The sequence below is a fragment of the Streptomyces sp. CBMA29 genome (genome assembly GCF_014596445.1).
Lineage (GTDB): Bacteria > Actinomycetota > Actinomycetes > Streptomycetales > Streptomycetaceae > Actinacidiphila.
Genome location: NZ_MECL01000271.1, coordinates 57,672 through 115,342, shown reverse-complemented (window position 1 = coordinate 115,342; position 57,671 = coordinate 57,672). Strand labels below are relative to the sequence as shown.

The 57,671-nt window shown below is 71.0% G+C and carries 48 protein-coding genes (2 of these 48 cut by a window edge); 35 read left to right on the top strand and 13 right to left on the bottom strand.

The window, feature by feature from the left end; genetic code table 11:
• Nucleotides 1-44, bottom strand: the 5' portion of a protein-coding gene (locus tag BGM09_RS36875; RefSeq protein WP_188286123.1) for a hypothetical protein. It extends 859 nt beyond the left edge of the window; 44 of the gene's 903 nt are visible here — the first part of the coding sequence; it begins with the start codon at nucleotides 42-44; its stop codon lies beyond the left edge, outside the window.
• A gap of 100 nt (nucleotides 45-144) precedes the next feature.
• On the opposite strand from BGM09_RS36875, the gene BGM09_RS36870 reads away from it, so the two are divergent.
• The 3 genes from BGM09_RS36870 (at nucleotide 145) to recX (ending at nucleotide 2,278) form a co-directional block, all read left to right on the top strand.
• Nucleotides 145-339, top strand: coding sequence for a DUF3046 domain-containing protein (locus BGM09_RS36870; protein WP_188286122.1), 195 nt, complete (start codon nucleotides 145-147; stop codon nucleotides 337-339).
• Nucleotides 340-576: 237 nt separating this feature from the next.
• Nucleotides 577-1,710 (top strand): recombinase RecA, encoded by a 1,134-nt coding sequence (gene recA, locus BGM09_RS36865; RefSeq protein WP_188286121.1) that lies wholly within the window; start codon nucleotides 577-579, stop codon nucleotides 1,708-1,710.
• On the top strand, nucleotides 1,661-2,278 hold the full coding sequence (recX, locus tag BGM09_RS36860; RefSeq protein ID WP_262928447.1) for a recombination regulator RecX: 618 nt from the start codon (nucleotides 1,661-1,663) through the stop codon (nucleotides 2,276-2,278). The genes recA and recX overlap by 50 nt, the downstream gene beginning before the upstream one ends.
• Before the next feature lie 197 nt (nucleotides 2,279-2,475).
• Here recX and BGM09_RS36855 read toward each other — a convergent pair whose 3' ends face one another.
• Complete coding sequence (locus tag BGM09_RS36855) at nucleotides 2,476-4,182, bottom strand: FAD-dependent monooxygenase (protein WP_188286120.1); 1,707 nt, start codon at nucleotides 4,180-4,182, stop codon at nucleotides 2,476-2,478.
• A gap of 299 nt (nucleotides 4,183-4,481) precedes the next feature.
• Between BGM09_RS36855 and BGM09_RS36850 the strand changes: the two genes are divergently transcribed.
• A complete protein-coding gene (locus BGM09_RS36850) occupies nucleotides 4,482-5,249 on the top strand; it encodes a response regulator transcription factor (RefSeq protein ID WP_188286119.1) in 768 nt (255 codons plus the stop codon).
• Nucleotides 5,250-5,267: 18 nt separating this feature from the next.
• Nucleotides 5,268-6,734 (top strand): sensor histidine kinase, encoded by a 1,467-nt coding sequence (locus BGM09_RS36845; RefSeq protein WP_188286118.1) that lies wholly within the window; start codon nucleotides 5,268-5,270, stop codon nucleotides 6,732-6,734.
• Nucleotides 6,735-6,831: 97 nt separating this feature from the next.
• On the opposite strand, the gene BGM09_RS36840 is transcribed toward BGM09_RS36845, so the two are convergent.
• Nucleotides 6,832-7,848: a TAXI family TRAP transporter solute-binding subunit gene (locus BGM09_RS36840; protein WP_188286117.1), complete on the bottom strand. Its 1,017-nt coding sequence runs from the start codon at nucleotides 7,846-7,848 to the stop codon at nucleotides 6,832-6,834.
• A 112-nt stretch (nucleotides 7,849-7,960) separates the two neighbouring features.
• On the opposite strand from BGM09_RS36840, the gene miaB reads away from it, so the two are divergent.
• On the top strand, nucleotides 7,961-9,448 hold the full coding sequence (miaB, locus tag BGM09_RS36835; RefSeq protein ID WP_188286116.1) for a tRNA (N6-isopentenyl adenosine(37)-C2)-methylthiotransferase MiaB: 1,488 nt from the start codon (nucleotides 7,961-7,963) through the stop codon (nucleotides 9,446-9,448).
• Nucleotides 9,449-9,549: 101 nt separating this feature from the next.
• Nucleotides 9,550-10,308 carry a class III extradiol dioxygenase subunit B-like domain-containing protein gene (locus BGM09_RS36830; RefSeq protein WP_188286115.1) on the top strand — a complete coding sequence of 253 codons (759 nt, stop codon included), beginning with the start codon at nucleotides 9,550-9,552 and terminating at the stop codon, nucleotides 10,306-10,308.
• An 86-nt stretch (nucleotides 10,309-10,394) separates the two neighbouring features.
• On the opposite strand, the gene BGM09_RS36825 is transcribed toward BGM09_RS36830, so the two are convergent.
• The gene (locus tag BGM09_RS36825; RefSeq protein WP_188286114.1) at nucleotides 10,395-10,631 is read right to left on the bottom strand and encodes an antitoxin; all 237 of its coding nucleotides are present in this window, start codon (nucleotides 10,629-10,631) and stop codon (nucleotides 10,395-10,397) included.
• Between the two features lie 120 nt (nucleotides 10,632-10,751).
• Here BGM09_RS36825 and miaA point away from each other — a divergent pair, with 120 nt between their 5' ends.
• From miaA to hflX, 5 genes are all read left to right on the top strand, one after another.
• The gene (miaA, locus tag BGM09_RS36820; protein ID WP_188286113.1) at nucleotides 10,752-11,666 is read left to right on the top strand and encodes a tRNA (adenosine(37)-N6)-dimethylallyltransferase MiaA; all 915 of its coding nucleotides are present in this window, start codon (nucleotides 10,752-10,754) and stop codon (nucleotides 11,664-11,666) included.
• A 105-nt stretch (nucleotides 11,667-11,771) separates the two neighbouring features.
• On the top strand, nucleotides 11,772-12,290 hold the full coding sequence (locus BGM09_RS36815; protein WP_188286112.1) for a hypothetical protein: 519 nt from the start codon (nucleotides 11,772-11,774) through the stop codon (nucleotides 12,288-12,290).
• Between the two features lie 52 nt (nucleotides 12,291-12,342).
• On the top strand, nucleotides 12,343-13,248 hold the full coding sequence (gene dapF / locus BGM09_RS36810; RefSeq protein ID WP_188286111.1) for a diaminopimelate epimerase: 906 nt from the start codon (nucleotides 12,343-12,345) through the stop codon (nucleotides 13,246-13,248).
• Between the two features lie 198 nt (nucleotides 13,249-13,446).
• Nucleotides 13,447-15,618 (top strand): RelA/SpoT family protein, encoded by a 2,172-nt coding sequence (locus tag BGM09_RS36805; RefSeq protein ID WP_188286110.1) that lies wholly within the window; start codon nucleotides 13,447-13,449, stop codon nucleotides 15,616-15,618.
• Nucleotides 15,619-15,964: 346 nt separating this feature from the next.
• The gene (gene hflX / locus BGM09_RS36800) at nucleotides 15,965-17,461 is read left to right on the top strand and encodes a GTPase HflX (RefSeq protein ID WP_188286109.1); all 1,497 of its coding nucleotides are present in this window, start codon (nucleotides 15,965-15,967) and stop codon (nucleotides 17,459-17,461) included.
• A 105-nt stretch (nucleotides 17,462-17,566) separates the two neighbouring features.
• Here the strand turns inward: hflX and BGM09_RS36795 are convergent, their stop codons facing one another.
• Nucleotides 17,567-18,730, bottom strand: a complete 1,164-nt coding sequence (locus tag BGM09_RS36795) for a trypsin-like serine peptidase (protein ID WP_188286108.1) — start codon at nucleotides 18,728-18,730, stop codon at nucleotides 17,567-17,569.
• A 292-nt stretch (nucleotides 18,731-19,022) separates the two neighbouring features.
• On the opposite strand from BGM09_RS36795, the gene BGM09_RS36790 reads away from it, so the two are divergent.
• The 5 genes from BGM09_RS36790 to BGM09_RS36770 all read left to right on the top strand — a co-directional run bounded on the left by BGM09_RS36790 (nucleotide 19,023) and on the right by BGM09_RS36770 (nucleotide 25,684).
• Nucleotides 19,023-20,372, top strand: a complete 1,350-nt coding sequence (locus BGM09_RS36790) for a diaminobutyrate--2-oxoglutarate transaminase (protein ID WP_262928446.1) — start codon at nucleotides 19,023-19,025, stop codon at nucleotides 20,370-20,372.
• Entirely contained in the window at nucleotides 20,369-22,270 is a 1,902-nt protein-coding gene (locus tag BGM09_RS36785) for an IucA/IucC family protein (protein WP_411158418.1), read from the top strand. The genes BGM09_RS36790 and BGM09_RS36785 overlap by 4 nt, the downstream gene beginning before the upstream one ends.
• Nucleotides 22,271-22,393: 123 nt before the next feature.
• On the top strand, nucleotides 22,394-23,098 hold the full coding sequence (locus tag BGM09_RS36780) for a GNAT family N-acetyltransferase (RefSeq protein ID WP_188286105.1): 705 nt from the start codon (nucleotides 22,394-22,396) through the stop codon (nucleotides 23,096-23,098).
• 125 nt (nucleotides 23,099-23,223) lie between these two features.
• Nucleotides 23,224-24,990, top strand: coding sequence for an IucA/IucC family siderophore biosynthesis protein (locus BGM09_RS36775; protein ID WP_317453036.1), 1,767 nt, complete (start codon nucleotides 23,224-23,226; stop codon nucleotides 24,988-24,990).
• A gap of 112 nt (nucleotides 24,991-25,102) precedes the next feature.
• Nucleotides 25,103-25,684, top strand: a complete 582-nt coding sequence (locus BGM09_RS36770; RefSeq protein WP_188286104.1) for an FHA domain-containing protein — start codon at nucleotides 25,103-25,105, stop codon at nucleotides 25,682-25,684.
• Here BGM09_RS36770 and BGM09_RS36765 read toward each other — a convergent pair.
• Both BGM09_RS36765 and BGM09_RS36760 read right to left on the bottom strand, forming a co-directional pair.
• Nucleotides 25,662-26,861 carry a serine/threonine-protein kinase gene (locus BGM09_RS36765; RefSeq protein ID WP_188286103.1) on the bottom strand — a complete coding sequence of 400 codons (1,200 nt, stop codon included), beginning with the start codon at nucleotides 26,859-26,861 and terminating at the stop codon, nucleotides 25,662-25,664. The genes BGM09_RS36770 and BGM09_RS36765 overlap by 23 nt on opposite strands.
• A gap of 39 nt (nucleotides 26,862-26,900) precedes the next feature.
• On the bottom strand, nucleotides 26,901-28,070 hold the full coding sequence (locus BGM09_RS36760) for an FHA domain-containing protein (RefSeq protein WP_188286102.1): 1,170 nt from the start codon (nucleotides 28,068-28,070) through the stop codon (nucleotides 26,901-26,903).
• Between the two features lie 91 nt (nucleotides 28,071-28,161).
• On the opposite strand from BGM09_RS36760, the gene BGM09_RS36755 reads away from it, so the two are divergent.
• The gene (locus BGM09_RS36755) at nucleotides 28,162-30,144 is read left to right on the top strand and encodes an ATP-dependent DNA helicase (protein ID WP_188286101.1); all 1,983 of its coding nucleotides are present in this window, start codon (nucleotides 28,162-28,164) and stop codon (nucleotides 30,142-30,144) included.
• A gap of 167 nt (nucleotides 30,145-30,311) precedes the next feature.
• On the opposite strand, the gene lexA is transcribed toward BGM09_RS36755, so the two are convergent.
• On the bottom strand, nucleotides 30,312-31,085 hold the full coding sequence (lexA, locus tag BGM09_RS36750; protein ID WP_188286100.1) for a transcriptional repressor LexA: 774 nt from the start codon (nucleotides 31,083-31,085) through the stop codon (nucleotides 30,312-30,314).
• A 505-nt stretch (nucleotides 31,086-31,590) separates the two neighbouring features.
• On the opposite strand from lexA, the gene nrdR reads away from it, so the two are divergent.
• The 4 genes from nrdR (at nucleotide 31,591) to BGM09_RS36730 (ending at nucleotide 36,881) form a co-directional block, all read left to right on the top strand.
• A complete protein-coding gene (nrdR, locus tag BGM09_RS36745; RefSeq protein WP_188286099.1) occupies nucleotides 31,591-32,103 on the top strand; it encodes a transcriptional regulator NrdR in 513 nt (170 codons plus the stop codon).
• A gap of 120 nt (nucleotides 32,104-32,223) precedes the next feature.
• Complete coding sequence (locus BGM09_RS36740) at nucleotides 32,224-35,121, top strand: vitamin B12-dependent ribonucleotide reductase (RefSeq protein WP_188286098.1); 2,898 nt, start codon at nucleotides 32,224-32,226, stop codon at nucleotides 35,119-35,121.
• Between the two features lie 156 nt (nucleotides 35,122-35,277).
• Nucleotides 35,278-35,883, top strand: a complete 606-nt coding sequence (locus BGM09_RS36735) for a YdbC family protein (RefSeq protein ID WP_188286097.1) — start codon at nucleotides 35,278-35,280, stop codon at nucleotides 35,881-35,883.
• 161 nt (nucleotides 35,884-36,044) lie between these two features.
• Nucleotides 36,045-36,881, top strand: a complete 837-nt coding sequence (locus BGM09_RS36730; protein ID WP_188286096.1) for a sigma factor-like helix-turn-helix DNA-binding protein — start codon at nucleotides 36,045-36,047, stop codon at nucleotides 36,879-36,881.
• Here the strand turns inward: BGM09_RS36730 and BGM09_RS36725 are convergent.
• Nucleotides 36,844-37,551 (bottom strand): TetR/AcrR family transcriptional regulator, encoded by a 708-nt coding sequence (locus tag BGM09_RS36725; RefSeq protein ID WP_188286095.1) that lies wholly within the window; start codon nucleotides 37,549-37,551, stop codon nucleotides 36,844-36,846. The two genes, BGM09_RS36730 and BGM09_RS36725, sit on opposite strands and share 38 nt — an antisense overlap.
• 85 nt (nucleotides 37,552-37,636) lie before the next feature.
• Between BGM09_RS36725 and BGM09_RS38695 the strand changes: the two genes are divergently transcribed.
• From BGM09_RS38695 to BGM09_RS36700, 5 genes are all read left to right on the top strand, one after another.
• Nucleotides 37,637-37,759, top strand: a complete 123-nt coding sequence (locus tag BGM09_RS38695; protein ID WP_262928443.1) for a hypothetical protein — start codon at nucleotides 37,637-37,639, stop codon at nucleotides 37,757-37,759.
• A 58-nt stretch (nucleotides 37,760-37,817) separates the two neighbouring features.
• A complete protein-coding gene (locus BGM09_RS36715; RefSeq protein ID WP_188286094.1) occupies nucleotides 37,818-38,480 on the top strand; it encodes a histidine phosphatase family protein in 663 nt (220 codons plus the stop codon).
• A 69-nt stretch (nucleotides 38,481-38,549) separates the two neighbouring features.
• Nucleotides 38,550-39,455, top strand: a complete 906-nt coding sequence (locus tag BGM09_RS36710; protein WP_188286093.1) for an ADP-ribosylglycohydrolase family protein — start codon at nucleotides 38,550-38,552, stop codon at nucleotides 39,453-39,455.
• A gap of 49 nt (nucleotides 39,456-39,504) precedes the next feature.
• Nucleotides 39,505-40,191, top strand: coding sequence for a ribonuclease HII (locus tag BGM09_RS36705; RefSeq protein WP_188286092.1), 687 nt, complete (start codon nucleotides 39,505-39,507; stop codon nucleotides 40,189-40,191).
• Nucleotides 40,192-40,245: 54 nt separating this feature from the next.
• On the top strand, nucleotides 40,246-40,923 hold the full coding sequence (locus tag BGM09_RS36700; RefSeq protein ID WP_188286091.1) for a hypothetical protein: 678 nt from the start codon (nucleotides 40,246-40,248) through the stop codon (nucleotides 40,921-40,923).
• Nucleotides 40,924-40,926: 3 nt separating this feature from the next.
• Here BGM09_RS36700 and BGM09_RS36695 read toward each other — a convergent pair whose 3' ends face one another.
• Complete coding sequence (locus tag BGM09_RS36695) at nucleotides 40,927-41,517, bottom strand: hypothetical protein (RefSeq protein WP_317453035.1); 591 nt, start codon at nucleotides 41,515-41,517, stop codon at nucleotides 40,927-40,929.
• A 196-nt stretch (nucleotides 41,518-41,713) separates the two neighbouring features.
• Entirely contained in the window at nucleotides 41,714-43,894 is a 2,181-nt protein-coding gene (locus BGM09_RS36690) for a RecQ family ATP-dependent DNA helicase (RefSeq protein ID WP_188286090.1), read from the bottom strand.
• Nucleotides 43,895-44,162: 268 nt separating this feature from the next.
• On the opposite strand from BGM09_RS36690, the gene BGM09_RS36685 reads away from it, so the two are divergent.
• Entirely contained in the window at nucleotides 44,163-45,266 is a 1,104-nt protein-coding gene (locus BGM09_RS36685; protein ID WP_411158417.1) for a DUF4192 domain-containing protein, read from the top strand.
• Here BGM09_RS36685 and BGM09_RS36680 read toward each other — a convergent pair.
• Entirely contained in the window at nucleotides 45,178-46,488 is a 1,311-nt protein-coding gene (locus tag BGM09_RS36680; protein WP_188286088.1) for an alpha/beta fold hydrolase, read from the bottom strand. The two genes, BGM09_RS36685 and BGM09_RS36680, sit on opposite strands and share 89 nt — an antisense overlap.
• Nucleotides 46,489-46,683: 195 nt before the next feature.
• Here BGM09_RS36680 and BGM09_RS36675 point away from each other — a divergent pair, with 195 nt between their 5' ends.
• The 6 genes from BGM09_RS36675 (at nucleotide 46,684) to BGM09_RS36650 (ending at nucleotide 55,256) form a co-directional block, all read left to right on the top strand.
• Complete coding sequence (locus tag BGM09_RS36675) at nucleotides 46,684-48,672, top strand: glycogen debranching N-terminal domain-containing protein (protein ID WP_317453034.1); 1,989 nt, start codon at nucleotides 46,684-46,686, stop codon at nucleotides 48,670-48,672.
• 106 nt (nucleotides 48,673-48,778) lie between these two features.
• A complete protein-coding gene (locus BGM09_RS36670) occupies nucleotides 48,779-49,513 on the top strand; it encodes an NUDIX hydrolase (protein ID WP_188286086.1) in 735 nt (244 codons plus the stop codon).
• 48 nt (nucleotides 49,514-49,561) lie between these two features.
• A complete protein-coding gene (locus BGM09_RS36665; RefSeq protein ID WP_188286085.1) occupies nucleotides 49,562-51,340 on the top strand; it encodes an ATP-binding cassette domain-containing protein in 1,779 nt (592 codons plus the stop codon).
• Nucleotides 51,341-51,445: 105 nt separating this feature from the next.
• Nucleotides 51,446-52,354, top strand: coding sequence for a FadR/GntR family transcriptional regulator (locus BGM09_RS36660; RefSeq protein ID WP_188286084.1), 909 nt, complete (start codon nucleotides 51,446-51,448; stop codon nucleotides 52,352-52,354).
• Between the two features lie 306 nt (nucleotides 52,355-52,660).
• Nucleotides 52,661-54,223, top strand: coding sequence for an RNA polymerase sigma factor (locus BGM09_RS36655; protein WP_188286083.1), 1,563 nt, complete (start codon nucleotides 52,661-52,663; stop codon nucleotides 54,221-54,223).
• A 169-nt stretch (nucleotides 54,224-54,392) separates the two neighbouring features.
• Complete coding sequence (locus BGM09_RS36650; protein ID WP_188286082.1) at nucleotides 54,393-55,256, top strand: S1 family serine peptidase; 864 nt, start codon at nucleotides 54,393-54,395, stop codon at nucleotides 55,254-55,256.
• A 139-nt stretch (nucleotides 55,257-55,395) separates the two neighbouring features.
• On the opposite strand, the gene BGM09_RS36645 is transcribed toward BGM09_RS36650, so the two are convergent.
• Nucleotides 55,396-55,626 carry a hypothetical protein gene (locus BGM09_RS36645; protein WP_188286081.1) on the bottom strand — a complete coding sequence of 77 codons (231 nt, stop codon included), beginning with the start codon at nucleotides 55,624-55,626 and terminating at the stop codon, nucleotides 55,396-55,398.
• 442 nt (nucleotides 55,627-56,068) lie between these two features.
• On the opposite strand from BGM09_RS36645, the gene BGM09_RS36640 reads away from it, so the two are divergent.
• Nucleotides 56,069-57,671, top strand: partial view of a type IIA DNA topoisomerase subunit B gene (locus tag BGM09_RS36640; RefSeq protein WP_188286080.1) — the 5' portion only. 518 nt of this gene lie beyond the right edge of the window; the window shows 1,603 of its 2,121 coding nt (coding positions 1-1,603); the start codon lies at nucleotides 56,069-56,071; its stop codon lies off the right edge, out of view.

Genomic DNA, 57,671 nt, shown 5'->3' with positions numbered 1-57,671 from the left:
AGCCACACGAACTGCTCGGCGCGACCTAGCGGGGTTGCTGGCATGCGCGCACCCTAGGGCGTGCGCGGCGGCCTGAACACGGCTGAGCCGAGGAGCCACCCGGCTGTGTGACGGTACGCGTGCGGGCGCGGGATACTGGCAGTCATGCGGTTGACGATTTTCTGGGAGCGGATGCGCGCGCACTTCGGCGACGCGTACGCCGATTCCTTCGCGCGAGACCATGTGATGGCCGAATTGGGCGGCCGTACGGTGCATCAGGCGCTGGACGACGGCTGGGAAGCCAAGGACGTCTGGCGCGCGGTGTGCGCCTCGATGGACGTGCCCGCCGCCAAGCGCTGACGCGGCGTCGCGAGCGGAGCGACGGATTCAGGAGTGGCCCGACACCCCCGGCGGGTCGCTTGACATCAAATTCGAACATCCATTCTTATGGCTTGTGCCGGGTGGATTTCCGTGGTGACGAAGCGTGTTTCCGCCGGAGTTATCCACAGCACGGGGCGACGGCCGGGCGCGTTGTCAGTGCCAGGCGCTAGCGTCGTGGACGTGAAGCGATCGAACCAGACATCCCGGGTGGAGCCCATGGCAGGAAACGACCGCGAGAAGGCGCTCGACGCCGCGCTCGCGCAGATTGAACGGCAGTTCGGCAAGGGCGCGGTCATGCGCCTGGGCGACCGGCCGAACGAACCCATCGAAGTCATCCCCACCGGATCGACCGCTCTCGACGTAGCACTTGGCGTCGGCGGGTTGCCGCGCGGCCGAGTGGTGGAGGTCTACGGCCCGGAGTCCTCCGGTAAGACGACCCTCACCCTGCACGCGGTGGCCAATGCCCAGAGGGCGGGCGGCACGGTGGCGTTCGTGGACGCCGAGCACGCGCTGGACCCCGACTACGCCAAGGCGCTCGGCGTCGACACGGACAATCTGATCCTGTCCCAGCCGGACACCGGCGAGCAGGCGCTGGAAATCGTGGACATGCTGGTCCGCTCCGGCGCTCTCGACCTCATCGTGGTCGACTCCGTGGCAGCCCTCGTGCCACGGGCCGAGATCGAGGGCGAGATGGGCGACTCGCACGTGGGTCTCCAGGCCCGCCTGATGAGCCAGGCCCTCCGCAAGATCACCAGCGCGCTCAACCAGACCAAGACCACCTGCATCTTCATCAACCAGCTCCGCGAGAAGATCGGTGTGATGTTCGGCTCGCCGGAGACCACCACCGGTGGCCGCGCGCTGAAGTTCTACGCCTCCGTCCGGCTCGACATCCGCCGGATCGAGACCCTCAAGGACGGCACCGATGCGGTCGGCAACCGTACCCGCGTCAAGGTCGTCAAGAACAAGGTCGCGCCGCCCTTCAAGCAGGCCGAGTTCGACATCCTCTACGGCCACGGCATCAGCCGTGAGGGCGGCCTGATCGACATGGGCGTCGAGCACGGTTTCGTCCGCAAGTCCGGCGCCTGGTACACGTACGAGGGCGACCAGCTCGGTCAGGGCAAGGAAAACGCGCGCAATTTCCTGAAGGACAACCCCGACCTGTCGGACGAGATCGAGAAGAAGATCAAGGAGAAGCTCGGCGTCGGCGTGGCGAAGGTCGAGGCGCCGGGCGCACAGCCCGGGGCGGACGCGGCAGGACCCGCGGCTGTGGCCAAGACCGACGCGCCCAAGGCCGAGGTCCCTGCGCCCAAGGGCGCGAAGGCGACCAAGGCGACCGCCGCCAAGGCCTGACGCCGTGGCGCGCAGGTCCCCTGAGCGCGGCGGCTCTTCCGAGTCGAGGGCCTCGCGAGAGCCGCCGCTCGATCCCGAGGAGCAGGCGCGGGCGCTGTGCCTGCGCCTGCTCACCGGGACGCCCCGCACCCGCAGGCAGCTCGCCGACGCCATGCGCAAGCGCGAGATCCCGGACGAGGTCGCCGAGCAGGTCCTGGAACGCTTCCAGGACGTGGGGCTGATCGACGACCGGGCCTTCGCCAATTCCTGGGTGGAGTCCCGGCACCGCGGCCGGGGTCTCGCCCGCCGTGCCCTCGCACAGGAACTCCGCCACCGCGGAGTGGACGCGGAGCTGGTGAACGAAGCGGTCGGACTGCTCGACCACGACCAGGAGGCGCAGACCGCCCGCGAGCTGGTACGGCGCAGGCTGCCGGGCACCCGCGGGCTGGACCGCGACAAGCGGATCCGCCGCCTCGCGGGCATGCTCGCCCGCAAGGGCTACTCCGAGGGCCTGGCCCTCCGGGTGGTGCGCGAAGCGCTCGCCGCCGAGGGCGTGGAGGAGGAGCTCGAAGAGGAGCCGTGGGAGTGACGGCGGCGAGGACGGCGGAAACCTGGAAGGCGAGGGAGCACGAAGGCCCCGCCGCCGGGCGTCGCCCTGCCGCCAGGGCCTCCGAAATCCGCCCCGCCGTCCGGCGCCGAGACCATTCGCCAAGGAAACGGCACCGATGACCCGCAGCCGCGGCGGGCTGACGGTGACCGTCCGGCGGGGCGTGTCCGGCCCGGCTGCTACCGGGTGTGCCCGCTGACCCGCGTCCCCGCCGCGCCGCCGGGCCCGCCGCCTTCTCCGTCCCCGTCGTCGGAGTCCGGCTCCGTGCCTTCGCTGCCAGCCGGCACCGGCGGACCGCCGCGAGCCAGGTCGGCGTACGAATACAGCTCCGCGGGGCGGCAGCCCACCATCGCCGTGACCAGGCGCCCGTCCGGCCGGATCAGCAGCACACTGTGCGCGGTCGCCCCCGGATACGTCTCGGCGACGACCAGTTCCGCGCGGGTCGGCAACGCGGCGACCGCGGAGGCGAGCCGGGGCATGAGCCCGGCGGTCAGCCAGTGACGGCTGTCCCACACCCCCGTACCCGGCGCGATCAGCACCACGACCAACCCCCGGCCGAGCCGGTCCCGCAGCCGTCCGACGGTGCCGTCGAGCGCGGTCACCGACACATCGGTCACCGCACCGCCCGGCGGCGTGTCGCACCCGGCGACCAGCGGCGACGGCCCGGACTTGCCGCCACCGGAACGCGGCGCGGGCAGAGCGAGCGGCGAGCGCCCGTAGACCGAGGACGCGGCGGCGGACCCCCGGCCGAGATGGCTGTCGGTCAGCAGCTCCGCCTGGCCGCGCGCCGAGCCCGACAGCACCGCGTGCCGCACCGTCTGCCACGCGCCACTGGCCCGCAGCAGCGGAAGCGCCTGGTCGGTGGCGCGCAACCGGGCGCCGACCGCCCCGCGCCGCTCCGCCTCGTAGCTGTTCAGCAGTATCTTCGACGCGCCGTCGTGCCAGGCCAGCGAGAGTTTCCAGGACAGATTCTCCGCGTCCCGCAGCCCCTCCTCGACGCTCTGCGCGCCGAGCGCGCCCATCAGGTGTGCGGCGTCCCCCGCGAGGAAGACCCGCCCCCTGCGCCAGCGTCTGGCCAGCCGCTGATGCACCGGATAGTCGGCTGAGCCGACGAGTTCGTACGGGACGACGCTGCCGCACCAGGCGGTGAGCGTGGACCGCAGCCGCTCCACCAGCGCGTCGGAGGTGAGCAGCCGCCCCTGCGGGGGCAGCAGCCAGTCCAGCCGCCACAGGCCGTCCGGCAACGGACGGGCCGTCACTTCCTGGCCCGCGGGCGCCCCCGGCGGGTCGCGGTGCAGCAACGCCACACCCGGTTCGGGGAGTTCCGCGCGGATCACCGCGACCGCGTGCCGGTCGACGGCGGTGCGGCCGGGGAAACGTACGCCCGTCAGCTTGCGGACCGTCGAACGGGGACCGTCGCAGCCGACCAGGAAACTGCCGCGCCACCAGGTGTCGTGCGACCCGCGGGTGTGCACGGTGATCCCGAGACCGTCCTGCTCGAATGCGTCCACCCGGCAGCCCGGCACGATCCGCACCGAACCGCAGGCGAGCAGCGCGTCGCGCAGACCGCGCTCCAATTGGTGCTGCGCGATGTGCGTGGGGGAGTCCTGCGGTCCGAATTCGACGCGCAGCACTTCCGTACGACGGCGCAATGTGCGCCAGGCCGACCAGGAGGCTCCGTCGCCGCGGACACCGGCGTAGCCGAGCCGTTCGACGAACGCGACCGTGTCGGGGCCGAGGACCGCGGTGCGTGGGCGCCGTAACCCGTCGGCATCGGTGAGTGCCTCCGCCTCGTCGAGGACGATGACGGGGACGTCGCGGCGGGCCAGAGCGAGGGCGAGGGCCAGGCCCACGGGACCCGCCCCCGCGACGATCACCGGGTCCATGGAGAGGCCCCCGGAAGAAGTGCGGTCACAAAGCGTATGCAACCCACTGCGCCTGCCCACGTCAAGCGACGGTCCCACCTCGGCGCGGTGCGCCGCTCCACGCGCCCTCCGCGCTCCGTACGCGCCCGCGGGCACCTCCGGTGCGTACCGGGTCGGTAACGGTCCGCCGCGCGAGCCGGTAGGGCCTTGACGCACCCCGTGCCGATCGGCGTGGATTCGGTCCACAGGCACCGCTACCACACACGAACGACAAGATCAGCTGAAATGATCATAAGACCGGATGAACAGGGAGGTTGACGATGCGACTGCTCCTCGTGGAGGACGACGACAGGGTCGCCTCCGCCCTCTCCGCGGTCCTCGGCAAGCACGGCTTCGACGTGCGGCACGCCCGCAGTGGCGAGGAGGCGATCCAGGCGCTGCTGCCCGGCGACGGCCCCGCGTACGACTGCGTCCTGCTCGATCTGGGGCTGCCCGACCAGGACGGTTTCGAGGTGTGCAGCCGGATACGCCGTCGTACCGCGATCCCGGTGATCATGGTGACGGCGCGGGCCGACGTACGCTCCCGGATTCACGGCCTCAACCTGGGCGCGGACGACTACGTCGTGAAGCCGTACGACACGGGTGAGCTGCTGGCGCGGATCCACGCCGTGAGCCGCCGTCCGCCGCTGACCGCGCGAGGCACCGCCGGGCCGACGGCCACCGACGCGACCGTCGCGGGCACCGGAGTGCTGGCCGCCGCGCGGACCGGCGGGACCGGCCCGCAGGAGAGCGCCAAACTGCTGCTCGGCACGGTCACCATCGAACTGTCCACCCGCCGCGTCACCGTGGAGGGCGATCTGATCGCCCTCACCCGCAAGGAGTTCGACCTGCTGTCGCTGCTCGCCAAACGACCGGGTGTCGTCTTCCGCAGGGAGCAGATCATCAGCGAGGTGTGGCGCACCGCGTGGGAGGGTACGGGTCGCACCCTTGAGGTCCATGTGGCGTCCCTGCGCTCCAAACTGCGGACCCCGGCGATGATCGAGACGGTGCGCGGGGTCGGATACCGGCTCGTCGTCCCCGTCGGCTGACCCGTCGAGGCCACCACCTTGCGCTCCCGCCTGCTCCCGCTGCTCATCGTGCTGATGGCCGGTGTCCTGCTGGCCCTCGGCTTCCCGCTGGCCGCCAGCCAGGCCGCGTCCCAGCAGCAGCGCGTCGTGGTCGACCGCATCGACGACACCACGCGCTTCGCGGCACTCGCGCAGTACGTCACCGCGCGGGACGAACAGACCGCCGTGGACAGCGCCGACGACGAGCGGCTGCACACCCTGCGGACCGAACTGACCCGCTACAAGGAGCTGTACGGCATCGACGCCGGAGTCTTCTACCGCGACCGCACCGCGATGGCCGCCGCGCCCGGCGGCTGGCAGGTGCCGGACGAGGGCGAGCTGTTCGACGCCTACAACTCGGCGCTGCTCGGCCGCCGCACCCACGACCCCCGCCAGGTGTGGCCGTGGCAGACCCGTAAACTTGCCATCGCCTCACCGATCGTCCGGGACGGGGACGTCGTCGCCGTCGTCGTGACCGACTCGCCGACCGGCGCGCTGCGCTCCCGCATCCTGCACGGCTGGCTGCTGCTGGCGGCCGGGGAACTGGCGGCGATGGCCATCGCCGTGCTCTTCGCCGTCCGCCTGACCGGCTGGGTGCTGCTTCCGGTCGCCACCTTGGACCGCGTCACCCACGACATCGCGACCGGCCGGATGAAGTCGCGCGTCGGAACGGCGGGCGGCCCGCCGGAACTCCGGCGCCTGGTCCGTTCGTTCAACGAGATGGCCGACAACGTCGAGGAAGTCCTCGACCAGCAGCGGGCCTTCGTGGCGGACGCGTCGCACCAGTTGCGCAATCCGCTCGCCGCACTGCTGCTGCGGATCGAATTGCTCGGCCTGGAACTGCCCGACGGCCACGACGAGGCCGAGGCGGTGAAGGAGGAGGGGCACCGGCTCGCCCAGGTGCTCGACGACCTGCTGGGCCTTGCGCTCGCCGAACGTTCCGGCAGTCATCTGGCCGTCACCGACCTCGCCGCGCTCGCCCGTATCCGCTCGGCGGCCTGGCGACCCGTCGCCGACCAGGCGGGAATCGCCGTGGAGTTCACGGTGGAGGGGGAGGACCCGGAGGATCAGGAACGTGACGGGACGGGGGAGCGTGCGGTACTCAAGGTGACCGGGTGGGCCGACGCGGTCGCGCTGTCCAGCGCCTTGGACGCGGTGATCGACAACGCGATCAAATTCACCCCGCGCGGCGAGGCCGTCCATGTGCGGGTGACGGCTGACGACCAGCGCACCGCGATCTCCGTCGCCGACAGCGGCCCCGGCCTGACGGACGAGGAACTCGCCAGGGTCGGCGATCGTTTCTGGCGCAGCGCCCGCCACCAGAATGTGCACGGCTCCGGCCTCGGCCTGTCCATCGCCCGCGCCCTGCTGAGCCAGGGCGGCGGCGTCATCAGTTACGGGCGGTGCGATCCGCACGGCCTGGAGGTCATCCTGACGGTGCCGAGGACCGCGCCGGTCGGGGTGTGATCGTCCGGCTGTCGGACCGTACGACCGTCCGATCATGACTACGCGGTGCGCGGCGGGGTGAGCGCGCGGCGCGGCCGAGGCGGTGGCGGAGCACCCGCTACGGCTTCACCGACCGGTAGTACCGCTCCGCGCCGACGTGCAGCGGCAGCGGATCGGTGAACACCGCGGTCCGCAGGTCCACCAGTTGCGCGGCGTGCACCTCTTTGCCGATCGCGTCCCGGCTGTCGATCACCGCACGGGTGAGCCGTTCGACCAGGCCGGTGTTCGCGCGGTCCGTGGTGACCAGCAGATTGGCGACGGCGATGGTGGCGATCGCCTGCCCCTTCTGCGCCTGCGGATACGCGTCGGCTGGCATCACGGCCTGCCGGTAGTACGCCATCTGCGGTCCCATGGAGTGCAGCTTCGCCACCAGGTCGCCGAGCTGGACGAGCTTGATGCCCGGAGAGGAGTGCGCCATCTCGGCCACGGCGGCGGTCGGCAGCCCGCCCGACCAGAAGAACGCGTCCAGTTGCTTGTCGCGCAGCATCGCGGGCGCCTGGTCGATGCCGACCGGTATGGCGTCCACATCTTTCGTGATGTCCAGGCCAGCCGCCGCGAACAGCCGCCTGGTGATCAGATTGACCCCGGAGTCCGCCTGGCCGACCCCGACCCGCAGCCCGCGCAGATCGCGTGCCGACCGCACCGTGGAATCGCTCGGTACGACAAGCTGCATGTAGTCGTCGTAGAGCCGGGCGCAGGCGCGCAACTGCTCCTTGCCGGGACCGTCGTAGTTGGCGACGGCGTCGGCCGCGGCGATGGTGAAGTCCGCCCGTCCGGACGCCACCCGCTTGATGTTGTCGACCGAGCCCTCGGTGTGCACGAGATTGACCCGCACCCCCGGCAGCGCGGTGTGCAGATCGCCCTTGAGGAGCAGTCCGTACTTCTCGTACACCCCGTTAGCGACCCCGGTGGCCAGCGACATCGGCGCCCGCGGATACGAAGGACCCGCGTTCGGCAGCAGCCACCACAGCAGGAGGGCGAGCACGGAGACCCCGGCCAGCAGCGCCTGGAGCACGCGCCGCCGCCTGCCCAGCGCGGCATCGCGCAGGCGTACGACGGGGCGGGGGAGGTCCATGCATGGGGATCCTGCCAGCCGGGCGGGAATCGGGGAAGGGCCGTCGGCGGCGGCCGGTCCCGGGAAGGCAGGGGCGCCGGGCCCCGGCGACCACGTACTCTGGGTGATTGTTATGAGCGCGCGTACTTACGAGGTCCGCACCTACGGGTGCCAGATGAACGTCCACGACTCCGAGCGGCTGTCCGGCCTTCTGGAGGACGCGGGGTATGTCCGCGCGCCTTCTGACGCCGAGGGCGCGGATGTCGTCGTCTTCAACACCTGCGCGGTGCGGGAGAACGCCGACAACCGGTTGTACGGCAACCTCGGCCAGCTCGTACCGAAGAAGGCCGCCAGGCCCGGCATGCAGATCGCCGTCGGCGGCTGCCTGGCGCAGAAGGACCGCGACACCATCGTGAAGCGGGCCCCCTGGGTCGACGTCGTCTTCGGCACCCACAACATCGGGCAGCTCCCGGTGCTGCTGGAACGGGCCAGGATCGCAGAAGAGGCCCAGGTCGAGATCGTCGAGTCGCTGGAGACCTTCCCCTCCACGCTGCCCTCGCGCCGCGAGTCCGCGTACGCCGCCTGGGTCGCGGTCTCCGTCGGCTGCAACAACACCTGCACCTTCTGCATCGTCCCCGCCCTGCGCGGCAAGGAGAAGGACCGCAGGCCCGGCGACGTGCTCGCCGAGGTCGAGGCCCTGGTCTCCGAGGGCGTCGTCGAGGTCACCCTGCTCGGCCAGAACGTGAACGCGTACGGCTCCGACATCGGCGACCGCGAGGCGTTCGGCAAGCTGCTGCGCGCCGCGGGCGCCATCGACGGCCTGGAGCGGATCCGCTTCACCTCGCCGCACCCGCGTGACTTCACCGACGACGTCATCGCCGCCATGGCCGAGACGCCCAACGTGATGCACCAGCTCCACATGCCGCTCCAGTCCGGCTCCGACACGGTGCTGAAGGCGATGCGCCGGTCGTACCGGCAGGATCGTTACCTCGGGATCATCGAGAAGGTGCGCGCCGCGATGCCGGACGCCGCCATCACCACCGACATCATCGTGGGCTTCCCCGGCGAGACCGAGGAGGACTTCGAGCAGACCCTGCACGTGGTGCGCGAGGCCCGCTTCGCGCAGGCATTCACCTTCCAGTATTCCAAGCGGCCCGGCACCCCCGCCGCCGAGATGGACGGCCAGATCCCGAAGGCCGTCGTCCAGCAGCGGTACGAGCGGCTGGTCGCGCTCCAGGAGGAGATCTCCTGGGAGGAGAACAAGAAGCAGGTCGGCCGCACCATAGAGGTGCTGGTCGCCGAGGGCGAGGGCCGCAAGGACGACGCCACCCGGCGGCTGTCAGGCCGCGCGCCCGACAACCGCCTTGTGCACTTCGAGCGCCCGGACGAGCCGGTCAGGCCCGGCGACATGGTGACCGTCGAGATCACCTACGCCGCGCCGCACCATCTGCTCGCGGAGAAGCCCGCCGCCGCCGTGCGCCGTACGCGGGCGGGCGACGCGTGGGAGCGGCGTAACGCGGCTCCGGCCGCGACCGGCACGGGCGTGATGCTGGGCCTGCCGACGATCGGCGCGCCCGCCGTGACGGAGCCGGCGTCCCTGGGCGGATGCAGCGTCCAGTGACGCGCACGCTGTCGCGGAGACCGGCGCGCGGCTGAACATGCCGACGCCGTTGTCCGGCGACGGCCGTCGGTCCGCGAGGCCGCGCCGGTAAGGTTTCGATCATGCTGGTCGCCGCTGCCGTCTGTCCCTGCCCGCCGCTGCTGGTCCCGGAGGTGGCGGCAGGCGCCGCACCCGAACTCGACGCTCTGCGGGCCTCCTGCGCCGACGCGATCGGCGTCCTGGCCGCTTCCCGGCCCGACCGGCTGGTCGTGATCGGTCCGGCGGACCGGCCGCACCGCGGCGCTTTCGCCGAGGGCGCCACGGGCTCCTTCCGGCCGTTCGGTGTCGTACTGGACGTCCGCCTCGGATCGGAACCTGGCGCGGGTGATCCCGCGGCCGACGTCACGGCCGACGCCACGGCCGAGCCCGCCGCTGAACCCGCACTCACGTTGCCGCCCTCGCTCGCCGTGGCCGCCTGGTTGCTGCGCGGCTGGCGCGCCGCACCCGTCGAGGGCCTGGGGATCGGCGGGCAACTGGAACAGCCGCGCTGCGCCGCCGCGGGCCGCGCTGTCGCCGAGGCAGCGGGACGCGTCGCCCTGCTCGTGATGGGGGACGGCAGCGCCTGCCGTACGGTCAAGGCGCCCGGCTACCTGGACGAGCGAGCCGAGCCCTTCGACGCGGCGGTGACCTCGGCCCTGGCGGCGGCCGACACCGACGCGCTCACCGCGCTGGACGCGGAGTTGGCCGATGCGCTGAAGGTGTCCGGCCGGGCGCCGTGGCAGGTGCTCGCGGGCGCGGCTCAGGGCGCGGGCCTGGCGGGGGAGCTGCTGTACGAGGCCGCGCCGTACGGCGTGGGCTATGCCGTGGCGACCTGGACCTGAGCCGGAGAGCCATCCGGATACCTGGCCCGGAGGCCCGGACCCGACGCGCGACTCGGACCTCCTACGGCAGGGTGCGACGCGAGCGCTCAGGCGGTCGCGTCGCCGTCCTTGCCGCCCTTGCCCTTGAGGTTGCCCAAGGCGTCCTTGGCCTTGTCCACCCCGGTCCCGATCTTGTCGCTGTACTTGCCGCCGGTCTTGGAGTCGACGGTGTGCGCCGCCTTCTCCAGACCCGACTCAATCTTGCCGCCGTGCTGCTGCGCCAAGTCGCCGGCCTTGCTCTTCGCCAAACCGAGCTTGTCCTTGAACGTGTCCTTGAGGCCCATGTGGCACCTTTCCAAGCGTCGTGAATCTCCCACCCTGTTTTCGACCATACCTGTGCCCGCCCTGACCCGCTTCACGCCAATCGATCGAGGTCAGCGGCCAATGTTTGCGAGACTGGCCACGTGAAGAACCGTGTGATCGCCGTCGTCGGCCCGACCGCAGCCGGTAAGTCCGATCTGGGCGTGGCCCTGGCCCGGATTCTGGACGGCGAGGTGATCAACGCCGACTCCATGCAGCTCTACCGCGGTATGGACATCGGCACCGCCAAGCTCAGCCCGGACGAACGCCAGGGCGTACCGCACCACCTGCTGGACATCTGGGCTGTGACACAGGCCGCCAACGTCGCCGACTACCAGCGCCTCGCCCGCGTCGAGATCGACCGGGTGCACGCCGAGGGCCGCGTCCCGGTGCTCGTCGGCGGCTCCGGCCTCTACGTACGTGCCGCGATCGACGCCCTGGAGTTCCCCGGCACGGACGCGGCCGTCCGGGCCCGCCTGGAGGCCGAACTCGACATGCGCGGCTCCGGCGCCCTGCACGCCCGGCTGGCCGCCGTCGACCCCGAGGCCGCACGCGCCATCCTGCCCAGCAACGGCCGCCGGATCGTCCGCGCCCTCGAAGTCGTGGAGATCACCGGCCGCCCCTTCGCCGCCAACCTCCCCGGCCCCGAGGGCGTCTACGACACCGTCCAGATCGGCGTCGACGTCCCCCGGCCCGAACTCGACGAACGCATCGCCCTGCGCGTCGACCGCATGTGGGAGGCCGGTCTGGTCGACGAGGTCCGCACCCTGGAGGCCGCCGGGCTGCGCGAAGGACGTACGGCCTCCCGCGCGCTCGGCTACCAGCAGGTGCTCGCCGCGCTCGCCGGTGAGTGCACCGAGGACGAGGCCCGCGCCACGACCGTACGCGCCACCAAGCGCTTCGCACGCCGTCAGGACTCGTGGTTCCGCCGCGACCCGCGTGTGCACTGGCTCACGGCCCGCGGCACGGAACTCGCGCACCAGGCGCTGACGTTGCTCCAAGAAGCGGTTACAGCCTGATCACGTGATGGCATCGGGACGCTCCGGCGTCCCGGACCTGCCGGTCGACCGTGCCATCATCGAGCATCTAGCTACGGTGTCGGAGAATCGGGAGGGCGCGTGGCGATGGAAGCCGGCCCACGCGACACCTCAGCCGGGCGCGACCCCGCGGCGGAAGCCCAGATTCCCCCGGAGTTTCCGCGCAACGGCGCGATCCCCGAGTCGAGGAACACCCTGGAGCCCTTCGAGCCCCTGGACTCTCTCGGCTCCCTGGAAGCGATCGAGCCCCTTCCGCCGATGGAGGAGGGCCAGTCCTTCGGCGAACTGCGCCCCCAGCGCCGACTGCGGATCTGGCAACTCGCCCCGATCATCGCCCTCGCGGTGAGCGGATCGCTGATGTTCGCCTTCCCCCTCGCCTTCGAATCCGGTGACGCGGGACCTGTCGTCGCCATGCTCGGCCTGCTGCTGTGCTGCTGCTCCGCCGGATGGGGTCTGATGGCCGCCCGCCGGGTCGGCTACACCTGGCCCGGCCTGCCCGCCCGCGGCTCCGGCGCCCGTGTCGACTGGCGCTACGTGGCCGGGTACACCGCACTGATCGCCCTGCTCGCGGTGCTCGCCGTCTGGCGCGTCGCCCGGCTGCGCTGACGGCCCCGCCCACCAGCCCGTCCCCCTCCGTCGCCCGCGTACGATCGATGACGTGACTGACGCGCGCCACGACACCGCACCGCTTGCCTTCCTCAAGGGCCACGGCACCGAGAACGACTTCGTGATCGTCCCCGACCCGGACGGTCTGCTCGACCTGTCCCCGGCCGACGTCACCCGGTTGTGCGACCGGCGCGCCGGAATCGGCGGCGACGGCCTGCTGCGCGTGGTCCGCTCCGCTGGCCACCCCGAGGCCGCGGCACTCGCCGACCGGGCCGAGTGGTTCATGGACTACCGCAACAGCGACGGCAGCATCGCCGAGATGTGCGGCAACGGCGTCCGCGTCTTCGCCCGCTACCTCCAGCGCGTCGGGATCACCGACGCGGGCGATCTGGCCGTCGCCACCCGCGCCGGCGTCCGCGACGTCCACATCGCCAAGGATGCCGACGACGGCACTCCCGGCGACATCACCGTCCGCATGGGCCGCGCCACGCTTCCCGACGGCGCCGTCACCGTCACCGTGGGCGACCGCAGTTGGCCCGCGCTGCACGTCGACATGGGCAATCCGCACGCCGTCGCCTTCGTCGACACCCTCGACCACGCCGGTGACCTCCTCCGCGCCCCGGCGGTCGCCCCAGCCGACGCCTACCCGGCGGGAACCAACGTCGAATTCGTCGTCGACCGCGGGCCGCGCCACGTGGCTCTGCGCGTCCACGAGCGCGGTTCCGGCGAGACTCGCTCCTGCGGCACGGGCGCCTGCGCCGTGATGGTCGCCGCGGCCCGCCGCGACGGCGCCGACCCGGCCGTCACCGGCCGCCCGGTCACGTACATGGTCGACGTCCCCGGCGGCCGACTGGTGATCACCGAGACCGCCGACGGGCAGATCGAGATGACCGGACCCGCGGTGATCGTCGCCGAGGGCGTCATCGACCCGGCCTGGCTCGGCGGCGCCTCCCGCTGACCCCGGCGCCTGAACCACCACCTTTCCGGCGGTATCCGACCGGGATTCCCGCACACGTTCCCTCGAACGGGTGATGGGGATCACTCTCGGCGAGAGCGTGACTGCCGCACGTGGTGGGCTCGGTAGCATCAATCACCGGCGCGGCCCCACGGGGCGTGGAGAGCGTCCGCAGCCGGTTCAGGCTGCTGGAGGTGCCCGATGAGCGCAGACAACGCGGTGGACGCCGACCGCAGTGCCGGGGCCCCGCGCCGTGGACTGCGCCGGATCGACCTGCTCAGGCTCGGCCGCGCGGCGCTGCTCGGCCCCAGCGGCCGGGACCGTGTGCCGGACGCCATCGAGCACCTCACCAAGGTGCACCGCGCGCGCCACCCCGAAGCGGGTCCCGAAGCGATCGAGACGCTGCGGCGGGCGTATGTGCTCGCGGAGTCCTCGCACCGCGGTCAGATGCGCAAGAGCGGCGAGCCGTACATCACCCACCCGCTCGCGGTCACGCTGATCCTCGCCGAACTGGGCGCGGAGACCACCACCCTGACCGCCTCCCTCCTCCACGACACCGTCGAGGACACCGAGGTGACGCTCGATCAGGTACGGGAGGAGTTCGGCCAGGAGGTCAGCTATCTCGTCGACGGCGTCACCAAGCTGGAGAAGGTCGACTACGGCGCCGCCGCGGAGCCGGAGACCTTCCGCAAGATGCTCGTCGCCACCGGCAACGACGTACGCGTGATGTCGATCAAGCTCGCCGACCGGCTGCACAACATGCGCACCCTCGGGGTGATGCGCCCCGAGAAGCAGGTGCGGATCGCCAAGGTCACCCGCGATGTGCTGATCCCGCTCGCCGAACGCCTCGGTGTGCAGGCGCTCAAGACCGAGCTCGAAGACCTGGTCTTCGCGATCCTCCACCCAGAGGAGCACGCCAGGACCCGCGCCATGATCGCCGCGAACGCCGCCGGACCCGACCTCCTCGCGGCCGTCGCCGAGGACCTGCGCAAGGTGCTGCGCGAGGCGGACATCGCCGCCGAGGTCGCCATCCGTCCGCGGCACGCGGTCTCCGTCCACCGCGTCCTGCTCAAGCGCGGCGGCGCGGAACTCGGCAGTTGCGACTTCGGCCGCCTGCTCGTCGTGGTGGCCGAGGACGCCGACTGCTATGCCGTGCTCGGTGAACTGCACACCTGTTTCACCCCGGTGATCGCGGAGTTCAAGGACTTCATCGCCGCCCCCAAGTTCAACCTGTACCAGTCGCTGCACACCGCCGTCGCCGACGAGCGTGGCCGGATCGCCGAAGTCCTGGTCCGCACCCGGCGGATGCACCGGGTCGCGGAGGCCGGGGTGATCGCGCTCGGCGACCCGCACGCCGTGGAGGAGACTCCGCAGGCCGCCGAGGCCGAGCTGGGGGCGACCGCGGCGGAGACCTGGGGGAGGGTGGACCCGACCCAACCCGGCTGGCTTGCCCGGCTGTTGGAGTGGCAGCGCGACGCCCCCGACCCCGACACCTTCTGGTCCGCTCTGCGGGACGACCTCGCCCAGGACCGCGAGATCACCGTCTTCGCCACCGAGTCCGGCGAGTCCATCGGCACGATGCGGCTGGCCGCCGGGGCGAGCTGTGTGGACGCCGCCTACGCCGTGCATGGCGAGGCCGGTCACCAGTGCGTCGGCGCCCGCGTCAACGGGCGGCTGGCGCCGCTGGGGACCCGACTGCGCGACGGCGACACCCTCCAGCTCCTGATGGACGACTCCGCCACCTCCGGCCCCGACGCCGACTGGCTGGAGCACGCCATCACCCCGGCCGCCCGGATCGCCATCACCAGGTGGCTGACCCAGAACCCGGCGACGGCAGGCGAGGACAAGCCGGCGTCGGCCCCTGCGGTACGCCCGGCCCACGCCGCGGGCCAGGCGCGCGCAGCCGAACCGGTGGCGGTCACCGACCTGCCGCACGCGACCGTACGGCTGGCCCGCTGTTGCACGCCCGTGCCGCCGGACGGCGTCACCGGATTCGTCATCCGCGGCGGGACCGTCGCCGTCCACCGCGTCGAGTGTCCGAGCACCGCCCGGATGGTCACGGCGGGCCGGGCGCCCGTACCCGTCCGCTGGCGCGACGACAGCCCCGCCAACGGCTTCCGGGCCACGGTCCTCGCCGAGGCGCTGAGCCGCCCGCGCCTGCTCGCCGACCTCACCGAGGCCATCGCGGCCCAGGGCGTCGGGATCGTCTCGGCCGCGGTGGAGCCCCCGCAGGAGCACCGGGTGCGGCACACGTACACGGTGGAGCTGCCCGACCCCCAGGCGCTGGCGGTCCTGATGCGGGCGATGCGGTCGGTGCCGGGTGTCTATGACGTCTACCGTGCGCGACTGGCCGTCACGGCGGCGCAGCCCTGAGACCAGGGCGTACACACGCGAGGACGCGTGCGGGGACTCTCGCGAGGACGCGGGCGCGGAAGCCCGCGTGAGCACTGGCGGGGACTTCTGGATGGGGGGCATCACACACTCTCCTTCGATCGTTACTCCCAGTGAACGTCTGGTGGCAGATCGTAGGTTCCGGAGTGATCGTCACCCACACGAGTGATTCGGGCGACGGCCGCTGGAGATCCGGTCCTGTCGACCGGAGTACAGCCCTCGCGCGTATCCGCGGCGAAACCCGCGTGACCGCGAGTGCCCGGCGTGCGACCATCGTAGTAACGGCAGAAACACCGCCGACCCGTTGACCGCTCGACCAAAGGATCCAATGACCTCCTCTTCTTCTTCCTCTTCGAACAACCGCCAGCGCCTCCCCGAGAGCCTTCGGGCCGACGCCCTGATGGAAGAGGACGTCGCCTGGAGTCATGAGATCGACGAGGACCGGGACGGCGACCAGTTCGACCGCTCCGAGCGTGCGTCGCTCCGCCGGGTCGCCGGACTCTCCACCGAACTCGAGGACGTCACCGAGGTCGAGTACCGGCAGCTCCGACTGGAGCGCGTGGTGCTCGTGGGCGTCTGGACCACGGGGACCGTCGACGACGCCGAGAATTCGCTGGCCGAGCTGGCGGCGCTCGCCGAGACCGCCGGAGCACTCGTCCTCGACGGCGTCATCCAGCGCCGCGACAAGCCGGACCCGGCCACGTACATCGGATCCGGCAAGGCGCTGGAACTGCGCGACATCGTTGTGGAGACCGGCGCCGACACCGTTGTCTGCGACGGTGAGCTGAGCCCAGGCCAGCTCATCCATCTGGAAGACGTCGTCAAGGTCAAGGTGGTCGACAGGACCGCGCTGATCCTCGACATCTTCGCTCAGCACGCCAAGTCCCGTGAGGGCAAGGCACAGGTGTCGCTGGCGCAGATGCAGTACATGCTGCCGAGGCTGCGCGGCTGGGGTCAGTCGCTGTCCCGGCAGATGGGTGGCGGTGGCGCCGGTTCGTCCGGCGGCGGTATGGCGACGCGTGGTCCCGGTGAGACCAAGATCGAGACCGACCGTCGGCGTATCCGCGAGAAGATGGCCAAGATGCGCCGGGAGATCGCGGACATGAAGACCAGCCGTGACCTCAAGCGTCAGGAGCGCAAGCGCCACAAGGTGCCGTCGGTCGCCATCGCCGGATACACCAACGCGGGCAAGTCCTCGCTGCTCAACCGGCTCACCGGCGCGGGCGTCCTGGTGGAGAACGCGCTGTTCGCCACCCTGGACCCGACCGTGCGCCGCGCGGAGACCCCGAGCGGACGGCTCTACACCCTGGTGGACACCGTCGGGTTCGTGCGGCACCTGCCGCACCACCTGGTCGAGGCCTTCCGGTCCACGATGGAGGAGGTCGGCGACGCCGACCTGATCCTGCACGTGGTGGACGGTTCGCACCCGGTGCCCGAGGAGCAGCTCGCGGCCGTACGCGAGGTGTTCCGCGATGTCGGCGCGCTCGACGTGCCCGAGATCGTGATCGTCAACAAGGCGGACGCCGCGGACCCGCTGGTCCTCCAGCGCCTGCTGCGCAACGAGAAGCACGCCATCGCTGTCTCGGCCCGCAGCGGCATGGGAATCGACGAGTTGCTGGAGATCATCGACCAGGAACTGCCGCGGCCCGACGTGGAGGTCGAGGCGCTGGTGCCGTACACGCACGGCGGTCTCGTCTCCCGGGTGCACGCCGCGGGTGAGGTCCTCTCCGAGGAGCACACCGGCGACGGCACGCTGCTCAAGGTGCGGGTGCACGAGGAACTGGCCGCGGAACTGGCCCCGTTCACGCTCGTGGCCAGGACCTGACAGCACTGAGGCGCCACGGCAGCTCGACACCGGATCGCCGCCGCGCACGCTGACATGGGTAAGGGGCCGCCTCCAGGAGGCGGCCCCTTACCCATGCGTCGTCCGTCAGTTGAACTTCTGGCTCACCCCGTCGAAGACCTTCTTCGCCCCGGCGCCCAAGTGCGGCCCCGCCAGCCAGGTGTTCGTCACCGGCCCGATCGACGTGTTGCTGACCAGCGCCGTCGTGCCGTCCGGCCGCTTGGCGAACCACCCGCCGCCCGACGAACCACCCGTCATCGTGCAGCCGATCCGGTACTCCGTCGGCGCCTGGGCGTTCAGCGACAGCCGGCCCGGCTTCCCCACGCAGTCGTACATCTGCTGTCCGTTGAACGGCGGCGCCGCGGGATAGCCCCAGGCGCCCATCGTCCCGATCTGCGTCGCGGACGGCGCGTCGAACCACACCGGCATCGCCGTACCGACCGTCTCCTCCAGCGACTTGCCGCCCGCGCCCTCCTCCGGCTTCACATGCAGCACCGCGAAGTCGTACGGCGAACCGCTGCCGCCGGACTCGGCGCCCGTGCTGATCCACTGGTCGGAGGTGCTGGCCCAGTCGGCCCAGAACACACCGTACGGCGCCAGCACATCACGCGAGGCGCCCTCCAGGGCCGCGGCGCTCTTGCCCGTGTCGTTGTAGGCGGGAACGAAGGCGATGTTGCGGTACCAGCCACCGGAGGCACCCGCGTGCACGCAGTGGCCCGCCGTCCACACCAGATTCGACTTGCCCGGATGCGCCGGATCCCGGACCACTGTGGCCGAGCAGACCATCGAGCCCTTGGGCCCGTCGAAGAAGAGTTTTCCGACACCAGGTGCGGCCTCGTGGTACGGCGCCGTGACCCGGCTCGCCTGCACCGGATCCGGCGCCGGGTCGCTCTCGCCCTGGTCGGCCGACACATTGGTCGGCACCTTCTTGTCGCTCTGGTCCGCGCCCTTCATGCGGTCGTCGCTCCACAGCCCGTTGATCACCGGGTTGACGAAATCCGCTGCCTTGCGCAGCCATTTCGCCTTGTCCCAGTTCTTCCAGCCGCCCTGCTTGTACGCCTGCTCCCACTTCTTCAGGTCGTCGAGGCTGGTCGGGAAGGACGTCGGCAGACCGAGGTCGTTGCCCGCCGTCACTGATGAGCTGGGCTTGGCGTCCGCGGAGTCACCGGACGACCCGCACGCGGTGGCGGTGCCCGCGAGGAGAACGGTTGCCGCCGCCGCGGCCACCAAGGGCCTTCGTATGGATGACATGGACTGCTCCCCCTGAGATGTCTTCGGCTGTACGACAGTTGCCGCCCCCGACGCGCGGTGGCCACCACTATGCCGCTGGTGTGAGGGACGGCCGGGGGTGTTCGCCGGTTCCGTGCCGAAAGTCTCCGGGCCGCCCGTGATCGAGCCGTCACCCAGTCGTTAGTACGGACGGGGGACGACTGCCTGGACGCCGACCCGGAGGAGTGAGCACGTGGCCGCCATTTCGAGCGCGCCGGGACAACGACTGGCGGCATCGGCCGAGGTGTCCGCCCAGGGACCGGCCGACGAATCCATGACGGGGGAGGCGATTCTCCGCAGGCAGGCGCAGCGCGAGTCGGCCGCGCGCACCTATGCGCGGTCTCTGCCGGTGGTACCCGTCCGCGCCCGCGGGATGACCGTGGAGGGCGCCGACGGCCGCCGGTATCTCGACTGCCTGTCCGGCGCGGGAACGCTCGCACTCGGCCACAATCACCCCGTCGTCCTGGAGGCCATCAGGGGTGTCCTGGACTCGGGCGCCCCCTTGCACGTCCTGGACCTCGCGACCCCGGTCAAGGACGCCTTCACCACCTCGCTGTTCGAGACGCTGCCGCCTCAACTCGCCGAGCACGGCCGGATCCAGTTCTGCGGCCCCGCCGGAACCGACGCGGTGGAGGCGGCCATCAAGCTCGCGCGTATCGCCACCGGGCGCGGCGGACTCCTCGCGTTTTCCGGCGCCTACCACGGCATGACGGCCGGCGCGCTCGCCGCTACGGGTGACACGGCCGTCCGCGGCACCGTCGGCGAAGCGGACGCGCGGATCACCCGCCTGCCATACCCGTACGACTACCGCTGCCCGTTCGGTATCGGCGGCGACCGGGGGGCCGAGCTCTCGGCGCGCTGGACCGCGCATCTCCTCGACGACCCCAAGGGCGGGGTGCAGCCGCCCGCCGCGATGCTCCTCGAACCGGTGCAGGGCGAAGGCGGCGTCATCCCGGCGCCCGACACCTGGCTGCGCACGATGCGCGAGATCACGGCCGCGCGCGGCATCCCGCTGGTGGTCGACGAGGTGCAGACGGGCGTCGGCCGTACCGGCACCTTCTGGGCCGTCGAGCGCAGCGGAATCGTGCCCGACGTCATGGTGCTGTCCAAAGCCATCGGCGGCAGCCTCCCGCTGGCCGTGATCGTCTACCGCGAAGAGCTCGACACCTGGCAGCCGGGCGCCCACGCGGGCACCTTCCGCGGCAACCAACTCGCCATGGCCGCCGGCACGGCCACGCTCCGCTTCGTACGGCAGCACGCGCTGCACGAGCGCGCGGAGACCGTCGGCGCGCGCATGCTCAGCCGCCTGCGCGGACTCGCCGCGCACCACGACTGCATCGGCGACGTCCGAGGACGCGGTCTGATGATCGGCGTCGAACTCGTCGACACCGAGGCCGAGCCCGACGACTACGGAGCGCTTCCCGCCGCCCCCCTGCTCGCCGCCCGCGTCCAGCAGGAGGCCCTGCGCCGCGGACTCATCGTCGAACTGGGCGGACGGCACGGCGCCGTGATCCGGCTGCTGCCCCCGCTGACCATCACCGACGAACAGACCGAAGCCGTGCTCGACCGGCTGGCCGCCGCCATCGACGCCGCGCGGACCGCGACGCGAGGCGGCACCGTATGACCCCGGCGGACCGACCGCGAGAAGCCGCGCCGCCGCGCGGTACCGACGAGTGGAGCCCTGGCATGACCGCACCCGTGGACCCCGGCACCCCCATGCCGCCCGGCACGGCGGTGCCCCTGGCCGCCGCCGTACCGGTGCAGCGACCGCGCGCCGCCGCGGCCGACCAGGATCCGGACCCGTTGGAGCACCCGGACCCGTACCGCGTCGCCGACGCGGCGGGCGCCGAGAACCTGCTGCGCTGCTGGGTCCGAGAGACGGGCCTCACAGAGCCCGCCGACAGCCTGCTGCGGATCCCGCTGCCCGCCAGCGGCACGCAGGCCCAGGCGGCTGTCCTGCGCTGGTCGGCCACCGGCCACCACCGCTTCGGACCGGTCCGCCTCACAACCGCCCCGAGCCGCCCGCTGACCGCGGTCGCGCTCGCCGCGCTCCTGGCCCGTGAAGGCGGCGGCGCGGCGGACGAGGGCGACGACCTGGTGGCGAGGGTGGCCGATTCGGTACGCAGGACCGCCGCGTTCGTCAGCGAGCGGCGTGCGCGTCCCGGCAGGCCCGAGCCGGAACTGCCCTTCCTGGAGTCGGAACAGGCCCTGCTCCTCGGCCACCCGACGCATCCCGCGCCCAAGGCCCGCGAAGGGCTCAGCGAGAGCGAGAGCGCCGCGTACTCGCCCGAGACGCGCGGTTCATTCGCGTTGCACTGGTTCGCCGTGGACGCCGCCGTCCTCGCCACCGACTCCGCGTGGACCGACCGCGGCCGGCCCGTACCGGCCGCCGACCTGCTGACCGCGATGGCCGGGCCCGAACTCGCCTGCCCGGCAGGCACCGCGCCGCTGCCGTTGCACCCCTGGCAGGCGCGCGACATCATGCACCGGCCCGCCGCCCAGCGGCTGTTCGACGCCGGACTGCTGCGCGACCTGGGCCCGGTCGGCGACCCCTGGTACCCCACCTCATCCGTGCGCACCGTCTATCGGCCCGACGCGCCCGCGATGCTCAAGCTCTCCCTGGCGCTGCGCATCACCAACTCCCGCAGGGAGAACCTCCGCAAGGAACTCAAGCGCGGCACCGAGGTGCACCGGCTGCTGCGCGGCGGGCTCGTCGCGCGGTGGCACGCCGCCCACCCGGGCTTCGACATCGTCCGCGACCCGGCCTGGCTGGGCGTGGACACGCCGGACGGGACACCGGTGCCCGGCCTGGACGTCGTGCTCAGGCACAGCCCGTTCGGCCCCGGCGACCAGGCGCACTGCGTGGCGGGACTCACCTCGCCGCGCCCCTGGCCCGGCGTTCCCGCGCCCGCGCTGCGCTCCCGGCTGGCCATGCTCGTCACCCGCCTCGCGGAGCGCACCGGAAGGCCCGCGACGGCGGTTGCCACCGAGTGGTTCCTGCGCTACCTCGACGCCGTCGTACGGCCCGTGCTGTGGCTCGACGGCGAGGCGGGCATCGCCCTGGAGGCCCATCAGCAGAACACCCTCGTCCTGCTCGACGCCTCCGGCTGGCCCTGCGGCGGGCGCTACCGCGACAACCAGGGGTACTACTTCCGTGAGTCGCACCGCGCGGAACTGGAACGTCAGCAGCCGGGCATCGGGGCCGACAGCGACACCTTCGTCGCCGACGAGGTCGCGGACGAGAGGCTCGCCTATTACCTCGGCGTCAACAACGTCCTCGGTCTCATCGGCGCCTTCGGCTCCCAGCGGCTCGCGGACGAGCAGGTGCTGCTCGCCGCCTTCCGCCGCTTCCTGGCCGCCGCCGCGGGAGGCCGCAGCAGCCTGCCCGCCCGGCTGCTGGACGCCCCGGAACTGCGCAGCAAGGCCAATCTGCTGACCAGGCTGCACGGAATGGACGAACTCGTCGGACCGGTCGACACCCAGTCGGTCTACATCACCATGCCCAACCCGCTGACCGTCTGAGCGCACGGTCCGACCGCGCGCCCGTCCCCGGTCCTCGCCCTCGGATCCGTGCCGGATCCCCGCCGGGAACCGGCCCGGACCCCGACCAGGACCTGACCCCGCTCAGGAGAGGAAGGAGCTTCCGTGACACCCGCCGATTCCAGTACCGAGGACACCCTCGACCTGAAGCTGCCGCCCGAGGTCCTGGCCCTCTTCGCCGCGACGGCGTTCGACGCCGCCGAACCGGACGCCCAGGACCCGGCTGGCGCCGCGAGGCCCGGACTCCTCGGCGCGGCCGCCTCCTGGCCGGCCGTCGAGACCCCCGCAGGCTCCTTCCGGCTGGTGCCGGTCCGCGTCGAGCGTGACCTGCCGCTGCTCACCCGCTGGATGAACGACCCGGCCGTCGCCGAATTCTGGGAACTGGCCGGCGACGAGCGCGTCACCGAGCGGCACCTGCGCGGCCAGACCGAGGGCGACGGACGCAGCGTGCCCTGCCTCGGCGTGCTGGACGGCACCCCGATGAGCTACTGGGAGATCTACAGCGCCGATCTGGACCCGGTCGCCCGCTTCTACCCGGCCCGGCCGCACGACATCGGCGTCCACCTGCTCATCGGCGGCGTCGCCGACCGGGCACGCGGCCTCGGCGGCACACTGCTGCGCGCCGTGTGCGACATCATCCTCGACCACCGCCCCGGCTGCCCACGCGTGATCGCGGAGCCCGACCTGCGCAACACTCCTTCCGTCGCGGCCTTCCTCACGGCGGGTTTCCGCCTGTCCGCGGAACTCGAACTGCCCGGCAAGCGGGCGGCCCTCATGATCCGCGACCGTTCCCTGCGCCACCGGCTCTGAGCCCGGCCGGCAGCGCCTGCGCGCCCGACACCGCGTCCTTCGGGCGGCTGCCGCGACGGCGGTTCCCCGAACCCTCCTCACCCCTGCCTTCCAGGTCACCAGGTCCCCACCGCAGGAGCCCCACTGTGCTCACCCCTTCCGCTCCCGACTCCGCCGTCTGGCAGCACGCGGCCAGGCGCCTGCTGGCCAAGATGCTCGCCGAGTTCGCGTACGAGGAGGTGATCGTCCCCGAGCCGGAGCCCGCCGAGGGCCCGACCGCGTACCGGCTACGGCTCAGCCCGGACGTGACCTACCGCTTCCGTGCCCGGCGCGGCGCGTACGGCAGTTGGTACGTGGACGCGGACAGCATCACGCCGACCGGTGACCCGCTGCACTTCCTGCTCCACGGCCACGAGAGCGTGCTCGGCCTGAGCGGCGACACCACAGGGCACCTGATCCAGGAACTCCTCGCGACGCTCCGCGCCGACGTGCGGCTCGACAGCACCGCGCTGACGGCGGCCGAACTCGCCGACCTGGACTACGCCGACCTCGAAGGCCACCAGACCGGCCACCCCTGGCTGGTCGCCAACAAGGGACGTATCGGCTTCTCCGCCGCCGACGCCGCCCGTTGGGCACCCGAGGCACGCAAGCCGCAGCGCCTGCCCTGGATCGCCGTACACCGCGACCTCGCCCAGTACCGCGGTATCTCCACGCTCGCCACCCCCGATCTCCTCTACGCCGAAGAGCTCACCCCCGGCATCCTCGACACCTTCCGGCACACCATCGCCGACCGGAACCGCGACCCAGCCGACTACCTGCTGCTGCCCGTCCACCCCTGGCAGTGGGACCAGGTGATCGCGCCGCTCTTCGCCCCCGCGATCAGCGACGGATCCATCCTCCACCTCACCACTGACAACGACCTGCGGCTGCCCCAGCAGTCGATCCGCACCTTCCTCAACACCAGCCGCCCGCACCGGCGCACCGTCAAGCTCCCGCTGTCCGTCCTCAACACCCTCGTCTGGCGCGGCCTTCCCACCGAACGCACGCTGGCCGCACCGGCCGTCACTGCCTGGGTGCGGGAACTGCGGGACGCCGACCCCTTCCTACGGGACGAGACCCGGGTGATCCTGCTCGGCGAGGTCGCCTCCGTCACCGTCGAACACCCGCAGTACAACCGGCTGCCCACCGTCCCGTACCAGTACCGCGAACTGCTCGGCTGCATCTGGCGCGAGCCGCTGGCCGCCCACCTGGAACCGGGAGAGCACGCCCGTACCCTCGCCGCGCTGCTGCACACCGACCCGAACGGGCGATCTTTCACCGCCGAACTCGTCGACCGGTCCGGTCTCGCGCCCCGCGTATGGCTGCGCCATCTCTTCGCGGCGTTGCTGCCGCCCCTGCTGCGTTTTCTCTACCAATACGGCACGGTTTTCTCCCCGCACGGCGAGAACACCATCGTGGTCTACGACGAGCACGACATCCCGGTACGCCTCGCGGTGAAGGACTTCGTCGACGACATCAACGTTTCCGCGGACCCGCTGCCCGAACACGACGGCATGCCGGACGACGTACGCCGGGTACTGCTCACCGAACGGCCCGAATTTCTCACCCAGTTCATCCACGCGGGACTCTTCATCGGCGTCCTGCGCTATCTCGCGCCCCTGTGCGAAGCACAACTGAACGTGCCCGAAGCCGAATTCTGGACCCTGGTGCGGGACGAGATCATCCGCCATCAGGAGCGCTTTCCCGAACTCAAGGAACGTTTCGCCGCCTTCGACCTCCTTACGCCCCGCATCGACCGGCTCTGCCTCAACCGCAACCGGCTGCACCTCGACGGCTACCGCGACCGGTCGCAGCGCCCGCACGCCGCCGTGCACGGCACGGTCGCCAATCCCCTCCGCCTTCCCCGTCCCTGAAGGGCGCCGCGACCGAGCCGATACGATCCGAGCACGGGGACCCGGTACGGAATCCCGTACGGAACGCGTACGGAACGCGTACGGGAATCACCGCGGAAAGGTGGGGGCGGGCATGCGGGAGGCAGCGGGCGCCGAGCCCTGCCCGGAGTGCGGTACGGCCGTGCGGCCGGGACAACTGCTCTGCCAGGGCTGCTTCGTGCCCTTCTCGCTGGTGGCCGCGGCCCGCGTCACGCAGACCCCGCCACAGGGAGCAGCCCCCGAGGCACCCCCGGAACCGACCGCCCTGCTGCCGAGTACCCACGGCGCCGACTCCGAACACACCCGCGTGATCAACGTGATCCCCGGAGCGCTGCCCCGCCCCCTGGAGACCCGCAGGGACGCACCGCCGCGGGCGTTGAGACTGCGGTTCCCCAGCGGTGAGATCGTCCCGGTGGAGCCGGGCAACTCGATCCGGCTCGGCCGCGACCCGAAGTACTGCCCCGCCGTGCCCTTCCTCGCCGCGCACGACAATCTGTCCCGTATCCACGCCACGGTCGGGGTCGAGCCCGACGGCTCCGCCTGGATCTCCGACGAGAGCTCCACGAACGGCACCTTCGTCCACGGCTACCGGCTCGCGCCCGGCGAGCGGGCGTCCGTACGCCCCGGCGACACTCTTCGGCTCGCCGCCGACGTCACCGTCCGCGTACTGCTCTGACCTCCGCATAGGCGGCGATACAACGAGCCAGCGGGTGCTCGGGGCCCAGCGCCTCCGCGGCGTCGGCCGACAGTTCCTCGAAGCGGCGGACGACGGCGGCCGTGCCGTTCAGACCCTCCAGGGCCCGTGCCCTGCCGAAAAGGGCCGCGAATGGCGCGGCCTCGTTTTCCGCACCCTGGCGCGTGATGTGCTGGAGCGCCTGCCAGTAGCGCTCGTCCGCGTCGGTGAACCGGTCCGCGGCGAGCAGCCCCTCGGCGTCCTCCAGCAGCGCCCACAGCACATGGCCGGCGCTCCGGTCCAGCACCGTGGGACTGCGCCGTACGGGAGCGGGCCGCATCAGCGCACGCAGCCGCTCGGCCACCTCCCCGGCGTCGGCGGGCCGGTCGTCCGGCTTCTTGGCCAGCATCCGGTGCACCAGGCGCGCGAGTCCGGCGGGTACCTCGGGACGCCGCAGCTCGATAGGCTCCGGCGTCTCGTGGACGTGCATGTACGCGTATCCCACGGACGTCCCGGCCGAGAAGGGCGGCCCCTCGGCGAGCATCGCGTACAGCACGCAGCCGAGCGAATAGAGGTCGGACCGCGCGGTCACCTCGGCGCCGCGCGCCTGCTCGGGCGAGAAGTACGGCGGTGAGCCCATGACCGCCCGCGGGTCGGTGTACCGGGTGGCGCTGTCGTCGCGGTGCGCCACCAGGCCGAAGTCGCAGATCTTGACGACGCCGTCCGGGAGAAGCATCAGATTCTCCGGCTTGATGTCCCGGTGGACGAGCCCGCGCTCATGCGCGTGCCGCAGCCCGGCGCTGATCTGAGCGCCATAGGCGATGACATCGGTCACCGGCAGTCCGCCGCGGTCCAGCAGCACTTGGCGGAAGTCTGCGCCGCGCAGCAATTCCATGACGATGAACGGCCTGCCCCGGTCTTCGCCCGCGTCATGGACGGTGGCCACATTGGGATGGCTCAGCGCGGCGGCGGCCATCGCCTCCCTGCGGAACCGGCCCTGGCGCTCGTCACGCTCGCCGTCACCCCAATCGGCGTGCAGCGTCAGCACCTTCACCGCGACGCGCCGCCCGAGACTCCGGTCGAGAGCCGCGTAGACCTGCCCGTACCCGCCGCCGCCCAGCGACTCCTCCAGGAGGTACCGGTCGCTGAGGACCGTACCGATCCCGATCTCCCCCGACACGTCGTCCTCGTCCCCGCTCGTTCGCCGTCGCGGCCCGGTTCACCCGGGCGCCTGCCCCGGCGGCCACGGTACGGCCATCATGGTGGGACCCGCCGCGTCCGCGCTCACCCGCGGTCCGACGGTACCTTCCGCCGGGTCCTCCTCGAAAACGAACTGACGGCCGCTGGGCAGCAGTTCCAGCCGTTCGTGCAGGACGACGGAATCACCCTGGCGCAGATGCCACAGCGCGCCGTGCGGCAGCGGCACCAGCTCGTCACCGGCCGGGCGGCGGCGCCGCACCCAGGTGCCGTTCGCACTGCGCTCGTCCACCACGCTCAGCCCTGTGCCGTCGTAACTGACCATCACATGGGTGCGGCTCACCGACTCGACCTCGGTGTCGTCGATCCAGGTGCCGAGCACGACACCGCCGTCGGCGGGCGCCCGGCCGACCGCGAGCGGCTCGCCCGCCGTCACTATGAAGCGGCCCCGCACCGTCCCGTCCATGACCACCTTCACCTGGGCGCGGGACGGACGGGGACCCGCGTCCGCCAGGGGCAGTCCGTGCGTCGGGCAGAGAACCTGGGATTTACGGCGGCGGGGGAGGGCGGTACTCGGCCGGCTGGCGGAACCGAACAGCGGGCAGTCGGCCTCGGGACAGCGCCAGTCACGGCTGAGCACCGCCCGGTGGGCCGACCGGTCCCAGCGCCGGTACACGCCCGCCTCCAGGAGCAGCCCTTCCTCCTCCTTGCGGGAGACCTGCCACTCGGGAGGCACCGGCATGATCCGCGGCCGTACGCCGATCACACCGTCCGGATTGAGGAAGGGCCGCAGGAAACGGTCCCGGTTGCCGGGAATCCACGGATAGGCGCGGTGGAAGTCCAGGAAATTGTCCGCGCTGACCACCCGCAACTCCAGCGCGTCGGCCAGCTCCAGGATGCGGTCGTCCGCCCGCGGCAGGACCTCCAGCAGCCCTTCGAGATACCAGCGGTCCAGGCCCTGCCGCTCCTCGGGCGTCAGACGGCCGTCGGTCAGCAGGGAGCGGTCGGTGATCGCGTACACCTGGACGGCGGGATCGCGGGTGAACTCCGCCAGCGCGTCCAGCAGACCCGACAACCGGGCCAGATCCGCCGCCCGTTCCCCGCCGAGCGCCGGTTCACGCACCACATTCGCGACGTCGATCACATATTCCGCGGCGGAGGCATCCAGAGTCAGGCGGCGCTCGAACGGCATGTGTCCAGAAGCTATCACCGCCCGACCGGAACGATCCGCGGCGCCCGGCGCGGACGGCGATGTCAGTGCGGCCCTCTAGGCTTGCCTCCCTATGACTGCCACGCCCCCACCCGCGCTCACCGACCTGCTGCACGCCGCCGTCACCGCCGTCGGAGGTGTCGAGCGGGCCGGTCAGGTCACCATGGCCCAAGCCGTCGAGGCCGCCGTGGACGACCAGTCCCATCTGCTCGTCCAGGCCGGTACCGGCACCGGAAAATCGCTCGGCTATCTGGTGCCCGCGCTCGCCCACGGCGAGCGCGTGGTGGTGGCCACCGCCACCCTCGCGCTCCAGCGCCAGCTCGTCGAGCGCGACCTGCCGCGCACCGTCGACGCGCTGAAGCAGCTGCTGCGCCGTGAGCCGCAGTACGCGATGCTCAAGGGCCGTTCCAACTACCTGTGCCTGCACCGCCTGCACGAGGGCGTGCCGCAGGACGAGGCGGACGGTCTCTTCGACCCCTTCGAGGCCGCCGCGCCGACCAGCAAGCTCGGCCAGGACCTGCTGCGCCTGCGCGACTGGGCCGACGAGACCGAGACCGGCGACCGGGACGGCCTCACTCCCGGCGTCTCTGACCGCGCCTGGAGCCAGGTGTCGGTCACCTCGCGCGAGTGTCTGGGTGCCACCAAGTGCGCCTACGGCGCCGAGTGCTTCGCCGAGGCCGCCCGCGAGCGCGCCAAACTGGCCGACGTGGTGGTCACCAACCACGCGCTGCTGGCGATCGACGCCATCGAGGGCGCCCCGGTCCTGCCGGGCCATGAGGTCCTGATCATCGACGAGGCGCACGAACTGGTCTCCCGCGTCACCGGGGCCGCCACCGGCGAGCTGTCCCCGGGCGCCGTCAACCGCGCGGTCAAGCGCGCGTCCCGGCTGGTCAACGAGAAGGCCGCGGACGCCCTGCTCACCGCTGCCGAAGGCTTCGAGCGCGTGATGGAGCTGGCCCTGCCGGGACGCCTGGAGGAGATCCCCGAGGATCTGGGGTACGTCCTCGCGGCGCTGCGTGACGCCTGCCGCCAGGTCATCACCGCCATCGGCGACACCCGCGACAAGTCCGTGCAGGACGAGGACGCGGTCCGCAAGCAGGCCCTCGCCGCGGTGGAGCACATCCACGAGGTCAGCGAGCGGCTGGTGCTCGGCTCCGAGTTCGACGTGGTGTGGTGCGAGCGGCACGACCGGTACGGGGCCTCGCTGCGGGTCGCCCCGCTGAGCGTGTCCGGACTGCTGCGCGAGAAGCTCTTCACCGAGCGCTCGGTGGTGCTCACCTCCGCCACCCTCAAGCTGGGCGGCGACTTCAACGGGGTGGCCGCCTCGCTCGGCCTGGCCCCCGAGGGCACCGAGGGCGAGGACGTCCCGCAGTGGAAGGGCATCGACGTCGGCTCGCCCTTCGACTACCGCAAGCAGGGCATCCTCTACGTCGCCAGGCACCTCAACCAGCCCGGCAGGGACAGCAACCGCGAGGACATGCTCGACGAACTCGCCGAGCTGATCGAGGCGGCCGGCGGCCGTACCCTCGGGCTGTTCTCGTCCATGCGCGGCGCCCAGGCCGCCGCGGAGGCCATGCGGGGCCGCCTGGACCACCCGGTACTGCTCCAGGGCGAGGAGACGCTCGGTGAGCTGATCCGTACGTTCTCGCAGGACGCCAAGACGTGTCTGTTCGGGACGCTCTCGCTGTGGCAGGGCGTCGATGTGCCGGGCGTGAACTGCCAGTTGGTGGTGATGGACCGGATCCCGTTCCCGCGGCCGGACGACCCGCTGATGAGCGCCCGGCAGAAGTCGGTCGAGGAACACGGCGGCAACGGCTTCATGGCCGTCGCCGCCACCCACGCGGCCCTGCTGATGGCGCAGGGCGCGGGCCGGCTGATCCGGGCGATGGGCGACCGCGGCGTGGTCGCCGTACTCGATCCACGGCTGGCCAACGCCCGCTACGGCAGCTTCCTGCGGTCCTCGATGCCCGACCTCTGGTATACGACGGACCGCAATCAGGTGCGGCGTTCTCTGGCGGCGATCGACGCGGCGGCGACGGCGGCGGTCGTCGGCTGACGGGGCGGGGACAGGAGACGGGGACAGGGCCGACCGGGGCGGGGCTTCAGGTCGGCGGCTGACGAGGGGAGTCGTACGGCTCAGCCGACAGGAGGATGGCCGCTCAGCGGGCATGGCGGGGCCCCGGAACCGGCGCAGAGGTCCCGGGGCCCGGTCGTTGGGGTCGGTCAGACCCGGCGGAGCACCGCCACCACCTTGCCGAGGATCGTCGCCTCGTCGCCGGGGATGGGCTGGTACGCCGCATTGTGCGGAAGCAGCCACACGTGGCCGTTGTCCCGCTTGAAGCGCTTCACGGTGGCCTCGCCGTCCAGCATCGCGGCGACGATGTCCCCGTTCTCTGCGACGGGCTGACGGCGTACCGTCACCCAGTCGCCGTCACAGATCGCCGCCTCGATCATCGAGTCGCCGACCACCTTGAGCACGAACAGCTCGCCGTCGCCGACCAGTTGACGGGGGAGCGGGAAGACGTCCTCGACCGACTCCTCAGCGAGGATCGGGCCGCCCGCCGCGATCCGGCCGACGAGCGGCACGTACGAGGCGGAGGGTTTGCCCGCCGTGTCGGTGGGCTGCGGGTGGCCGCCGTCGGAGCCGCGGACCTCGTACGCGCGGGGACGGTGCGGGTCGCGGCGCAGAAAGCCCTTGCGCTCCAGTGCCATGAGCTGGTGGGCCACCGAGGACGTGCTGGACAGGCCGACGGCCTGGCCGATCTCGCGCATGGACGGCGGATATCCGCGGCGCTGCACGGAGTCCCTGATGACCTCGATGACGCGCCGCTGCCGCTCGGTGAGCCCGGAGCTGTCGGCACGAATACCGGGGGGCCGCCCGGGGAGCGATCGTGCGGGCTTCGGGCTGTTGTCTTCGCCTGTCACGTCCAACGGGCCGGTCCGATCCTGGGAGCGGTCATGGGCGGTCAATGTGGCGCTGTCTGCGGTGGTGGTCACGGCGGCCCCTTTTCGATGTTCTCCCACCGCATGGACTGCGGCCGGCCCGCTTCGCAGTCGCGGGCAGTTAGTACAACGGTAGTGGGTTTCGAAAGGTTGCGCCAAACACACGTTCGAGTGAATCTGCGTAAATCCGCTGACGTGATCAAGGTATCGGGTGTATCGGGCGAATGAGCGTTCGATTATTTGCGTCCCGCCGAGTGTCCCGGGGGCTTCGTGCGGCTCAGTCTGCCACCCGTGCCCCGGCGGCGGGCCGTCACGACACTTCCCCTAGGCTCACCTCCGGCCGCAAGTGCGACACGCGGAGCGGCGGTGTTTGCCCGTCGCCCCCAGATCTAGTGGTTGTATATGCACCAGCCACCACCCGTAGTGGTTTCGCGGGGGGCCGACGACCCCAAACTCCGCGGGATCGCCTATGCTTGGGACTGCTTCGAGGGGCTGGCAAGGCTCCCCGAAGGCCACTTTGTCGTGCGCTCACCGCGGGTGAGGAAGGGAGCCGGGAACCATGCACTGCCCCTTCTGCAAGCACCCCGACAGCCGCGTCGTCGACAGCCGTACCACCGATGACGGCACCTCGATCCGCCGCCGTCGCCAGTGCCCGGACTGCGGTCGCCGTTTCACCACGGTCGAGACCGCGTCACTGATGGTCATCAAGCGCAGCGGAGTGACCGAGCCTTTCAGTCGCAGCAAGGTGATCGCGGGCGTGCGCAAGGCATGCCAGGGTCGCCCCGTCACCGAGGACGCCCTCGCCCAGCTCGGGCAGCGTGTCGAGGAGGCGGTCAGGGCCACCGGCAGCGCCGAGCTGTCGACCCACGACGTGGGACTGGCCATACTCGGTCCGCTCCAGGACCTCGACCTGGTCGCGTATTTGCGCTTCGCCTCGGTCTACCGGGCGTTCGACTCGCTCGAGGACTTCGAGACGGCCATTACGGAGCTGCGCGAGCAGTTGCCACCCACCACTCCCGGCGGGCTCGACGAGGACCTCGGAGTCCCCACGCCCGCAGTCGCCGCCGACTGAGCGGAACCGCGGGGACCCACAGATTTGCCGGAGCGCCAGGTGCGCCGAGGCGGCAGACATCACCGTGTTGCGGGAAGATCCGCGCACATTAGGGCGTTTTCGCCCGTATAGGGAGGCGGAATGACAGAGACGACGAGCGGCCCGGCACGCGGTTCCCGTACCAAGGGATCCAAGGCGAGCAAGGGCCTGCGCATCGAGCGCATCCACACCACCCCCGGCGTGCATCCGTACGACGAAGTGGTCTGGGAGCACCGTGACGTCGTCATGACCAACTGGCGCGACGGCTCGATCAACTTCGAGCAGCGTGGCGTCGAGTTCCCCGACTCCTGGTCGGTGAACGCGGTCAACATCGTCACCAGCAAGTACTTCCGCGGCGCGGTGGGCAGCCCCAAGCGCGAGAAGAGCCTGAAGCAGCTCATCGACCGTGTGGTGCTCACCTACCGCAAGGCGGGCGAGGACCACGGATACTTCGCCTCCCCCGCGGACGCCGAGATCTTCGAGCACGAGCTGACCTACGCGCTGCTGCACCAGGTGTTCAGCTTCAACTCCCCGGTGTGGTTCAACGTCGGCACGGCTCAGCCCCAGCAGGTCTCCGCCTGCTTCATCCTGTCCGTCGACGACTCCATGGAGTCGATCCTCGACTGGTACAAGGAAGAGGGCATGATCTTCAAGGGAGGTTCAGGCGCCGGCCTGAACCTCTCCCGGATCCGCTCCTCCAAGGAACTGCTCTCCTCCGGCGGCAACGCCTCGGGACCGGTCTCCTTCATGCGCGGCGCGGACGCCTCCGCGGGCACCATCAAGTCGGGCGGCGCCACCCGCCGCGCCGCCAAGATGGTCGTCCTGGACGTCGATCACCCCGACGTCGAGGCGTTCATCGAGACCAAGGTCAAGGAAGAGGAGAAGATCCGCGCCCTGCGCGACGCGGGCTTCGACATGGACCTGGGCGGCGACGACATCACGTCGGTGCAGTACCAGAACGCCAACAACTCCGTCCGTGTGAACGACGAGTTCATGACGGCGTACGAGTCCGGCTCGAAGTTCGGGCTGCGCGCCCGGATGACCGGTGAGGTCATCGAGGAGGTCGACGCGAAGGCGCTCTTCCGCAAGCTCGCCGAGGCCGCGTGGGCCTGTGCCGACCCGGGCATCCAGTACGACGACACGATCAACCGCTGGCACACCTCGCCGGAGACGGGCCGGATCACCGCCTCGAACCCGTGCAGCGAGTACATGCACCTCGACAACTCGAGCTGCAACCTCGCCTCGCTCAACCTCATGAAGTTCCTGCGCGACGACGGCAAGGGCCACCAGTCCTTCGACGCCGAGAGCTTCGCCAAGGTCGTCGAGCTGGTCATCACGGCGATGGACATCTCCATCTGCTTCGCCGACTTCCCGACCCAGAAGATCGGCGAGACCACCCGCGCCTTCCGCCAGCTCGGCATCGGCTACGCCAACCTCGGCGCGCTGCTGATGGCGACCGGCCACGCGTACGACTCCGACGGCGGTCGCGGCCTCGCCGGTGCCATCACCTCGCTGATGACCGGCACTTCCTACAAGCGCTCCGCCGAACTGGCCTCGGTCGTCGGCGCGTACGAGGGCTACGCCCGCAACGCGGACGCCCACAAGCGCGTCATGAAGCAGCACGCCGACGCCAATGGCACCGCCACCCGCGTGGACGACCTGGACACCCCCGTCTGGGCCGCGGCCACCGAGGCATGGCAGGACGTCGTCCGGCTGGGCGAGAAGAACGGTTTCCGTAACGCGCAGGCGTCGGTGCTCGCGCCGACCGGCACCATCGGCCTGATGATGGACTGCGACACCACGGGCGTCGAGCCGGACCTGGCCCTGGTCAAGTTCAAGAAGCTCGTCGGCGGCGGCTCGATGCAGATCGTCAACAACACGGTGCCCGCGGCCCTCAAGCGGCTCGGCTACCAGGCCGAGCAGGTCGAGGCGATCGTCGCCCACATCGCCGAACAGGGCAATGTGATCGACGCCCCCGGCCTGAAGCCCGAGCACTACTCGGTCTTCGACTGCGCCATGGGTGAGCGCGCGATCTCCGCCATGGGTCACGTACGGATGATGGCCGCCGCCCAGCCGTTCCTGTCGGGCGCGATCTCCAAGACGGTCAACCTGCCGGAGACGGCGACCGTCGAAGAGGTCGAGGAGGTCTACTTCGAGGGCTGGAAGCTCGGCCTGAAGGCGCTCGCGATCTACCGCGACAACTGCAAGGTCGGCCAGCCCCTCTCGGCCAAGAAGAAGGAAGAGAAGCCGGCCGAGGCCGCCGCCGAGGCGCCCGCCGCGGTCGAGAAGGTCGTCGAGTACCGTCCGGTCCGCAAGCGCCTGCCCAAGGGCCGTCCCGGCATCACCACGTCCTTCACGGTCGGCGGCGCCGAGGGCTACATGACGGCCAACTCCTACCCGGACGACGGCCTCGGCGAGGTCTTCCTCAAGATGTCCAAGCAGGGCTCCACCCTCGCGGGCATGATGGACGCCTTCTCCATCGCCGTCTCGGTCGGTATGCAGTACGGCGTCCCGCTGGAGACCTACGTCTCGAAGTTCACCAACATGCGCTTCGAGCCCGCCGGTCTCACCGACGACCCGGACGTACGGATGGCGCAGTCGATCGTCGACTACATCTTCCGTCGCCTGGCGCTGGACTTCCTGCCCTTCGAGACCCGCTCAGCGCTCGGCATCCACTCCGCGCCCGAGCGGCAGCGCCACCTGGACACCGGCTCCTACGAGGCCGCCGAGGAAGAGGTCGACGTCGAGGGCCTGGCGCAGTCCGCGCCGCGAGAGGTCCGCGATGTCCAACCCCGTAAGCCGCTGGCCGTGGCCAAGCCCGAAGCCGGGGCGGCGGCCGTACCGGCGCCCAAGGAAGCGCACAACTCCACGGAGCTGCTGGAGATCCAGCTCGGCCTCAACGCCGACGCGCCGCTGTGCTTCTCCTGCGGCACCAAGATGCGCCGCGCGGGAAGCTGCTACCTGTGCGAGGGCTGCGGATCGACGAGCGGTTGTAGCTGACATCCGGGCGCGGCCCGCTTGTTGAACTGACTGGTCAGGGCGGTGGCACCGGGGCGACCCGGTGCCACCGCCCTTTTCCGGCCCTTCCGGCCCGTCACACAATTGCCTCCCTCGCACGGGGACGATCTCCGGTGTCAACGCCATTACGATGGCGCGGTGTTGGTGAAGTGGATGCGCTGCGGGGTTGTGGATCAGGCGGGGTTCGACCGGGGGCAGCGCAGGTGGGCGGCGCTCAAGGACCAGCCCGGCTTCCGAGGGCAGGGCGGCGGCTGGAGCCGTGCCCAGCCCGGAATGGCGCATCTCTTCGCCTTCTGGGACAGCCGGCGGTCCTACGACGCCTTCATGGCCGGGCCGCACGACGGGATCGCCGCATCACAGGGCGACACCTACGAGATGCTCGCGGTGAATCTCTTCGAGCACCTGCTGGACGTGAAGGTCGGCTTCGAACCGACCTTCACCGACGTCGACGTCCTGCGTGTCGCCCTGTGCAAAGTGCGGCCGGACCGTGTCGACCACTTCACATCCATGCAGCAACGGGTGTGGAATCCCGCCATGGCGGGCTCTCCCGGCATGCTGCGCGGCGTCTTCGGCCAGGGTCCGGGGAACGACTTCCTCGTGCTGTCCATGTGGAATTCGGCGACGGAGCGCGGTAAATACCGCGAGGGAGCGGTGACGCGGCTGTCGGAGCGCGCCGAACTCGACACCGATGTGGTGTCCGTGGCAGGTGACGTGGTGGATGTGGTGCAGGCGTGGACGGTCTGAGAGCGGATGACTCGGGTGACACGGGTGGTGCCGACCGCGCGCCGGATACAGGCGGCGCTGTCACGGGTGGGGCGGAAGCTTCTGCTGTGACAGCAGTGGCGGCCGACGATAGGCACGCCCTTTTCCCGCACCAGGTGCGGCTTTTCGGGGCCGCTTATCGGATGCTCGGATCGGCGTGCGCGGCGGACGAGGTCGTACGGCACGCGCTCACCCGTACGGCGGACACCGGCGCGGGCGACGCGCTGCCCGAGCTGGTCCGCGAGGTCTTCGGCGCGATACGGGCCGTGCCCGAGCAGGCCGCGCGGCACCGGCGCGAGGCGCACGCGGGCTCCTGGCTGCCGGAACCTGTGCTCACCGAGGGCGGCGCGATGGGCGCCCTGGGCGCTCTGGAGACGGTCGAGAGCCGGGAATCGGTGTCCATGGCGCGGTTGGTCGCGCTGGAACGCCTGTCGTCGGCCGAGCGGACCGCATACGTCCTGCGGGAGACCTTCGGCTACGGGTCGGCGGAAACCGCCGTCGTCCTCGGACTGCCCGAAGTTCAGTGCCGCGCCCTGCGGCGCCGGGCACGACAACGGGTGCGGGAGTCCGCCACCGGCGTTGACCTGCCTTGGTCGCAGCGACGGCAGCTCGCCGAGGACCTGATGCGGGCCGCCTCACACGCGGACCAGCAGGCGCTGGCAGAACTGCTCGCCGACGATGTGGTGGCCTGGTCGGACGGCGGCGGTGTCCCGGGGACTGCCCGGCGCCCCGCCCTGGGAGCCGCCAAAGTGGCCCGCTTTCTGGCCGGACTGATCAGCCAGGCACCGGCGGGAACCCGCGGCCGGATCGTCGAGATCAACGGCGACGCGGCGGTACTGGCGACGACCGGGGATGTCGTGGTGGCCGTCGTGGCACCGGAGTTCGGGCCGCAGGGGCTGGTCGGCATCCGCACAGTGGCCGACCCGGTACGGCTGGTGTTCCTCAACCGGCAGTGGGCGCGGCGGGGGTCGCGGCGCTGACAGGTGCCTGCTCTTTCGCCGTTGTGGCTGTGCCTGTGCTCGCGTCTACGGTTGTGGTCGCGCGTGCCCCAGTGGCCCCGTCCGCGCTCAGCAGCTTCGCCAGGGCGGTGGCGATCTGTTCCGCCAGGCTCGTGTCCACCGGCGCGTGGTGGCTGATCAGCCGGTACCACATGGTGCCGAAGGCGAAGTCGACCGCGAGGTCCAGTGTTTGGTCCTCCCCGGCCAGTTCACCGCGTTCCACCCCGCGGACCAGGAGTGCGCGGAGCGCCTGCCGCCGGGGCCCGATCACCGTGGACTGGAGCCGCCGTGAGAGGGCCGGGTCGTGCTGGGCCTCGGCCATCAGTCCGATCAGCGCCTTGCCGGTGAGTTCGCGGGTGAGCGCGAAGGCGGCGTCGAGCAGCGTCCGGACGTCGCGCAGCGTGTCGCCGCTGTCGGGGTCCAGATGCTCCGCCTTGCGCAGGCCCAGATCACGCAGAGCGTCGAGCAGGACGTCCTGCTTGGCGGGCCACCAGCGGTACACGGTCTGGCGGCCGACCCCCGCGCTCTCCGCGATGCCCTTCATGGTCAGGGCCTGATAGCCGCCGTCCTGGCAGAGCCGCAGCGCCGCGTCGAGCACGGCGCGGCGGGCGGTCTCACTGCGGGGTCTGCCCCGTGCGGGTGTCTCGTTCACGAATCCACTTTACAAGGCATGGTGTCTCGCATATTCTTTACGGGTCAGCATGTCTCGTAAATGGAGCTCGCAATGAACGAACGCGTTGTCGGCGACCGGGCGCTACTTCAACGGCACCCGGGAAGCCAGGGCCGACCGGCAGGCGTACGACGGGGACGCCCGACGTCGGCTGCGGGAGCTGTCGGAGGTGCTGACGGCGCGACTGTGAGGCGGATGACCCCCGGATCAACGCGCCGGAGCGACGGTCGCGCAATAGGCTGATCGTCATGGGACGCCCTCGCCGCATCGTGCTCATCCGGCACGGCGAGTCCCAGGGAAACAGGGACGACACCATTTACGAGCGGGTGCCGGACCACGCCCTGGAACTCACTGCCACCGGCCTTCAACAGGCGACGGAGGCGGGAGCGGGCTTGCGTGAGCTGTTCGGCGACGAACGGGGCCAGGCATTCGTCTCTCCGTACCGCCGCACCTGGCACACCTTCCGGGCGCTGGGGCTCGACCCCCGGCTGACCCGGGCCAAGGAGGAGCCGCGCCTGCGGGAACAGGACTGGGGAAACTGGCAGGACGTCGAGGACATCCAGCGGCAGCGCAAAGCCCGCGATGCCTACGGTCACTTCTTCTACCGCTTCGCGATGGGGGAGAGCGGCGCGGACGTCTACGACCGGGTCGGGGCCTTCCTGGAGACTCTGTACCGCGCCTTCGACAAGGAGGACTTCCCGCCGAACGTGCTGATGGTCACCCACGGGCTGACGATGCGGCTGTTCTGCATGCGCTGGTTCCACTGGACGGTGGAGGAGTTCGAGGCGCTGTCCAACCCTGACAACGCCGAGAGCCGCACACTCCTGCTCGGCCCCTCCGGCGGCTACACCCTGGACCGGCCGTTCGCGAGGTGGCGGACGCCCGGCCCGCCTGGCGGCGGGGAGTGGTGAAGTCGGCCGGTGACTTTGGGCACACGGAGATTGACCGGGATCGGACACGATGTCAGAGTTTCCGACGCCATGACCCCTCATCCCACTGAAACCGACCGCGCCGCGCGCGCCGTGGCCAGCCTCCGCGGGCTGGCCGTGGGCGACGCCCTGGGCTCCCAGTTCTTCGTCCCCGCCAACTACCCGGCACTCCAGAACAGCCAGCTGCCACCCGGCACATGGGGGTGGACGGACGACACCGAGATGGCCTGCTCGGTGGTCGCCGTGCTGATCAAGCACGGACGTGTTGACCAGGACGCCCTGGCCCACTCCTTCGCCGAGCACCACGACTTCGACCGCGGCTACGGCCCGGCCGTCAACCGTATGCTGCGGCTGATCCGCCAGGAAGGCGGCGACTGGCGGGAACTCGCGGCCGACCTGTTCAACGGGCAGGGCTCGTGGGGCAATGGGGCCGCGATGCGGGTCGCACCGCTCGGTGCCTGGTACGCGGGTGACGCGGTCCAGGCCACCCATCAGGCGGAGATCTCCGCCTACACGACGCATCAGCATCGGGAGGCGGTCGTCGGAGCCATGGCGGTCGCCGCGGCGGCGGCCCTCGTCGCCGACCCCATGGGACCCGAGGCCCCGTCCGACCTCCTCGGCGCGGTTCTCGACCTCGTACCGCGCAGCGCGGTACACGCGGGCATCCGACGAGCCAGGGACATGCTCGACTACGCGGACGTCGCCACGGTGGCCGCCGTGCTGGGCTGCGGCAGGCGCACCAGCGCCCATGACACCGTGCCCTTCGCCCTGTGGGCGGCGGCCCGCCATCTCGACGACTACGAGCAGGCGTTCTGGGCCACCGCCAGAGCCGGTGGCGATGTGGACACGACCTGCGCGATCGTCGGCGGCATCGTCGCGTCCCGGCCCGGTGGCCGACCGCCGGGCGAATGGCGGGAGCGGACCGAAGTCCTCCCGGCCTGGGCGTTGTCCGACTGACCGACCGCCGTGGGACGGCGCGAAGCAGCGGGGTACGCTTGGTACTGCCATGCCGTACGAACCACCCACCCACAGCGTCGAACGCTCCCTTCGTGCCACCCTCGGGGCGCGGACCGTCGCGGGTGTGGACGAAGTCGGCCGCGGCGCCTGGGCCGGGCCCGTCACCGTGTGCGCCGCTGTCACCGGATTGCGCCGCGCGCCCGAGGGGTTGACCGACTCCAAGCTGATCACCCCCAAGCGCAGGGCTCGGCTGGCCGCCGTCCTCGGCGACTGGGTCACCTCCTACGCCCTCGGGCACGCCTCACCCGAGGAGATCGACGATCTCGGGATGACGGCCGCGCTCCGACTGGCGGCCGTACGCGCGCTGGAGGGACTGCCGGAACGGCCCGATGCGGTGATCCTCGACGGCAAGCACAATTACCTCGGCGGTTCCTGGAAGGTCAGGACCGTGATCAAGGGCGACCAGTCCTGTGTCGCGGTCGCCGCCGCGTCCGTCATCGCCAAAGTGCAGCGGGATGCGGCGATGGCTGAACTCGGCGCGGATTACACGCCGTTCGCCTTCGCCGACAACGCCGGATATCCGTCTCCTGTTCACCGTGCGGCCCTGGAGGAGTTGGGGCCCACCGCACAGCACCGGATGTCGTGGTCGTATCTGGACGCGCTGCCCCGCTGGCAGCACCTCAAGAAGGTCCGTCAGCCGGTCGAGTCAGGGGAACAACTCGGTTTCGATTTCTGATTCACACGCCACCCCCCGCTGCGCATCCGTGCGGCATTTGATAGACATCAACTCATGCCTCTCATCCCCGAGGAGCCTCAGATTCACGAGAGCGTCCCGGGTCCCCGTACAGCTCCGGCCACCGGCCGCAGTGCGTCGACCCCCCGTCCTGTCCCCGGTCCGCCGCGGCCCGCAGCACCGCGTCCCGCGCCGCCGAGGGAAGCCGCCGCAGGCGTCGGTCCGGGCCGTCACGGCCCCGCCCGTCCCAGCGGTACCCCTGGTCCCGCTGTTCCCTCCGGCCCGGTGACCCCGGCCGCGACGGCGGTCCCTCCCACCGTGCCGCAGCAGCGTGCGCAAGAGCCCGCCGCCGCCCAGATCCAACTCATCCCCGCGCCGACCGACGGTGCGCTCGACGCCGCCGACGAGACGGTCGACCTGCTGCTTGACACGGGTCGGGCGCCCGGCGAGATCCTGGTCCTCACCACCGGTGACCAGCACCCGTGGGCGGCGCACGAGCTCACCTTCGGCGAAGCGTCCTACTGGGCGCAGCACGACGCGGCCGACGACGTCTTCTACGCCGGCATCTCCGCCGAACGGACCACCGGGCGACCGGTCGTGGTCGTCGCCGTCAACGGCGGAAGTGACGACACGCTGCCGAGGGCGCTGGCGGGCGCACTGGCCCACGCGGGCGTCCTGCTGATCGTCTGCGGCGACCCGACCAGGGCCAATTCCCTGCTGGGGGCCAGCGCCTGACCGTCAGCGCGCGGCCGCGCGGCGAAGAGCCTGCGTCGTCCCTCCGGGGATGCCGTGCGCCGCGTCGCGTGGCCGCCGCGACCATGAAGCGGCGTTCGGTGTGCGACCGACGCGGTTCTCGCCGATCACATTCCAGCCATCGGCGGTCAGGGTGACGTACGACCCGGAGCGAAGGCCGTGCAAGGTGCAGGCGTCACGCAGCCCCCACATCCACGCCCCGTCCTCCTCGGTCCAGCCGGGACCACCGTCCCGGCAGACCATCAGCACTGCGGTGCGTACGGGCTTGCGCAGTCGCAGATCGTGCGGGATGACACGGCGCAGGTGCGAGAGCAGCGCATTGCGCCGTTCCCAGCCGTCGACCACCCCGCTGCGGGAGGTGAAGGAGGCGCTGGCCCGGATCCGGCCGTCCGGGTCGTACACCGCGATCACCGCGGTGGACGGGGACGGCAGGTGCCGGGCGTGCAGGTCCTTGATCACGTCACGCGGATTGGCCAGCAAAGGTACGCCGATGCTTGCCCATTCGGCCGGCTCCAGAGTGCGCGACGCGAGGGAAGTTGCGGCGGAGGACGTCTCCGGAACGAAGCCGATGGTCACGGTCCTCCTTTCATGGATGCACCCGTAGACCGGGCGCGGGCGCACGCCGGTCAGATGGCTCGATGAGCCGATAGGGGATCCGGCATCAATTCTCGCTCCCGTATTGCCCCGCGGCAACGGGCAATTGAAGCCGCCGACCGGTATGGACCTGTCCGCCGCTTAGATCCTGTCCCGTCCGGCGCGTCGCCACGCACGTTCACCCCTGAACGGCCAGGACCAGCGGGAAGACAGCCGTCGCACCGGCCCGCCGCAGCTGCCTGGCCAGGACCGCCAGCGTCCAGCCCGTGTCGGCGAGATCGTCGACGAGCAGCACGGGACCGGGATTCGCCTGAAGGGCCGCGGCCAACTCCTGCGGTACGACGAAAGCCCCGTGCAGGGCGCGTACCCGCTGTGCGCTGTTACTGCGCGGTACGCCGCCTGGGTCTCCCTGCTCCGCGTACTCGACCCGGCCGAGCAGCGGCATTCTGCCGACCTCCGCGATACGGGTGCTGAGCGATTCCACCAGCACGCCGTGGCGGCGAGAGGCGACACCGACCACGCCGACCGGGCGTGCGGGGGCATCCGGTGCGCCGCTGGCCCAACCGCCGGGCCCCTTGGCCCAGTCGGCGAGCACCTGGACCACGGCGTTCACCGCTTCCGACGAAACCGGCTGGTCGACGGCTCCTTCGGCGAACAGGGGCCGCAGCCGGTTGCCCCACCCGATGTCGGACAGGCGGCCCAACGCCCGCCCGGTGGAGGCCTGTTCCGTCGCGGGAATACGCCCCTTGAGTGCGACGCCGATCGCCTCGAGACCGGTCGGCCACATCTTGCGTGCTTCCAGCTCGACTCCGGGGCGCCCGAGCGCCGCGCGTGCCGCGTCCAGCGCGGCGTTCGACACCTCCAGAGGGAAGCGCGCGCCCGCGCAGTTGTCGCAGCGTCCGCAAGGCGCGGCCTGCTCGTCGTCCAACTGCCGGCGCAGGAACTCCATCCGGCATCCGGTGGTGGTCGCGTAGTCCCGCATCGCCTGCTGTTCGGTGTCGCGCTGGCGGGCCACCCACGCGTACCGCTCGGTGTCGTACGCCCACGGCTGCCCGGTCGCGGTCCAGCCGCCGCGTACCCGGTGCACCGCGCCGTCGACGTCCAGCACCTTCAGCATGATCTCCAGGCGGGAGCGGCGCAGATCGACGCGTGTCTCCAGCGCGGGGATGGACACCGGGCGGTCGGAGGCCGCGAGTACCTCCAGGGTGCGGCGCACCTGCTCCTCGGGCGGGAAGGCGAGCGACGCGAAATACCGCCAGATCGACTCGTCCTCACGACCGGGCAGGAGCAGGACCTCGGCGTGGTCGACGCCGCGTCCGGCGCGGCCCACCTGTTGGTAGTAGGCGATCGGCGAGGAGGGCGATCCGACGTGCACGACGAATCCGAGGTCGGGCTTGTCGAAGCCCATGCCCAGGGCCGAGGTCGCCACGAGTGCCTTGACGCGGTTGGCGAGCAGATCCGCCTCGGCCGCCTGCCGGTCCGCGTTCTCGGTCTTCCCTGAGTAGGAGGCGACGGGGAAGCCGCGCTGCCGCAGGAACGCGGTGATCTCGTCGGCCGCCGCCACGGTGAGCGTGTAGATGATGCCGGAGCCCGGAAGTGTTTCGAGATGGTCGGCCAGCCAGGCCAGCCTGTGGGCGGCGTCGGGCAGTCGCAGCACGCCGAGTGACAGGCTCTCGCGGTCCAGCGGCCCGCGCAGGATGAGGGCGCCTTCCTGATCCGGTCCGGTGGCGCCGGTGCCGAGCTGCTCCGCGACGTCCGCGGTCACGCGGGCGTTGGCGGTGGCCGTGGTCGCCAGCACGGGGACGCCGGGTGGCAGATCGGCGAGCATCGTCCGCAGCCGTCGGTAGTCCGGGCGGAAGTCGTGACCCCAGTCCGAGATGCAGTGCGCCTCGTCGACGACGAGCAGGCCGGTGGTGGCAGCGAGCTTGGGCAGCACCTGATCGCGGAAGTCCGGGTTGTTGAGGCGTTCCGGGCTGACGAGCAGGACGTCCACCTCACCGGTCGCGACCTCCGCCTCGATCTCGCCCCACTCCTCGGTGTTGGACGAGTTGATCGTGCGGGCCCGGATGCCCGCGCGCGCGGCGGCTTCCACCTGGTTGCGCATGAGGGCCAGCAGCGGCGAGACGATGACGGTCGGGCCGCTGCCCCGCTCGCGCAGCAGCGCTGTCGCCACGAAGTACACGGCCGACTTCCCCCAGCCGGTGCGCTGGACGACCAGCGTTCTGCGGCCGTGCGCGACCAGCGACTCGACGGCGAGCCACTGGTCCTCGCGGAGCCGTGCGGTGCCCGGCTCGGCGCCGACGAGTCGGCTCAGTACGGTGTCGGCCGCGGAACGCAGCGCGGTGGGGGTCTCGGTCATGCCCCCATGCAACCTGATCGCACCGACATCGCGCCAACCCCGCTCCGTGGCCTGTGGATAACTCCACCGAAAGTTATCCACAGGTTTTTGGGGGGTCTGGCGTGATTCGCACGATTACGGCATCGTCAATCCCATGACACAGAGCAACGAGATTCAGCACGGAGAGTCATCACCCGAAGCGGTCGACGTCAAGGTCACTTTGCGCGGGCCCGCCGACCTGGCGGACGCATTGCCATACTTGATGGGTTTTCATCCCAATGATTCCGTCGTGCTCGTCGCACTGCATGGCGAGCACGGCCGCTTCGGCGGCCGACTGCGACTGGGCCTGCCGGACGACCCGCGTGAGTGGCCGGAGACCGCCGACCAACTCGCCGACTGTCTGGTGAGGAACAGCACCCGGCGCGGTGGGCGACCCGACGCCATCGTGCTGTTCCTGTGCCGGGACCCGCGTGAGGGGGAGCGCGCGTCGGCCGTGATGGAAAGGCTGAGGCCGCTCGCCCAGCGGATCCGGGTGGCCTGCGGGGCGCTGGACGTGCCCGTCATCGAGGCGTTGTGCGTCTCGGCCGGCCGTTGGTGGTCGTACTGCCGCCCTGAGGAGACCGCCCCGGTGGAGGGAACGGTACTGGCCCCGCCCGGCCGGTCCACGATGGCGGCGGCCAGCGCCTACGCGGGAATCCCGGCGCCGGGTTCGCTGCGGGACTTGGAAGCCAGGCTGAAGCCGTCCGAGTCACGGGATCGTGAACACGAGATCGCCCTCGACGCGGCCTGCGCCGAATTGGTGCCCCGCATGCTCAACGACGGTGACTGCGAGAGCGTCCGGCAGCGAACACTCGCCCTGGCCCGTGCGGCACTTGAGAAGTTCCGCTCCGCGCCGCGGATCGACGATCCCGCACGCGCGGACCGGCGGGACGACCGGCTCCTCGCCGACGACGAGGCCGCGGCGGTCATCCTCGGCCTCCAGGACCGCATGGCACGCGACCGCGCCGCCGAATGGATGGAACCCGCGCAGGCGGACGCCGCCCTTCGACTGTGGCGGGCGCTCGCCCGGCGCTGCGCAGGACCGTACGCGGACCATGCCGCAGCCCCGCTCGCCCTGGCGGGCTGGGTCGCCTGGTCCTCGGGGGACGAGGCCGAGGCGCGGGTCGCCCTCGGCCTCGCGCTGGACCTCGAACCCCACTACACCTTCGCGCGGTTGCTCCACCACTCCGTCAACGAGGGTCTGGACCCTGAGCTGTTGCGGCGGAGCCTGAGGCAGGAGCGGCGGCAGCGCGTGATCGCCTCGACTACAACTCGCCGCGGGCCAGTCGGATCAGCCGGTCGAGGACCCGGCCGCCACTCACCCGGAGACCGTCGTGTTCGAACTCGTCGGTGACCCAGGTCCGCAACCCGCGCACCGCACGCGCGGTGGCCAGCGAGTGGGCGGTGTCGACGTACATGTCGTCGTGGTAGATCACCGCGGCCACCGGAATCTCATTGGCAGCCAACTGCCGGGTGTCATAAAGGTCCGGCCACGTCTCGCGGCGCGCGACAAGCTCCGCCGTCTCGCGCAGTGGTGCGAGCGCCGGATCGGACGTGAACATCCACGGGTGGATGCTCTCTCCCGTGAACAGCACGGGAGCGTCCCCTGCCAGCGCGCGCTCCGCGTCGAACCGCGGGAATTCACCACGGACGGCCTCGGCGGCCCAGCCGGTGCCATGAGGAGAGACGGACTGCTGTCCGTAGACCGACTCGTGCAGTACCGCGTAAAGGGGATTCGCGGCGAAGGACAGATGCTGCTGGACCTGGGAGAGAAAGGAGTCGGAGAAGACGGGACCGGAGGGACCCGTCACGAAGGCGTACTCCACCAGATAGTGCAGGGTGTGCGAACCGGTGCCGGTGCCGAGCATCAGGCCGAGGGACTGGAACGCCTCAGGTGTCAGGCGGCCTCCGCCGGGCAGTGCCACCGCCTCGTCGCGCAGGCGGCGGACGATGGTGCGCACCGTCTCGACGTCTTCGGGGTAACGGGTGTAGTGGGCGATGTTCTTGCGCTCGATGCGGGGATAGGCGGCGCGGTAGACGGCCTCGGCGGTCACATCAAGACCCGGCAGGCCGCCCGTGACGAACACTTCCCGCAGACCTTCGGGCGCCGACGACAGATAGGTGACCGCGCAGAAGCCGCCGAAACTCTGCCCCAGCACACTCCAGCGCACGTCCTCTCCGAGGAGTTGACGCCTGATGAATTCGCAGTCCCGGACGATCGAGTCGGCCCTGAAGTACGACAGGTAGTGCGCTTGGGCGGCGGCGTCGCCGCGGGTGGGCAGCGTCTGGCGGGTGGCGGGAGTGGAGCGCCCGGTGCCGCGCTGGTCGAGCAGCAGCACCCGGAAGTCGTCGAGCGCGCGCGGCAGCCAGCCGTCCCGTCCCAGCGGACGCGGCGAGCCGAAGCCCGGACCGCCCTGGAGATACAGCAGCCAAGGCAACGACTCGTGCTCCCGGCCCGCCGCTACGACCTCGCGGGCATAGACCTCGATCCGCTCCCCGTCCGGGGAGGCGTGGTCGAGCGGTACGGCGAATGTGTGGTCGGTGATGACGGTGCCTGGCTGGCGATGGACGGTCATGGAGTCTCTTTTCGGGGGTGCGGGCCGTGCGGGGAACCGGGGCTCCCGTTCAGGAACGGTAGACGGGCCGTGACCTGTGCGCTCGGCGGGGCGTTCACCCGGCGTGCAGCACTTTCCCGGAAGACGAATCCCGTACGAGTGGGTGGCGGATCCGGCCGTCGCCCGGGTCGGACGCGCGGCGAAGGCCGGAGTCCGGTGAGCACGCCGACGGTCGTCGTACCGCGCTTGGGAGCACCCGGCCCGGCTCCCGTCCACGACGCCGTCATCTGCGTGGCGGCGCCGGCCCTCGCGGTGTCCGCACGGCACGGGCAGATGCGCGGCGACGGTCTGGACGGCTTCTACCGTGACGGCAGGCGACTGCTGAGCCGCTGCGAGCTGACGGTCGCGGGAGCCGAACCGGTGACCGTACAGGCCAGGCTGCTCGACGCGGGACGGGCACGTTTCCTCGCGGTCGTCCGGACACCCGGCGACCGTGGCCCCGACCCGGTCGTCACGGTGGAGCGCGTCAGGACCGCCGAGGGCGGTGAGCGGATCACGTTCGCCAACGCGGGGCCGGTACGGGTGGCGCTGCCCGTAGAGATCGCGTTCGGCACGGATCTCGCGGCACTCTCCGCTGTGGCCGCAGGGCAGGCCGGGGCGGATCTGACGGCTGGCGTCAGCGGCTCGGGGCTGCGCTGGTCGAACGGCGGGGGATCGGCGCGGGTCACCGCGACCCCCGTGCCTGACGCGGCGCTGGGCTCGTCCGGACTGCTGAGATGGGACCTGGAGGTGGCGCCCGGCGCGGCACGGACGATCGAGTTGCGGGTGGAGCCAGCACCGGCGGCCACGGCCCCTGGCAGCGCGCGGACAGCGGCCGGCGACAGACCGCCGCCTATGTGGGCCGACGCGCGGTTGGAGGGCGACGACTCCAGGGCCGGGGCCCTGCTGGACGCCTCGCTCGGGGACGCACAGGCCCTGCTGCTCCGTGCGCCGGATCATCCCGCCGACCCCTACGCCGCGGCCGGGGCGCCCTGGCGGATGGGGATGGCGCCCGCGGAGGCGCTGTGGGCGGCGCGGATGCTGCTGCCGTTCGGCACGCGGCTGGCGGCGGGCACGCTCCGCATGCTCGCCAGGTTGCAGGACCCCGAGACGGGCCGTGTGCCCGGAGTGCCGCGGCACTCCGGACCGCACCTGCCGCCGTTGCACTCGGGCGTGGAGGCGACGCTGCTCTTCGTGACCGTGCTTGCCGAAGCCCGGCGCTGGGGGCTTCCGGCCCGCGAGGTGGAGCCGTTGCTCCCTGCGGCGGAGCGGTGCCTCGGCTGGATGAGGGCGGCGACGACGGATTCCGGCCTGGTCGTGGACCCCTCGGCGGACGGACCGGCGCGCGCGGAGGTACAGGCGTACGCGCATCGCGCGGCGTTGCAGGGCGCGGATCTGCTCGACGCCCACGAACGGAGTGGGGCGGAGGGCTGGCGGGAGTACGCGGCGGCGCTGCGGGCGGGCTTCCGGCGGGGATTCTGGCTGGAGGATCCGGGCGGTGGGCGGCCCGCGCTGGCGCTGGCCGCCGGGGGAAGACCGGTGCCGGTGCTGTCCTCGTCGCTCGCGCACCTCCTCGATACGGGGCTGCTCGGCGAAGGGGCGCTCGCTCCCGGGCTGTTGGACAAGGGGCAGACGGAACAGCTCGGCAAGCTGTTCGCCGCGCCGGACATGAACTCCGGCTGGGGACTGCGGACGATGTCGGCGAAGACGCCCGGCTTCAGTCCCTTCGGCCACCGTGGAGGCGCGGTACGCGTCCATGAGACGGCGCTCGCCGTGTCCGGACTCGCCGCGGCGGGGCTGGAGAAGGAGGCGTCCGCGCTGGTGTGCGCGGCGCTGGACGCGGCGGCGGAGTTCGGGCTGCGGATGCCGGAGATATATGGGGGTGAGCAGCGTTCTGCGGGCGGTGCGCCGTGCCCGCACCCCATGGCGTGCCGCCCGGCGGCGGTCGCGGCGGCCGGGGCCGTCCTTCTGCTGATGGCGCTCGCCGGGGTGCGGCCGGACGCGCCGGGCGGCACGGTGGCGGTTCGGCCGATCAGCGCCGCGCCGCTGGGAGCCGTGCATCTGACGGGGTTGCGGGTCGCGGAACAGCCGTTCTCCGTTCGGGTCAGCCGTCTGGGGATGGCCATGATCGAGGAGGCGGCGCCGGGACTGCGCCTCGGGACCTGACCATGGACGGGGAACGAACAAGGGGGACGGTAAAACGTATCGATCCGATAGGGATCAGGCTCCTTATCCGGCTGATTATCGTCAGGCAGACGACTATGATCGCGCCATGTCGCCCTACGACCCGTCGGCTTTCCCGCCCTTCGCCGTCACCGTCGACCTGGTCGTGCTGACCGTGCGACATCACGCGCTGTGCGCACTGTCGGTAAGGCGCGGCGAGCCGCCCTTCCAGGGGCGGTGGGCGCTACCCGGCGGATTCGTCCGCGAGGACGAGGACCTTTCCCAGGCCGCGGCGCGGGAACTGGCTGAGGAGACGGGGCTCCGGGCGCAGAGCGGCGCTCATCTGGAGCAGCTCGCCACGTACGGGGATCCTCAGCGTGATCCGCGGATGCGGGTGGTCAGCGTCGCGCATCTGGTGCTCGCGCCCGACCTGCCCGCACCCCGGGCGGGCGGTGACGCCCGCAGCGCGCGCTGGGCGCCGGTCGGGACGTTGCTGGGCGAAGGGGGGCAGGAGCACGCGGGGGAGACGGCACCGCTCGCGTTCGACCACGCCCGGATCCTGGGGGACGGGGTGGAGCGCGCGCGGTCGAAGATCGAGTACTCGTCGCTGGCGACCGCCTTCTGCCCGCCCGAATTCACGGTGGGGGAGCTGCGGCGGGTGTACGAGGCGGTGTGGGGTGTCGCGCTCGACCCGCGCAATTTCCACCGCAAGGTGACCGGCACGGTCGGGTTCCTCGTGCCGACAGGGGGGACGACGACCCGTCAGGGCGGCCGTCCCGCGCAGTTGTTCAGGGCGGGCGGGGCCGCACTGCTCAATCCGCCGATGCTGCGGCCCGAGGTCTAGAACCGGCTCCTTCCGCAAAACGCCCATTTGCGGAGCTATGGTGCAAGGGTGATCCAGGCCATCGGGTTGACCAGCATGCCCCGCCGCAACGCCCCGCCCGCCGTCACCGACCTCACGTTCGACATCCGGGCCGGTGAAGTCACCGGCTTGCTCGGTCCCGCCGGATCGGGAAAGTCCACCGCCCTGCGCCTGCTGCTCGGACTGGAGGGCGGACGCGGCGCCACCCTCGTCGACGGCCGGCCGCTGCGCGACCTCCCCCACCCCGCCCGCGTCGTCGGCGCCCTCCTGGGCGACGTGCCCGGACATCCAGGACGCACCGCCCGCAGTCACCTCCGGATGCTCTGCGCCGCCTTCGGACTGCCCGCCACCCGCGCCGACGAGGTGCTCGACCAGGTCGGCCTCACCGAGGTCGCCGACCAGCGGCTCGGCACGTACTCGCTGGGCATGGACCGCCGTCTCGGTTTCGCCGCGGCCCTGCTCGCCGAACCCCGCGCGCTGATCCTGGACGACCCGGTGCGCGAACTCCCGGCCCGCGAAGCCGCCTGGGTGCACGCGCTCGTACGACGGCACGTCGCCGCGGGGGGCGCGGTCCTGCTCACCGGCCGCGACACCAAAGCCCTCGCCCGTACCGCCGACCATGTGATCGCGATCGACAAGGGACGGCTGGTCGCGGACCAGTCGGCCGCGCACTTCGCCCGCACGAGGATGCGCCCGTACGTGGCCGTCCGCTCGCCCTACGCCCAGCGCCTGGCCACGCTGCTCATCGAGGACGGCGCCGAGGTGATCGCCGCGACCGGCAGCCGTATCGCGGTCTACGGCACCAACTCGGCCGTCGTGGGGGAGACCGCCTACCGCCACGGAATCCTGCTGCACCACCTCGCCGACGAGAGCGGAAACGGCGCCGCACCCCCGGACGCCATCCCCGCGGCAGAAGGCGACGCGGCGGCGTCCGTACCGCCCGCCCTGCCGCAGCCGCGGCGGCGTCCGGCACGGCAGCACGGCCCGGTGCGGCCGCTGCGGTACGAACTGCGGCGTGCCTTCGGGGTCTTCACCCCGTGGCCGATCGCCGGAGCGGCGCTGGTCGGCTCGGTGCTCGGTACGGTCCTGATCGCGCGCACCGGAGCCGTGTCCGTACCGCCGTTGCGGTTGATCTCCGGATGGGCGGTCCGGCTGCCGCTGCCCGCGGCGGCGGTGGGCGCGGGTGTGCTGGGCGCGCTCGCCTACGGGCAGGAGTTCCGCTACCCGGCCCTGGCGCCGGGGTACGGCCCCGAGCCGCGGGTCCTGCGGCTGCTCGGCGCCAAACTCGCCGTGAGCGGAGTCTGCGCGCTGCTGCTCGCCGCGTTCGCCGCTATCGCCGACACCGTGGCGCTGCGCCTGACCCTCGGCCCGGGAAAGGCGCCGGATCTGACGACGCTTCCGGCCGCGCTCGGCGGCTGGGCGGCGCTCGCTGTCGGCTGCGCCTGGGCGGGGGTGCTCGCGGCGGGGGTGTTCCGTACCACCGCGCTCGGTGTGGCCGCCGTCCTCGCCGTACCGCTGCTGGTCGCTCCGGCCGTACGGGGACTGTTCGGTGGGCCGGTGGCACGACAACTCGCCGACGCGGGCGGAGCGTTGTGGTCGGTGGTCAGCGGGGTCTCGCAAGGCGGCGGCGGAACGGTCGAGGGAGTGCTGCGCTTCGCCGCCCAACCGGTGGTCTCCGCGCTGTCGTTGTCACTCACCGTGCTGGTCTGCGCCTATCTGGCAACCGCGTTGCGCGGGCGGCGACGTTGGCGCCGCCCAACTGCCCCACGCGTCAGCCGAACTGCACCGCTTACCAGCAAGAAGGGATGATTCATCGCCATAAAACGTCAATTATGAGGTGATGAGCGCTCACCCTTTCGTGTGCTTTTCAGCAAAGCCCTCAAGGCGCGCATCGGCATCGCCGACAAATGATGCGTGAGTACCCTTGCGCACACCATGATGACCGCGGCTCGTTCTGCCGACTCCGGAATCGCCGGCTCGGGCGAGCTGGACCGCTATTCGTACGCCGAAGCCCCTGGCACCGACCGACCTGGACTGACGTCCTGGGAGGGCATGGAGCCGGATATGAACCGGATGGGTCGCCGGGCCGGCGGCAGCCGTGGCCGGGGACTGCACGGACAACTCGTCCAGCAGCTCGGGCAGATGATCGTCTCCGGCGATCTGGGCGCCGACCGCCCGCTGGTCCCCGAGGAGATCGGCCAGCGCTTCGAGGTCTCCCGCACCGTGGTGCGCGAGTCCCTGCGCGTGCTGGAGGCCAAGGGCCTGGTCAGCGCCCGGCCCAACGTCGGTACCCGGGTCCGCCCGGTGAGCGACTGGAATCTGCTCGACCCCGACATCATCGAATGGCGCGCCTTCGGGCCGCAGCGCGACGACCAGCGCCGCGAACTGCTCGAACTGCGCTGGACGATCGAACCGCTGGCCGCCCGGCTCGCCGCGGGCCACGGCCGCGAGGACGTACAGCAGCGCCTCGCCGACATGGCGGAGATCATGGCGCACGCCGCCGCGCAGGGCGACGCGCTGACCTTCTCCAGGGCCGACGCCGAATTCCACGCCCTGCTCCTCCAGGTCGCGGGCAACCGGATGCTGGAGCACCTGTCGGGGATCGTCTCCTCCGCGCTGCACGTGTCCGGCGGACCGGTCACCGGCTGCGACCGCCCCGGCGACACCTCGGTCGGCCTGCACCAGCGGATCGTCGAAGCGCTCGCCGAGAGCGACGGCGGCACGGCGGAAGCGGCGATGCGCCAGCTCCTCACCGTCCTGCCCGAGCAGCCCGACTCCGCTCCCGCCGACCACGTCGTCCCCGGTCCGCGCGAGCAGCACTGACCGTGTCGCCCTCCGCCGCGGGCCCCGGAGCACCGGGGTCGGCGGCGGTCCCATGTGGTCCCCCGTGACTCTCCCGGCAGCTCTCCCGCACCCCTCGCACGGCCGGGCGGGTCATGTGTCCGTATTTATGACCTATCTGCACGATTTAGGGTGTGACTCGGGCCACGTAAGGTGGGCGTAACGCTTGGCGAGGCAGCGCGATGACTTAAGAGGTGGCCACGGCACAAGGAATATTCAGCGTCGATTTTGACGCTGAGTGGCTGTGCGGTTCCACCGAGTCGTTCCCATCGTTCCGAGAGGTTGTTCGTGTCGGCCAGCACATCCCGTACGCTCCCGTCCGAGATCGCCGAGTCCGAGTCTCTGATGGCGCTCATCGAGCAGGGTAAGGCCCAGGGGCAGATCGCCGGCGACGATGTGCGTCGGGCGTTCGAAGCGGACCAGATTCCGGCAACCCAGTGGAAGAACGTTCTGCGCAGCCTCAACCAGGTCCTCGACGAGGAGGGTGTGACGCTGATGGTGACTGCCGCTGAGGCGCCCAAGCGCACCCGTAAGAGCGTCGCAGCCAAGAGCCCGGCGAAGCGTACTGCCACCAAGACGGTCGCCTCCAGGGCGACCCCTGTCAAGAAGACCGCTGCGCCCAAGGTCGCCGCCCCGGAGGCGGAGGCCGAGGCCGAGACCACGGTGGAGCCATCGGTGGAGGCGGAGAGCCCAGCAAAGAAGGCGCCGGCGAAGAAGGCCGCCGTCAAGAAGACCGTTGCCAAGAAGACCGTTGCCAAGAAGGCCCCCGCCAAGAAGACGGCCGCAGGCGAGGACGAGGCCGTCGACGCGGAGGAGACGGTCGAGGAGACCGCCGCGGGCAAGGGTGGCGAGGAGGAGACCGAGAAGTCGGAGTCCGAGAGCTTCGTGCTCTCCGACGACGACGAGGACGACGCGCCCGCACAGCAGGTCGCCGTCGCCGGTGCCACCGCCGACCCGGTCAAGGACTACCTCAAGCAGATCGGCAAGGTCCCGCTGCTCAACGCCGAGCAGGAGGTCGAGCTCGCCAAGCGCATCGAGGCCGGCCTGTTCGCCGAGGACAAGCTGGCCGCGGCCGACAAGCTCGCCCCCAAGCTCAAGCGCGAGCTGGAGATCATCGCCGAGGACGGCCGCTGGGCCAAGAACCACCTGCTGGAGGCCAACCTCCGCCTCGTGGTCTCGCTGGCCAAGCGCTACACCGGTCGCGGCATGCTCTTCCTGGACCTGATCCAGGAGGGCAACCTGGGTCTGATCCGCGCCGTCGAGAAGTTCGACTACACCAAGGGCTTCAAGTTCTCCACCTATGCCACCTGGTGGATCCGGCAGGCGATCACCCGCGCGATGGCCGACCAGGCCCGCACCATCCGTATTCCGGTGCACATGGTCGAGGTCATCAACAAGCTGGCCCGCGTGCAGCGCCAGATGCTCCAGGACCTGGGCCGCGAGCCCACCCCGGAGGAGCTGGCCAAGGAACTCGACATGACCCCCGAGAAGGTCATCGAAGTCCAGAAGTACGGCCGCGAGCCGATCTCCCTGCACACCCCGCTGGGCGAGGACGGCGACAGCGAATTCGGTGACCTCATCGAGGACTCCGAAGCGGTCGTCCCGGCCGACGCGGTCAGCTTCACGCTGCTTCAGGAGCAGCTCCACTCGGTGCTCGACACCCTCTCCGAGCGGGAGGCCGGCGTGGTCTCCATGCGCTTCGGCCTCACGGACGGGCAGCCGAAGACGCTGGACGAGATCGGCAAGGTCTACGGAGTCACGCGCGAGCGGATCCGGCAGATCGAGTCCAAGACGATGTCCAAGCTGCGTCACCCGTCGCGGTCCCAGGTGCTGCGCGATTACCTGGACTGACCCGGCTGGCTGACCCGACGTCATTTCCGCGAAGTTCTCCGGAGTCCTTCGGGCCTCCCGGAGAACTTCGCGGACGTCTTTCGGGCGACACGGCCTCTTTGCGGATGCGGCCTCCGGCCCTATCGATCACTCTGGGTGTCCAGAGTGCTCCACAGGGTCAGGAGGCCGCATGCGTTTCCCCTTCCGTGCCGTGACCGGTCGTCGTCGTGCTGTGATCGGCGGTCTCGCGGCGGCGTTGCTGCCGTCGCTGGCGGTACCACTGGCCGCGCCCGCGACCCCGGCCGCCGCCAGCGGCGTCGTGATCGGTGGCAACCCTGCCAGCACGGACAGCACGCCATGGGTGATGGCCCTGGCCAGCCGTAAGCGCTTCGGCTCCGGCAGGTCCGGCCAGTTCTGCGGCGCGGTGGCTGTCGGGCCTCGTACGGTGATCACCGCGGCCCACTGCTTCGGCCGTGAGGCGCTCGGAGTGAGTGACTGGCACCAACTCCCCGACCTGCGCGTGATCGCCGGTCGTACGGACCTCAGCGGCGGTCGTGGGCAGGAGCTGGGTCTGTCGCAGGTGTGGGTCAACCCCGATTTCGACTCGACGACGAACTCCGGCGACATCGCGGTCATCACGCTGGCGACAGCGTTGCCGAAGGGCGCCACGATCCCGATCGCGGACTCCTCCGACGAGCAGGACTACCGGGCGGGCACTCAGGCGCAGGTCTACGGGTGGGGTGACACGACCGGCCGCGGCACGTACTCGAACACGCTGCGTTCGGCGACGGTCACCGTCTTCGCGGACACGGTGTGCGCACAGGCGTATCCGGGGAGTTTCGACGGCACTTATGTGCGCGCGTCGATGATGTGCGCGGGTGCCAAGGGCGGCGGCCGGGACGCCTGTCAGGGCGACAGCGGCGGCCCGCTGGTCGTGGGCGACCGGGTCGTCGGGCTGGTCTCGTGGGGCAGCGGCTGCGCGGAGGCGGCCTATCCAGGGGTCTACACGCGCGTCTCGGCTATGGCCTCACTGGTGGCCGCGCACAGTAGCTGAGTCGTGGCGCAGCGCGTCCGGGCGATTACGGAAACCACCTGAGCGGCGGCGGGCCGCAGTTGAACGGAAGACGGCGGGCGGGCACCCCCTGGAGGGGTCTGTCCGCCCGCCGACTCGAATTCGTCGCTGATGCGAAGTGTCAGCGCTCGTCTTCTCCCGCCGTTGCCGGGGTGTCGGTCAGCCGTCCGGTCTCGTCCTGTATTTCCGAAGCGATCTTCTTGAGCTCCGGCTCGAACTTGCGTCCATGGTGTCCGCAGAAGAGCAGCTCACCACCGCTGATGAGGACAACGCGCAGGTATGCCTGAGCGCCGCAACGGTCGCAGCGGTCTGCCGCTGTCAGCGGACTCGCGGGGGTCAGAACAGTAGTCACGTCGCCTCTTCTCTAGCTCGACGAGCTGTCGTACCAGGGTCAACATCCAACCAGGCCGAAAACGTTCCCGCTCTCAGCTTTTCCTCGAAAACCGACCTCGGGGTGACTGGATGTTACCGATTGGCGGCGAATAGGAGTCAGTTGCGTCAGATGTCGCTTGTGGAGCTTTTGTCCGGACTTGCTCCCGGCTGGCTTGCCGGTCGTTGCTGAGGACGTGCCCGGAGCCTAAATGGTTCATGCCTCTTTGGGAACGTGACATGTGTATCACTCGCGCGGGTTATCGAACGCATGCTCGAAGAGGGCTAGCATGGAAGCCGGGGCGAGGGCCGTACTGAGGCCCGAATACCGGGTCGCGGCGCTGTCACCCCTCCTGGCATCGGTACCCTCTCACCGACACGGCTGAAAAAAACTTCAGAACATTCCTGATCGAGGAGCTGCCCGCGTGACCGCCGAAACATCCGTGCCGTCCTCTGCGCTGCTGACGGGTGCAGATCGCGACGGCTCCAACTACACCGCGCGGCACCTGCTCGTCCTGGAAGGACTGGAAGCGGTTCGCAAGCGGCCCGGTATGTACATCGGGTCAACAGACAGTCGCGGTCTGATGCACTGCGTCTGGGAGATCATCGACAACTCCGTCGACGAGGCGCTCGGCGGCCACGGTGACCGCATCGAGGTCATCCTGCACGAGGACGGCTCGGTCGAGGTCCGGGACAACGGCCGCGGCATCCCGGTGGACGTGGAGCCCAAGACGGGCCTGTCCGGCGTCGAGGTCGTCATGACCAAGCTGCACGCCGGCGGGAAGTTCGGCGGCGGCTCGTACGCGGCCTCCGGCGGCCTGCACGGCGTCGGCGCGTCCGTGGTGAACGCGCTGTCGGCCCGGCTGGACGTCGAGGTCGACCGCAACGGCAGCACGCACGCCATCAGCTTCCGCCGCGGGGTCCCCGGGATCTTCACCGAATCCGGCGCCGAGGCGCCCTTCGACCCCGCCAGCGGGCTCACCAAGGCCAAGCGGGTCCCCAAGACCCGCACCGGCACCCGTGTGCGCTACTGGGCCGACCGGCAGATCTTCCTCAAGGACGCCAAGCTCTCCCTGGACCACCTGCACCAGCGCGCCCGGCAGACCGCCTTCCTGGTGCCCGGCCTGACCATCGTGGTGCGCGACGAGCGCGGCATCGAGACCGACAAGCCCGTCGAGGAGGTCTTCCGCTTCGACGGCGGCATCAGCGAATTCTGCGAGTTCCTCGCCCCCGACAAGCCGATCTGCGACGTCCTGCGCCTGTCCGGCAGCGGCACCTTCAAGGAGACCGTGCCCGTCCTCGACGACCGCGGCCACATGACCCCCACCGAGGTCACCCGGGAGCTGGGCGTCGACATCGCGCTGCGCTGGGGCACCGGCTACGAGACGACCGCCAGGTCCTTTGTGAACATCATCGCCACCCCCAAGGGCGGCACCCATGTGACCGGATTCGAACGCTCCGTCACCAAGACGATGAACGAGGTGCTGCGGTCGGCCAAGCTGTTGCGCGTCGCCGAGGACGACATCGTCAAGGACGACGCCATGGAGGGCCTGACGTCGGTGATCACCGTGCGTCTGGCCGAGCCGCAGTTCGAGGGCCAGACCAAGGAAGTGCTCGGCACCTCCGCCGCCAACCGCATCGTGGCCAATGTCGTCGCCACCGAACTGCGGGAGTTCCTGACCTCCACCAAGCGGGACGCCAAGGCCCAGGCGCGCGCCGTCCTGGAGAAGACCGTCGCCGCCGCCAGGACCCGCATCGCGGCTAGGCAGCACAAAGAGGCGCAGCGCAGGAAGACCGCGCTGGAGACCTCCTCGCTCCCCGCCAAGCTGGCCGACTGCCGCAGCGACGCCGTCGACCGCAGCGAACTGTTCATCGTCGAGGGCGACTCGGCACTCGGCACCGCCAAACTGGCCCGCAACTCCGAGTTCCAGGCGCTGCTGCCGATCCGCGGCAAGATCCTCAACGTCCAGAAGTCGTCCATCTCGGACATGCTCAAGAACGTCGAGTGCGGCGCGATCATCCAGGTCA

Excerpts from the sequence above, each read along its gene's own strand:
- BGM09_RS36830 (WP_188286115.1), top strand. The coding sequence starts at position 9,550 with ATGCTGGTCGCCGCTGCCGTCTGTCCCTGCCCGCCGCTGCTGGTCCCG.
- BGM09_RS36700 (WP_188286091.1), top strand. The coding sequence starts at position 40,246 with ATGCCTCTCATCCCCGAGGAGCCTCAGATTCACGAGAGCGTCCCGGGT.
- BGM09_RS36785 (WP_411158418.1), top strand. The coding sequence starts at position 20,369 with ATGACCCCGGCGGACCGACCGCGAGAAGCCGCGCCGCCGCGCGGTACC.
- miaB (WP_188286116.1), top strand. The coding sequence starts at position 7,961 with ATGAGCGCGCGTACTTACGAGGTCCGCACCTACGGGTGCCAGATGAAC.
- BGM09_RS36850 (WP_188286119.1), top strand. The coding sequence starts at position 4,482 with ATGCGACTGCTCCTCGTGGAGGACGACGACAGGGTCGCCTCCGCCCTC.
- BGM09_RS36715 (WP_188286094.1), top strand. The coding sequence starts at position 37,818 with ATGGGACGCCCTCGCCGCATCGTGCTCATCCGGCACGGCGAGTCCCAG.
- BGM09_RS36680 (WP_188286088.1), bottom strand. The coding sequence starts at position 46,488 with ATGACCGTCCATCGCCAGCCAGGCACCGTCATCACCGACCACACATTC.
- BGM09_RS36795 (WP_188286108.1), bottom strand. The coding sequence starts at position 18,730 with ATGTCATCCATACGAAGGCCCTTGGTGGCCGCGGCGGCGGCAACCGTT.
- BGM09_RS36705 (WP_188286092.1), top strand. The coding sequence starts at position 39,505 with ATGCCGTACGAACCACCCACCCACAGCGTCGAACGCTCCCTTCGTGCC.
- BGM09_RS36730 (WP_188286096.1), top strand. The coding sequence starts at position 36,045 with ATGCTCGGATCGGCGTGCGCGGCGGACGAGGTCGTACGGCACGCGCTC.
- BGM09_RS36790 (WP_262928446.1), top strand. The coding sequence starts at position 19,023 with ATGACGGGGGAGGCGATTCTCCGCAGGCAGGCGCAGCGCGAGTCGGCC.
- nrdR (WP_188286099.1), top strand. The coding sequence starts at position 31,591 with ATGCACTGCCCCTTCTGCAAGCACCCCGACAGCCGCGTCGTCGACAGC.
- BGM09_RS36815 (WP_188286112.1), top strand. The coding sequence starts at position 11,772 with ATGGAAGCCGGCCCACGCGACACCTCAGCCGGGCGCGACCCCGCGGCG.
- BGM09_RS36855 (WP_188286120.1), bottom strand. The coding sequence starts at position 4,182 with ATGGACCCGGTGATCGTCGCGGGGGCGGGTCCCGTGGGCCTGGCCCTC.
- BGM09_RS36840 (WP_188286117.1), bottom strand. The coding sequence starts at position 7,848 with ATGGACCTCCCCCGCCCCGTCGTACGCCTGCGCGATGCCGCGCTGGGC.
- recA (WP_188286121.1), top strand. The coding sequence starts at position 577 with ATGGCAGGAAACGACCGCGAGAAGGCGCTCGACGCCGCGCTCGCGCAG.
- hflX (WP_188286109.1), top strand. The coding sequence starts at position 15,965 with ATGACCTCCTCTTCTTCTTCCTCTTCGAACAACCGCCAGCGCCTCCCC.
- BGM09_RS36650 (WP_188286082.1), top strand. The coding sequence starts at position 54,393 with ATGCGTTTCCCCTTCCGTGCCGTGACCGGTCGTCGTCGTGCTGTGATC.
- BGM09_RS36760 (WP_188286102.1), bottom strand. The coding sequence starts at position 28,070 with ATGCCGTTCGAGCGCCGCCTGACTCTGGATGCCTCCGCCGCGGAATAT.
- BGM09_RS36770 (WP_188286104.1), top strand. The coding sequence starts at position 25,103 with ATGCGGGAGGCAGCGGGCGCCGAGCCCTGCCCGGAGTGCGGTACGGCC.
- BGM09_RS36805 (WP_188286110.1), top strand. The coding sequence starts at position 13,447 with ATGAGCGCAGACAACGCGGTGGACGCCGACCGCAGTGCCGGGGCCCCG.
- BGM09_RS36670 (WP_188286086.1), top strand. The coding sequence starts at position 48,779 with ATGTCGCCCTACGACCCGTCGGCTTTCCCGCCCTTCGCCGTCACCGTC.
- BGM09_RS36825 (WP_188286114.1), bottom strand. The coding sequence starts at position 10,631 with ATGGGCCTCAAGGACACGTTCAAGGACAAGCTCGGTTTGGCGAAGAGC.
- BGM09_RS36755 (WP_188286101.1), top strand. The coding sequence starts at position 28,162 with ATGACTGCCACGCCCCCACCCGCGCTCACCGACCTGCTGCACGCCGCC.
- BGM09_RS36690 (WP_188286090.1), bottom strand. The coding sequence starts at position 43,894 with ATGACCGAGACCCCCACCGCGCTGCGTTCCGCGGCCGACACCGTACTG.
- BGM09_RS36710 (WP_188286093.1), top strand. The coding sequence starts at position 38,550 with ATGACCCCTCATCCCACTGAAACCGACCGCGCCGCGCGCGCCGTGGCC.
- BGM09_RS36740 (WP_188286098.1), top strand. The coding sequence starts at position 32,224 with ATGACAGAGACGACGAGCGGCCCGGCACGCGGTTCCCGTACCAAGGGA.
- BGM09_RS36870 (WP_188286122.1), top strand. The coding sequence starts at position 145 with ATGCGGTTGACGATTTTCTGGGAGCGGATGCGCGCGCACTTCGGCGAC.